The organism is Leucobacter coleopterorum (assembly GCF_011382985.1).
Classification (GTDB): domain Bacteria; phylum Actinomycetota; class Actinomycetes; order Actinomycetales; family Microbacteriaceae; genus Leucobacter; species Leucobacter coleopterorum.
Genome location: NZ_CP049933.1, coordinates 3108114 through 3165784 on the forward strand (window position 1 = coordinate 3108114; position 57671 = coordinate 3165784).

Genomic DNA, 57671 nt, shown 5'->3' on the forward strand with positions numbered 1-57671 from the left:
TCTCGGTTTCTTCGAGGGCTCGCGCGGCACGAGCGAGGGCGCGATCCCGATCCGTGTCCCACACGATCAGCTTGCCGAGCAGTGAGTCGTAGAAGGGCATGACCGTCTGCCCCGCACTGAAACCAAAGTCGCTGCGCACACCGGGGCCGCCCGCAAGTTCGAGCGTTTCGATGCGGCCCGGGCTCGGCATGAAGTTGTTGTCGGGGTCTTCCGCGTTGATGCGAAACTCGAACGCGTGCCCCTCAAAGCGCACGTCGGCCTGCGTGTAGCCGAGCTTCTCCCCCGCCGCGATGCGCAGTTGCTCGCGCACCAGGTCGATGCCGGTGATGGCCTCGCTAATGGGGTGCTCCACCTGCAGTCGCGTGTTCATCTCGATGAACGCGATCTCCTGGCGCACCGGATCGTAGAGAAACTCGACCGTGCCAGCACCGACGTACTGCGAGTGTCGGGCCAGCTCGACCGAGGTCTGCCGCATCTGCTCGCGCAGCGCGTCAGGCAGGCCGGGGGCCGGGGCCTCCTCGATGACCTTCTGCTGCCGACGCTGCAGTGAGCAGTCGCGGTCGCCCAGGTGTACCCAGGTCTCACCGTCGCCAAACACCTGCACCTCAACGTGGCGGGCCTGCGTCACAAAGCGCTCGAAGTAGACGTCGCTCGAGTTGAACGCTGCCAGAGCCTCGGCCTGTGCCACCTCGACGGTGCTGCGCAGATCCTCGACCGAGTTGATACGGCGAATGCCGCGACCGCCACCGCCCGCCGAAGCCTTGACCACGAGGGGGTAACCGATCTCTTCGGCGATGGCTTCAACGTCACCCTCAACGTCAAGCGCACCCTCTGTTCCCTTGAGCACAGGAACTCCGGCGTCGATCGCAGCCTGCCTCGCACGCGACTTGTCACCCATGAGGTCAATTGCGTCGGGGTTCGGGCCCACCCAGGTGAGGCCCGCTAGCTGCACCTTGCGCGCAAACTCGGCGTTCTCGGAGAGGAAGCCGTAGCCCGGGTGAATCGCGTCTGCGCCGGTCTCGGTAGCGGCGGTCAGGATCGCCTCGTGGTTCAGGTAGCTCAGCCCCGCCGGGCGGGTCCGATGACCACGGACTCATCCGCGTACTTCGCGGCATTCGAATCGCGGTCAGCCTCGCTCACTACCGCTACGGTAGCGATACCCATTTCACGGGCGGAGCGGATGATCCTGACGGCAATTTCGCCGCGGTTAGCGATCAGCAGTTTCTTCAATGTGGTGTCCTTTAGATTCGGGCAGCGCGGTTCGGGTGATGCGAGCTAGTTGATCGTCGCGATGACGTCGCCCGGGCCAACCATGCCGAAGTCTTCAACGGCGAACGAGTCGAGCACACCGGCGGCTTCACTGCGCACCTCGGTGAACTGCTTCATGATCTCGATGACCCCGATGGTTTGGCCTGCCTCGACCGCGTCACCCTGCTCGACAAAGGGTGCCTTGTCGGGTGCCGGGCGGCGGTAGAAGATTCCCGGAACTGGGGCGATGATCTGTGTGCTCATAGGTTGTTCTTTCCTTGGGTGTTGGTGCGGTTTGTCTTTGTTCGTTTGCTTGCTTAGGGTCAGGCAGCGACCGCCGCGCGCACGGCAGTCGCGACCTCTGTCGCGTTGGCCGTGTCGGAGTGCACGCAGATGCTGCCGAAGTTCACCGCGAGTTCCGTGCCGTCGACGGAGAGGATCGTGCCAGTATCGAGGGCGCGGCGGGTGCGCTCGGCCGCGGCTGCGGGATCGGTCGCGTGTGGTTGACGCAAAATGATGAGCCCGCCCGCATCGTTGTAGTCGAGGTCGACGTAGAGCTCGCCAACAAACTCGATCCCTCGCGCTCAGCTACGCGCTGATGCGCGGTCCCGGCGAGACCGTAAACCGGCACGCCGTAGTCGCGCGCAACCTTCACGGCGCCGAGCATCAGGTCTTCGTCTCGGGCGAGCATGCCGTAGAGCGAGCCGTGCGGTTTGATGTGGTTGAGGGGCAGGTCGTACTTCTTGAGGAAGCCGCTGAGCGCACCCACCTGGTAGCGGATGAGGCTTTCGACCTCGCCCGGGGTGAGTTTCATCTCCCGGCGACCGAACCCAACGAGGTCGGGCAAGCCGGGGTGAGCACCGACGCGCACGCCGTGCTGCTTGGCGAGGGCGACGGTGACGTCCATCGCTTCGGGATCACCGGAGTGGAAGCCACAGGCCACGTTCGCCACGTCGATCACCGGCATGAGGGCGGGATCGTTGCCAAAAGTGTGCAACCCGAGGGCCTCACCCATGTCTGAGTTCACTGAAATATCATCACGACGCTGTGCAGTCATAGGGTCAAAGTTACGCGGAGTTGCCCGGCAAGGTTATTATGCAGATGCAAGAATTTTGAATTTGAGTTTGTGCAGATGCCTGAGGAGCAACGATGCGGGTGGCGGACCTACTAACGGAGCACTCGCTGCAGTTGCGCCTGGAAACTCCCTCGGGGCCCAAGCGACTCAGTCAAGAAATCGTGCGCTGCGCCCCGACGGAGCACCTCGATCCAACCCCCTTTCTCGACGCGAACGTGTTGCTGCTGACCTCGGGGATCGGCATGAACTTTACCGAGCAAAGCATCTGGGACGGCTACGTCGAACGGCTCACGCGCGTGCCCGTCGCAGCGCTCGCTTTCGCCGTTGGCACCGCGCACGCAACGCTACCCAAGGGCCTTGTTACGGCGTGCACCTCTCACGACTTGCCCCTGCTGGAGGTGCCCACAACGGTGCCGCTGCTCAAGATAGACCAGCACGTTGAAAACATGCTGCGGGCAGAACACATCGCGAGGCTCGATCTCGGCTGGTCACTGGCTGACGAGTGTGCCCGGCTCGCCAGCCAGGGTGCCGAAGTATCGACGCTGCTCGCCGCCGTCTACGGTGTGGTGAAGTCACCAATTGCGGTGTACGACGCGTTTGGATCGCTGATCGCACAGTACCCGGAAGCGGTGACCTGGCGCACCGGATCCGCACACTCGACCCAGCCCGACGTGCTCACCGTGCCGCTGCCCATGGGGCTGAGCAACCCGTGCCAGCTCGCCGTGCGCCTGTACGGCCCCTCAAGCGAATACGAGGCGCTGCTTGCTCCCGTTACGTCGATCCTCGCCCTGCAACTCAACCGCTCGGTGGCCGTTGACGCGAGCAGTCACCAAGACATGCTGCGCTTCGTGAACCGCTGCGTGGCATGGTCGGAATCTACGCGCAGTGACGTGGCCAACGCGTTCCACGAGCTCGGGCTGAGCCGGCGCGCAGAGACCACACTTCTCGTTGCCGATATGAGCGGCGACCATGCGGCGGCGGCCTGGAAGCTGCGTGTCGCCCTGCACGACACCTTTCACGATGTGCGGGTAGCCGAGCTCGACGATCAACTCATCGCTCTGGCGCAGTTCCCCCGAGATGGTTTCGATGAGACGGTCGACAGAATCCTCGCGATCCGCCCCGAATTACCGCTTGTGCTGCGCGGACCCACCCACACGATTGATGAACTGCGGATCGCACTGGTACACGCACTGGATCTGATCCACCATGTCACCCGTCCCGTGCTTGCACCTGTGCTCGGCTTGAGTGCGGTTGTTGCGGCGGCCGCCGGTCGCGGTGCGCGCGAATCCGCCGAACGGTTTCTTGCACCGTTGGTCGAGCATGATGAGCAACGCACGACCGAGCTACTGCCGACCCTGCGCACCTGGCTGAGAAACGACGCCCAGCCGTCGCGTACCTGCGACGAGCTATTCATTCACCGCAACTCGCTGAGCTACCGACTGCGCCGCATTCAAGAGCTGCTCGGCATTTCGCTAGACACCCTCGACGGCCGGGCGACCTGCCTGATGGCGCTGCGGTTGGTGGAGTTGGAGCCGTACTAGGGAGGTTATGCAGCCGGTTCGCGCCCAAACGCCGCCCGGTACTGTGACGGAGAGACCTTGCGCAGCTCACGAAAGCGCTGCCGAAACGTCACGACAGACCCGTAACCGACAGCGGTTGCGGCTTCGGAAACCGACGCACCCTGTTCTAAGAGTGCCGAAGCACGATCGATGCGCCACTCGGTAAACCAGCGATGCGGACTCGTACCTGTCTCGTCATTGAAGTGCCGCACGAAGGTGCGCTCGGCGAGATGAGCGCGGGCAGCGAGATCTGCGACGCTCCAGTTGTGATCGGGGTGCTCTTCGACTGCAGCCTGCACGATTCCGAGGGCGGTGCCGATCCCGGCCGCCGCACGCACGGGAGCCCGCAAGAACTGGGCCTGTCCGCCCGCTCGATTCGGGGCCGCGACCATTGAACGGGCAATGTTTGTAGCCGCGCCTGCTCCAAGCAACTCGCGAATCAAATGAATGCTCAGGTCAATACCCGCGGCGACACCGGCTGAAGTCCAGACTCGATCCTGCCCGATGAATAACTCGTCACTTGCGACGGTCACGTTTGGAAAATGAGCGGCAAGTCGGGGCGCGAGCGCCCAGTGCGTCGTGGCGCGCTTTCCGTCGAGCAGACCCGCTACCGCGAGCACAAAGGCACCCGAGCAGAGTGAGGCGACGGTTGCCCCTGCGCTGTGGGCCTGCTCTAGCGCCTCGAGGTAGTTTCGGCTCGGAAGACTATCGAGGCTGCTGAGCCCGGGTACGAGAACCACGTCTGCCTTCTCCAACCACAACAGGTCCTCGTCAGCCACCATGGTTGCGTTGTTTCCGAGTTTGACGACATCCGGCTTAGCCGCACAGTGGCGAACCCGGATCGCGAGCGGCGGTGACGAGAGTCGCTCCGCCTGCCAGGTCTCGGTCATCACGGCAACGTCAAAGACTCGCGCGTTGGGCAAAAGCAGCAGGGCAACATTGAGCACGGTTACAGTGTATGGCGGATTTCCATCGCAATATTGCATATCTGCCACTCACGCGCACCTGCGCTTCGCGAGCAAACTAATGCCATGGACATTTCATCAAACGCAGCACTCATCGTTATCGACGTACAGCAGGGATTCGACGACTCCGCCTTTTGGGGCGCACGCAACAACCCCGAGGCTGAGCAAAACATCGCCCGATTGGTCACCGCGTGGCAAGCCGCGGGTCGCCCGATCGTGATGGTTCGCCACAACTCCGCACACCCCGATTCTCCGCTCAATGCCGAAAAGAAGGGAAACAGTCTCAAGCCGTTTCTGACCAGCGTCGAGCCCGCACTGGCGATCACCAAGTCAGTGAATTCCTCGTTCTACGGGACCCCTGATCTGGCAGCCTGGCTTACCGAAGCCGGCATCTCACAGCTCGTGCTCTGCGGCATTCAGACCAACATGTGCGTCGAAACAACCGCGCGCATGGCTGGCAACCTCGGGTACGACACCATCGTGGCAATTGACGCGTGCCACACCTTCGACCTGACAGGGCCCGATGGCACTGTGCTCAGCGCCGACGACCTCACCCGAGCAACGGCAACCAGCCTGCACGGCGGCCGTTTCGCAAGGGTCGTGCACACCGACGAGCTCGTGTAGCGGGCGCCCGCCGCACGTTTGCCGCCCAATCGCTTCATCGAGTGTTGCCATATTGCTAGTTGTGGCACGTCCAACTAGCAATATGGCAACACTCGATTGGGGGCAGCAGGTGGCACAGGCTCGGGAGACCGGGCGGGGCCAGGATTGGGTTGGGTTGGGTTGGGTTGGGTTGGGTTGGGTTGGGTTGGGTTGGGTTGGGTTGGGTTGGGTTGGGTTGGGTTGGGTTGGGTTGGGTTGGGTTGGGTTGGGCTGGTTTGGGTTGGGTTGGGCTGCCGAGCCCGATCCGCGGCCTCGTTAGACCCCCACCACCTTAATGAGCCCGGTGCGGCCCACAGGGTTCGTCTTCCAGAGGATGCCGTAGACCAGTGCAGCAGAAACCGCTGTGAGGATCGGGCCCCAGGTCGCGCCCACACCAGCGAGGTCGGGGTTGATCGATCCGAGCTGCAGCATCACGATGCCGATGGCGGTGGCCACGATCCAGGCGGTCAGTCCATTACCATTGAAGGCTTTGTAGTGTTGATCACCGATTGCGGCGTGCTCCTCGTTGCGCCACTTGTCGAGCAAAATGTGGGTCAGCGCGATGGCGACCCAGGCCGTCACCAGCACACCCTGCCAGGCAAGGGCGATCAGCAGGTACTGCACAACCGGAAGGAGCATAAAGAGGTAGATAATCGCAGAGGACAGCAGCACCCAGGCGACGTTGGGCATGTTGATGCGGAACACTTTCTCCCCAAAGGCCCGCAGGTTCGCCGCGCCCAGGTAGTAGTTCGCGGTGTTGATGCGAGTCTGGGTTGCGATCACAACGATCAGGCCGAAGACACCCATCAGGCTGACCAGACCACCCGCAAGGCCGGTCTCGGAGGCGTCGATTCCCGGAATAGTGAAGGTCAAGAAGATGCCGACAAACGCAGCGAAGCCGTACGCAAGCACGTAGAACAGAGGCCCGAATGTGACGCGCTGATGATACCTAATGTCGGAGCGCTTACCAAGGGAGGCGAAGTCCATCGTGAACATCATCATGATCCACACGCCCATGTAGCCCGCGAACGTTGCCAGCCACCCGGGGCCACCCATCGCAAGGGGCAGTGGCAGATCCGGTGCCTGCGTCAACCAGGTGTCGTTGAAACCGTACTGCACCCCCGCCCAGATGACCGCCGCGACCAGTCCGAAGAAGTAGATCGGCATGAGGATGCCGTTGATCTTGTCGAGGAAGCGACGCACTCCACCAAGGATCAGCGGGGTCGAGTAGATGACCACGATGAGGCTCCACATCCACATTTCACCGCCGAAGGCCGTCATGAATGCGTAGGCCACGATGGACCCCTCGAACACGGCGTAATAGATGGCAATGAGCGCGAAGATGATCATAGCGATCGCTGATCCGGCGTTGCCAAGGATCGTGCGCGAGAACTGCGCCACGGTGGTGCGGTTGTTGATGGCGTAGCGCGACAGCGCCGTGTTGATGAGGCCGTACACGATGATGGTCAGCACGATGCCGATGATCGCGTTGAGCGTGCCGTAAGCGACCGCCATCGCGGCACCGATGTACACGAAAAAGAACGCGCTCGCGGTGCCATACCACGCCATCGTGAGCTTGCCACGGCTCATCTGGTCTTCGTCATTGCCCTCGCGAGCGAGAGCGTCGGTCGCCTCGACGTCCGTGTTGCTGCCCGTTAAATTGAGACTCACTGTTCGTACCTCCGTTGGTATCCAGCTGCTTTGCTGTCAAAAAGGCGCCCCGATGAGCGCCCCTGCGAGCTCGACTTCCACACCGAACTTCGCCTCGTCATCTCATTTTGGTGACCGTCGGGGCGCAGCTGCACTGTGCGCCCGCCGGAATGAGCGACGTTATTTCTGTCACTTGCACAATTGGGGAAGGTCGGGTGGGATGCTTCGCGGTCGCACACGACTTTTCCAGGGCCCCTGCTGACTCCAACATCAAGGGCCCAGAAACTCGGCTGTTAGTAGTTACTGTCCTTTCGCACCGTGACGCTCAAGCGCTTCGTTTCGCCACCGCATGACAGCACAACCTCAAAAACCCCTGCTCAGGTCACCTCAGAGGTGCGTAATTCCGGCATGGTCGAAGTTTCCAAGACCACTTCAGCACTGCGAGATGACAAACCCTCAGCAGAAAAGGAGACGTACGCATCACAGTCATCCACCCTCGCACCGAGATGCCAGAGTTCGTTGCTGCCACCAAGCGGCTCACGCTCCAGCTCGCACCCTCCAACACACAGCAGGATTGAAGTTGAGGTCGATCCCTGCCCCGCACCCTCACCACGCACAACCGTCGCACGCTGCCCAGCCGCACTCGGCTGCGCTACAAACAAGCCGTCGGTTCCACCATGTCCACCTCCCGGAGGCGTCCTATTCCCCCGCAAGCTTGACAAGACAGCGCAGCAAAACGTGAGGAAGACGCGCAAACCACTCTCAGCGACGCACCTCAAAGGATTTCTGTTTCGCGTCAGGCCCGTTAGTCACCGTGACACTGTAGGTGCCCGACTGGGTCACCTCGACCGCACGCAAGTCTTGTGTTGCAGCGGTATCTAAGACCGTCACAGCTTTGCGTTGTTCATTCTCAGTGGGCGAAAACGAAATGCGAACATCACACCCCTCGCTCTCGGTGCTCAGCCGCCAGACCTCGCTCTTCGCATCAAGAACCTCACGGGTCAGCGCGCAACTTCCCACCCGCACAAGGGTGCTCGTTTCGCCCTCCGGCACTTGCCCAAGCTCAATAGCCGTTGAACCTGAACTCATGGAACCGATAATCATGACACCAGCCGCCACCGCCCCAACCACAACAACCGGAGCCGCGACAATGGCTACCTTTACAGGCCCGCTCAGGGCTGAAAGAAACGCACTCGCGGCGGCCGGAGGTGCGTTTTTCAACGACGCTACAGCGAGCGAACCAAGACCAGCGACAAACACCAAGGAGAGCAGCATACGGTCCGAGGCCCTTAACCGAGACGTCACAGCGGTACACCGCTCACACGTTGCCACGTGCGTGCGAAACGACTCGTCGAAGTCGAGCGCGCGGTTTTTGCCCCGCCGCTTCGCGAACCTGCGAAGAAGCGGGGCGTACTCCCGGCACACGGGATCCTGAGCCTCGGCAACAGAAAAATTGACAAACTGCTCGCGCAACTGCCCCACCGCAGACTGGTACTCGCGGGTAATCGTGGCAGCGCTCAACCCGAGCATCGAGGCAATCTCACGAGAAGGCAAGTTTTCCACGGCACGAAACCACATGACCCGCTGGGATCGATCGCTCAGGGTGTTGAATGCATCGGTGAGCCACTCCGAGGTTTTGACCTGATCAGCAAAGTGCTCGTTCTCATAGAGTTTTGCAACTTCGAAAGGATCCCGTGCAAACTCTTGCGTATCGAAGGCAACGCCGGTAATCGCAACGTTTCGAATAGTCGACACGAGATAGTGCCCCATCGATACGGTGGGACCCTTTCCGCGCTGAATGGTGGCCAAGATACGGGTAAACGCCTCAAGCACAAGGTCTTCAGCTTGGTCAGCCGAAACGGTGTATTTGCGGGCGTACCGCATAGCTAGCTGATGATGCTTATTAAAGAGTTGCCCGAACGCTTTAGCGTCACCCTCGCGGTGTCGCCGAAGAAGCTCCTGGTCTTCCAGAAACCCCTCGGTGTATTCGTCTTCGCGATTCCCCATTAGCTTCCCCCAAAGCAGAGAGGCCGTGTGGTCAGCACGTTACAGTGCTGACCACACGGTCTATTTCATAACATGTTACGTCGCGTGCCTGGGCATTTATTCCAGGTCCCCAGCAACGCGTTTCCGCCGACGCAACCACACGGCTCCGAGCAGCAGCAGTCCCACAAGCAACAGAGCAATCGCCGCGGGCAAAATCACACCGGGAGCTTCACCACCGGTTCGCGACAGACCATCATCAGATGACTGCGGCTTCTCTACACCGGGTGTGTCCTTTTTAGCTAGCACCTCGAACTCGGCGCTTGCTCTCTGCTGCGCGGCTGCGTTCAACAGGACCACACTGTGTGATCCGGTCTTCGCCTGCGCCGGAACCGCGGTCACCAGTTGGGCAGTACCCTCGGCACTCGCCACAACGGTGCCAAGCAACATGGGCTTCGAGTGCAGTTCAAGCGTGTACTTCTGCCCGGGCACGAGACCCTGCACATCAATCTTGAGTTCCGAAGCACCTGCGTAGCCCTTTGCCATGTTGGTGGTGAGTGTTGGTCCTGTGACGTGTAGTGTGACGGGCACCTCGACGGTCTGGCCGAGTTCGTCTTTCAGGGTGACGGTGAAGGTTTCGTCGCCGCGCCAGTTGCTGCCGTCGGTTGTGAAGACGAGGGTGTCGCCGTCAAGCTTCACCTTGCCCACAAACCCCTTCGCAGTCTTCACCTGATCGATCTCGAGTCCACTCACGTCGACGGCGTGCAGCACGTCTGCGGTCGGGATCACGATCGTGCCGTCAACGGGCACACTGTACTCAGGTGTGTCCTTTTTGAGCGTGCCCTTCTTCACCACGGTAAACGTGTAGGCAATCTCACCGGTCTGACCCAGGTCATCCGTCACCGTCACCATCAGCGTCTCCTGGCCGCTGTAGTCCTTTGCCGGAGTATAGATCACTCCACCAATGCCATCGAGCTTCACGGCGCCACCCGCGGAGGGCTCACCCAGTGAACCCTCCGTGAGAGCTTTGAGCTCACCAGAGGTCGTGCTGCGCCCCTTGGGATCAAGCACGATGCCTTTGTTTTGTGCGATTTTCATGTGCACGCTGTCGCTCGTCGGGGGTGCTTGGACCACGAGGGTCGCCTTCACACTCTTCGACGCGTTCCCCGCCCTGTCATGCGCAACGAACTCAACCTCGTACTCACCCGCGAGCGTGTAGTTCACACCCTCGGTCACCACCCAGTTAGCTGGGTCGATGCCGGACCCATCCTTCGTGTCCTTCGCCGTCACCTCAAACAGCGTGAGCCACTCCTGCGTCGTATACGGCGTCTCCGGTGATTGTTGTTTATGCTTCGCTCGGTCTTTGCCGACCGTCACCGATGGAGCCTTCGTGTCCGTGACGACGTACTTGCCGGTATACGTGAACGTGTTGTCGTACGAATCCGTCACAGTAAACACCACGTCATACCCCGCGGCAGACGGTGTTGTGAAGTCCACAGCCGAACTATCGACCTGCAACGACTTCTTCGTGGTGCCGGGGCTGTTTCGGCCGTCACATCAAACGCAGCGATCCAGTCGGCTTGCGACGATGGTTTGTCATCTCCCATCTCGTACGTCACCACCGGGTTGCCAAGCGTGATGCTCGGCGCCCCCGCAAACGCGACCGTGTAATTCACGTTCTTCGTCTCCGTGTTCCCCGCATGATCTCGGGCGGTGAACGTCACCACATACCTGCCCGCAGTCGCGTAATCCACGCTGCTCGCATCAACGTTGAAGGACGCGATTCCGGAACCGGAATCTGTAGCCGCTGCGCCATATGCTGCGATCCAGCCCGCATCCGTGGTGATCTTTGTGTCACCGTCGGTATACGTGAGCTCTGTTTCAGTAGCACTGATGACCGGCTTCGTCGTGTCACGCACCACGAGAGTACCCGTTGCGGTCGCCGTGTACCCGAGACTGTCAGTCACCGCGAACACCACGTCATAGCTCCCCGCGACCGCGGAGTCGACCGCGCTGTGATCCACGATCACACTCGTCACGGTCGCACCACCACTAGTCCCGGTCGTCGCCCCACCAAAGAGCGTCTTCCAGGCCGCATCATCGGCGGGAGGCGTGGTCCCTAACTCGAAGAACGCCGTGTTACTGCCAAGCGTGATCGTCGGATCAGCGACAAAACCCACCACATACGACACGTCATACTTGGTGGTTTCGTTGCCTGCCAGATCAAACGCTGTGAAACCCACCGTGTACGTCCCCGCCGTGGTGGTGTCTACGTCAGACGCGTCCACGGTGATACCACCCGTAGCAGGCACCCCCACACCACTATCCGTCGCGGTTACCCCGTACAGGTCGATCCACCCCTGCGTCGTCGTCGGAGCAGCAGGGCTCCCCTTGATGTAAGTCACCGACGTGTGGGTGCTCGTAATGACGGGTGCGGTCCGATCGACCGTAAACGCTGCTGTTTTGGGTGTTGATACGTTCCCGGCAACATCCGTCGCAGTCACACTCACGGTGTACCCACCATCACTGAGACCCGCAGGGATCGTCACCGACGAACTCCCCCGGTGTTCACCGTCGCTCCCGCAACCGGAGTCGCACTGCTATCAAGCACCTGCCACGAGTACTTCGCGACCCGCGTCTCCGTGTCATTGCCTGACAAGGTCACGGCCTGCGGGTTCACACTCACAGACGCCACCACCACGCCACCCGTGAACGAGGGAGCAGCCACCTGAGGTGACCCCGTGTCCGTGTAATACGCGTGCACCGTCAACGGCACCCCGGCTGCACCCCATCAAGCTTGTACACACCTTGCTCGCTCGGGGTGGTACCGCCACTAAACACCGCAGGGTTATTCAACCCAGAAGCGACAAGCTTCCCACCAGACGGGGTCTCAAACGTCAACGTGTAGTTCCCAGGCGTCAGCCCCTCAAGACTTGGGAACGAGAACGCACCCGACTCATCCGTCGTCGTCGACGCTTTCTCCGTGGCACCCTGCATCAGCTTCACCGTGTACCCCTTGACGTAGGGCGCGACCACAGACCCAGCACCCGCAGTCTGGGGCGTATTCGTGACATCAGTGAACTGGATGTCACCCGACACCGTCGTCTTCGCGATCAACGGGAGGCGGAGATCCTTGATCCACTTCTTCACCCCACCTCGTCACCAATCTTGAAAGTTGATGACCCGACGTACTGAGCAGTGTTCTCACTGCCATTCACTGCAGCGTCGGTGATCTTCACGTACTTCAAGAACCCATCCGCATCAAGCGCCGCCGCCGGGAACGTGACGTCGTCGTTCTCAGAGATCGGTTTCACCCGGTACTCAAGGTTCGGATCGATCCCGACAAACGCAAACGCACCATCCACACCCCCATCGGTATTGGGTGAGATTGGGGATCCCACCTTCACCGGGGCACCTGACACCGTCTTGTACAGCTGCAACGACACCCCAGCACCATTCAGCCCGACCTCACCCGCGTCTTGAACACCGTTCCCGTTTACATCCAGGAACGACAAGCCCGACAATTGCGTATCCCCGCAGGAGCAGACGACTTCACCGGCACCGCGGGAGCTTCAGACGCGATCCGCGCCCCAGCACTGGTTTGGAAGCGGTACGCGACCGTATTCTTCGCCGTCGACCCATCACGCGGCGCAGACGACGGCACCGTCGCATCAAACGACAGAGTGATCTTATCCCCCGGCGCGAACTCCACACCACTAGCGAGCTTCACCCGCAACGCTTTAGCACCCGTCGCAGCCCCCGTGAACGGCAACCAACCATCACCAGCTACATCATTCCCGGCACCATCAAACCGGGCAGGCGACGAAGACATGGAATACTCCACCTGAGCACCAGACGACGGCACCCCATTCACCAGCACCTTCACATTGCCCGACAAATTCACATCAAACGCCGACCCACGAGCAATCCCAGCATTCAACGTATACGTGTCCCCTGAGCAGGCAACACATCAATGAACTCAAAGTCCTTGTAGATCACCGACCCAGTGTTCGATACGTCAACCGTGTACGACACCGAACCACCCGGACGAGCCGTCGCCGTCCCAGCGCCCTGCACAATCCCAGCTGCGTCTTCGGAACCCTTGATCGTGGTCACCGAACCCACTGACGTACCCTGCGACACCGTAAACGAACGCTCACCCAACAACGCGTTATCCGTTGTGACCCCTATGCCTGTAAGTGCAGCCCGGATCTCGTCACCCAACCCGCGAATGAACCAAACGACGTATCATCAGCAAGCGACTTCTTCGTGTACCGGGCGTTCTGGTTTCGGACCGCATCAACGGTGAAGTCATCAGTGAGCGACCCCATGCCAACCAACACACTTTGTTTGCCCGCAAGCATAGTTTTTGGGTTCAGGTTCCATAACGTGGCAAGCTGCTGCATACGTGAGGCGGCCGCGCCCTCCCGCAACTCACCCTCAGTCACCTGAGAGTAGAACAGCGTCGATCCGTTTGAAAGCGGGACAGCACCCGAACCGCTCACGACTTTCGGGTAAGACACCGGAGTACCTAGGTTGCAACCGTTGTGCTGTTGCATCAGCGTAAACGGTGAGCAGACATCGAGGCTTGTGACCGTTCTTGCCATTCCTTTCGGAGCCACCATAAAGATGTAAGGCTTGTGAAAAATAGCCGATCCGGTCGAAGCTACAAAGAATCGGCTGTCAAACGAACTCCCGTTGCCATACATCTGGTCAAAACTCTGAAAATTGTTTGCTCTGGGAGTATCTGATGCCGCGATGCTCGGCGTGCCACCCGGATCGGCAGTCACCGTGACGGTCTTGTCGAACTGGGCGGCATGATCTAACGAAGTCGCTCCACCCACCGGGTCGTCAAAGGTCACCGATTGAGTCACCATCGGCAGCCTTGTTCCTAGGGCAAGCGAATCATCAGCTTTCGATGATAGAACGACATTTGAGTAGGTGGCGTTGAGTGAGGTCGAGAAGTCACTAAATACGTACCTTATGCCCGTAATAACGGATGGATCAGCCAATGTGATCGTTGTGCCATTTCTCGGTAAGGCTTGCCAGTTAGCTGAACCATCAACGGTGGAATCGCTAGTGTATTCTGCTTTCTTGATTCCCGCGCTCCCGCCCGAGCCCGATGAGACGGCCCCCGACAAACCACCCGGCATGACCCCTTCGGGTACCGCAAGAGTAACGGTGAGATTTTTCACCAGCCCCGAGGGAAGCTCCATATTGAACCGTTGACCCCAGTCAAATGCTGCACCGGGTGCCACCTGGTTTGGGCCGTACGTCGCGCTGTAGGTCAGCGCCGCCGGTTCAGGCTCGGGAACTTCTACGTTCAAACTACTTGAGATAATTACTCGTCTGCCCCCACCATTGGGGTCGTTATCAACAATGTTCAGGGGCACAGAGTACGTGCCCGGTGCTGTCCCAGCGGGAACCTTAATACTAAAAACGAGCGGCGCAGTGAGCGTTGCTCCTCCTCCAACCACCCCATACGAGTAGATACGGGCTACGCTGTCGTCCTGCACGGTAGTCATCGTGGAAAAAAGACCCGAAGCCTCCATACGGGGCCCGGCAGTTGCCCACCCTGCGCTCAATTCCTCGCTCCAAAGTGTCTCTACTTGAAGATCCTGGAATGCCGTCCTTTTGCTTCCGACTTGACGAAGCGATACAGAACTCACCGTTGAGCCTCCCGGAGCTAGCCTTACTTTCGGTACTGAGCTCAACTCCCAGTCTCCCGGCTGGGCAAGCGAAAACCCGTCTGCAATTTCGCTTCCCGTAACCGCAATCGGCATGCTCGTTGCCGTCTGAGAGAGAGGGGTTCCATCAGGAGTGAAACCGGTGGTAACGGCCGTAACCTGGAAGGTGTCCGTCTTGGTCGCGGAAGCCGAAGGTGTCGTCGAGATGGAGACGCCGAAAGTGGTTCCGGCTAACAGCTCACCCCATGTGACGGTGAGCGTGTTGGACTGCGGATCCCACACCTTCGTAGCTCCTACCGCATTAGCCGGTAGGGCATCCACGCTCACCATTCTCAGCGACTTATCGAGGGTGATCTTTGTAATAGCTCCCGGTTTTACTGGAACCCCAGACTCCGGTGAAACCCGCGTCTCGAAAGAAATCTGATCGGCGTATCCGGAGACCTCCGTCACTCCGCCACTCCCTACGTCAAGCTTGAAGTCATTCGCCCCGGCGTGAGCGGGGCTGGTGTGCAGACCTACCTGCAGACCACTGACGACCAGAAGTGCCACCAGTGCGCCCGCAACCACAGACCACCGTGAACGACGCCCGCGCCCTGCTTCGCCGGTCCTCCGGGCCGCACCTAAACCGCGACTCGCGCCCCCACGAGCGTCACTCCGAAACATATTCCCCACTATTTTCACTCCCCATGGCTCAACGGCACATCAAAACGTTATTCACTCCAGCGGGCACCATTGCGGCAGCGACTATCACTGGTCCAGGGCCCACTTTGAAGAAGCGTGCTCGGAAGCACGCTTGCCCGCATGACGCGTTCACCCTGGTAAGACTCAATTCACTTCAGAAAATTTCATGCCGTGCAGAATAGTCTTTCTGCGGCGTTCCTGAACACCCGATCCCCACCGAGTGCGTGCACTTGTTCTTATCTACCAGGAATGAAGAGAATCCTTGCTCTAGCAAGGAAAAACCCCTCTCCCAGAATAACGTAGCCAGGCGCAGCGTTAGCTTCTCATTTGCCCAGAGCAGTCGCACCACACAGCTTCTGCCCAGCAGGTTACGCTTTTGCCCGAACACACACGCCCAACCAAAGTAAGCTGAGAAAACCGCGGGTCGCAGTGCCTCGGGCGCACAAAAGGCAGAGGAGCAGCATGAGTACCGGATCATCAGGCGAGATTCAGCTGGACAATGAAGACTTCCGCGTCACCAAGTGGACGATTGATCCGGGCGGGGTGATACCGATGCACCGCCACGACTACGAGTACGTTGTGGTGCCGATGGTCACCGACACCATGCACGTGACCACCGCTGATGGCGAGCTGATCGTTGCTGATCTTGTGCAGGGTCAGAGCTACACCCGACCCGCTGGCTCAGAGCATCAGGTCGAAAACCGCACCTCGGCCAAACCGATTGTGTTCGTAGAAGTTGAGAAGCTGCGATGAGCAACGTGATTGTTCGCCCCGTTGCCACTGACGACCGCGAGGCGTGGGCGACGCTCTACCGTGGCTACCGCGACTTCTACAACAAGCCACACAACCCTGAGGTGTACGTGACCGTGTGGGAGTGGCTCATGGATCCCACACACCAGACCCGCGCGCTCGTCGCCGAGCTCGACGGTTCGCTCGTTGGCCTTGGGCACTTCAGAAACTTTGCACGCCCCATCGACGGTGCCCACGGCATTTACCTCGACGACCTGTTTACCTCACCCGAGGCGCGTGGATCGGGTGCGGGTAGCGCGATCCTGAACCGGCTTGCCGAGATTGCACGCGACGAGGGTGCCTCGCTCGTGCGCTGGATCACGGCAGACGACAACACCACAGCGCGCAGTGTCTACGACCGCCTCGCCAAGCAGACCGCTTGGGTCACGTACGACCTGGCACCGGCTGAGTAACGACCGCTACCCCCGCAGTCGCTCAGTTCCCTCCGTGGGCTCCGTCTGGCCGTGGGCGTACGCCCGGCCGCTCTCATCAACGGCCACAAACACAATGCGGTCGAGGGTTAGCACTTCTTGGCCCGTGACCGTGTTTTCAACCCGGCAGCTCAGGGTCAGCGACGTGCGACCAAACGCGACGATGCTGTAGTCGAGCTGCAGCAGGTCACCGCTCTCTGCGCGCGCCACAAAGTTCACCTCAGACATGTACCGCGTCACGACACTGCGGGTTCCGAGTTGGGCGACCGCAATAATCGCGGCCTCTTCATCAAGCCACTGCAGCACACGACCACCAAACAGCGCGCTGTGCTGATTCAGGTCCTCGGGCTTGACCCACTTGCGCACGGTCTGGCGGTACTCATCCATAAGCGCAAGCCTATGCCACCAGCAATGGAGCCCCCAGTTTCACCAGGGTCATTTCAAAGTCGAATGAGTCCTCGACGGACGCGGCACAAACGCTCGCGAGAGCTCAATTTTGCATGAAATCACGCACGAAAAACATGCAATACTGCGCTTTCGCTTGCATTCAATTGGGAGAGCCACGGGTTGCGAAGACTTTAAAAGCCCCCAGATTTATGCGCTGCTTGGGCCAGAGAATCGGGCCTCTAGCTCACCTTTCGGCGGCGCCGCGAAAGCCAAATAATCCCGGCCCCGGCCGCACCAAACAGCGTCGCAACCCCCACCGTTGCCGCGAGAGAACCCCCCGTGCCCGTGGTCGCAAGCATCGTTTCAACCGCACTCGGTGACTTACCCTCTGACGGCGCTTCAGCCGCAGCTGATGCAGTCTCGTCGGCCGGTTCGGTCACGGGAGGAGCTGTGATGGGACCCTTCTCTGTCGGACCTGTCTGAGGCGGAACAGTGGGTTTCACATCGGGGTCCGTCGGTGTTGGTGGATCGGTCGGAGCTGGAGGAACCACGGGAGCCGCATCCGATGTGACGAGCGCGTGTAGGGCGGTCGTCACGCTGGCAGCGGTGTAGTTCGAGGTGTAGCCAGTGAGGTTGTAGTCACTCACATGCTCACCTATCGACGAGAGCGAGGCTGAAAATGCAACCTGCACTTCCGCTGATTCTCCTGGCTCAAGTGCGGCCGGCAGATCTCCTGCAATAGTGAAGGCTCCGGAATAGTCCGAGAACCAGCCGTTGTAGGTATTAAAAGTCAGCCGTTCCTCGCCAGTGTTCGTCAAGACGATCGTGCCGGAAGCCTGAGCCGATTCTGAAACCGAACCAAAATCGACGGTGGGGGTTGCGGTCAAACCCACGTTACCCTCGCTGCCGCTGCCAACGATCCTCAAGCCATTTGAGTACACGTCATACCCGTTCATGTTGCCCGTCGCATACGAGTACGACGAAGCGTCAAAAGTATAAACCGGAGCAAACTGCAGATCGATGGTGCAAGTAGCGCCCGCGGCAAGAACATCACCACAGCTCGTGTGTGCAACGCTGAATCCCGCGTAGGTGGCCAGGTAACGCAGCAGCTCGGCAGGGGTGAAGTCATAGCGAGCCACATTTGTGAGGGCAAGCTGCTCTGTGCGGCTTTCGCCCAAACGGACGGCACCAAAATCTGTGGAACCGCTCAACACCACGGTCTCGACATTGCCGTGCAGGTGCACACCAAAGTCTGTACTGACGCCGTTCACCGTTGCCACGAAGCTGGGTCCACCCCAGTACGAAGCTGGTGATGAGGGGGTGAAGACGATCGTCAGCGTGCAAGAATCGCCCGCCTTCATTGTGACGGTGCCAAAGTATCCAGGGCACACCCCAGCTCGCGTAATGTAAAAGGAGTCGCCCGGCGTTGTGTATTCCCCGGAGGCCCGCAACGTGAGATCTTGTGTGGCCGTAAGTGTAATCGTCTGGGTATCTGTCTCACCATAGGGAGTCGACATCTCGAAGTAGTCCTTCTCGAGAGAAATTCCCCGATCGTTACTGAAGAGCGAGTCGCTAGTAACCGGTTGGTCTTCTGCAAATGACGCTGAAGCGGTGCCCAGCAAAAACGCCGCCGCAACCAATAACGCGACCAACACCGCGCTTACGGCACGGCTCAAAAAACGAAAACTCAAGATGCCCCTCTTTGCAAGATGTTCCCTTTGGAACGTTTGGTCTCCCCATTAGACACAAGACAGCAAAAATAACAGGGCAAACTGAGCAGACACCCCACGGTACTCGGGAGAATCATGTGTATACACGCAGGAGGTCTGCAAGGATGTAGTCATGCGACAAGTTGTACGACGCTCCCTCGTTGACGTGGTTGTTGATGAGCTCAAGCGTGAGATCGCCGAGGGCACCTGGTCCATCGGTGATCGGCTTCCCTCCGAGGCAGAACTCACCTCGATTCTTGGGGTCAGCCGTGCTTCGGTGCGCGAGGGGGTGCGCTCGCTCGTGCAGCTCGGCCTACTCGAAACCCGGCAGGGAGACGGCACGTATCTCGTCGCCACAGATCCGACCCAGGTGGCGCTACGCCGCGCACTGCAGACAGCAGATGTTCGTGAGGTCATCGAGGTGCGCCGCGCCCTCGACATTGTCGCCGCGCGCGGTGCCGCAGCAAATCATACCGAGCAGGATCTTGAATCACTCTCCGAGCAACTTCGTTTACGCAAAGAAGCGGTTGCTGCACACGATGCCGAGGCCTTCGCCGACGCAGACGTCGCCTTCCACCTCGGAGTCGCAGCGGCGTCGGGAAACCGACTCCTGTCAGACATCTACGCGAGCTTTGACACCACCCTGCGCGAGTCGATTATTGATGCATCCGTTCTTGCCGAGGGCAAGGATCCCGACCCGAAAAAAGAGCACGAGCGCTTGTATGCCGCCATCGTCTCTGGCGACCCAACAGCAGCGCAGGCAGCAGCACTCGGGGTGCTGGACCAACAGGCTCGACTCGTCGACGCGCGAGGCTAAACGCCTCATATCCACCAGGTTGACCCCGCCCGTAGAACACCAATAACCAGCCGGGCACCTGTTCCGAAGAGATTGAGGTGTTCTAAGAGTCTTCGGTGCCCGTGGGGCGCGGAAACACCGGCGGAAACAGCTCTGCCTCACTCGAGCCGCCCGACCCAGCAAGAGCGTCACGCTCCGCATAAGCCGCGCGCAGTTTCTCGAAGATGCGCTGCCCCTCGGAACGCAGCGCAGAGACATCAAGACCCGGGATCCGCCCGTCTCGCATCACCACCCGCCCAGCAACCATGCTGAAGTGTGCATCGCGCCCGGTGCCCGCAAGCACGAGGGTTCGGATCGGATCATCCACGGCTCCCATGCGCAAATCCGCCAGCGAAAACACCACCAGATCAGCAGCAGCCCCCGGAGCGATTCGCCCCAGGTCCGGCCGCCGCAGCGCTTTCGCGCCGCCCAGCGTCGCCGCCTCCACGTACTCGGCCAGCAGCCCCATGCCGAGGTCGCCGTGCTGCGCCTTCGAGAGTTGCACACCGGTGTCGATCGCCCGAATCAGATCGGGAGGAAATGAGTCCGTGCCGAGCGCCACCCCCACCCCGGCATCAAGATACTGCGACAGCCGTTCGAGCCAGAAGGCATAGCGCGCATTTGTCAGCGGGCAGTGCACAATGGTCACCCCTTTGCACGCGAGCAGGGCAAGGTCACCCCGATCCTCACCGTGCACGTCAGGGTGCACATCAAGATAAACACCGTGGGCGAGGATCAGCCGCTCGTTCAACAGCCCCACGCGCTCAAGCAGACCGAGCGGTGTTGCGTCGCGTTCAGCGGCAAGGATCGCGCGCTCCGACGCCAACCCCTGCGTTGCGTGAACGCGCACGAGCACGTCGCGCGCGGCCGACACTTCGGCGGTGCGGGCGAGGATCGTGTCACTCACCGTCTCCACGCGGCACGGCACGAGCACCCCCGTAACCAGCGGGTCCTCGAGCGCGGCGATCGTGTCGAGAAAACGCACGGCCCCCTCGAATGCCGCTTCACCCTTCGCATCGTTCCAGTGGATCCCGGCAGAGCCGTCGGGATGCGTCACGTGAACTCCTGAACGGTACGACGGTCCGAGAAACACTCGTACGCCGAGTTCGCTCGCGGTGCGCGCCGTGTCGAGCGCGTCGTCATGGGTCTCTGCCCAGGCACCGTGCACCTCGGTCGAGATCGGCATCGCGCTGGTGATGCCGTGCAGAATCAGTTGCACCAGTCCGTAGCGCCGCAGGGTGCTACGCTCTGCCGGGGTGAGCACCTCGCGAGGGTCTTTTGCATACGACTCCGACCATTCAAGCCGGGCCTCGTGCTCGGGGCTCCACCACGAGTCCAGCAGTAGGTGATCTATGTCGGTGAGACCCTCGAGGTCAATAAGCCCGGGCATGAGCAGGCTCTCCCCGAGGTCAATCACCTCGTCCGCGCTCGCCGCAAGCGCGTCACCCGCGGGCCCGGCTGCAACCGCCTCGATCACATCGCCGCGCACGAGCACGGTGGCGTCACGCAGTTCGACGAAGCCGCCCGCTCTGCCAGCGCCAGTCTTCGCGGTCTCCTCGTACGCCAGAACGTGCGCAGCGCGGAGTGCGGTGGTGAGAACTTCCCTCACGACGCCAACTTCTCGCGTCGCACCGGACGCCACCCCGGTCCGGGCACCGCCGCCCGCAGCGCCCGCGTGTACGGGTGGGTGGGGTTGGCGAGCAGCGCGGCGGTGTCGCCCTGATCGACCACCTTGCCGTTTTCCATCACGATCATGCGGTCGGAAATCTGGTTCACCACGGCGAGGTCGTGCGAGATGAACAGGTAGCTGACGTTGCGCTCTGCTTTAATGTCGGAGAGCAGGTTGAGAATCTGCGCCTGGATCGACACGTCGAGCGCGGCAACCGCCTCGTCGAGCACCACCACCCTCGGGTTTGCGGCGAGCGCCCGCGCAATCGCCACGCGCTGCCGCTGGCCGCCAGACAGCTCGCGCGGCAGGCGGTCGGCAAAGCGTCGAGGCAAGCCCACCGCGTCAAGAATCTCTTGTGCGCGGCGCTGCAGTTCGGCACGGCTGGGCCGCCCGGAACCGGCGGCAGTGCCAGATGCACCGGCAGAACCGCCACCGGCAGATCCCCCACCGGCCCCAGCGTGCAAGCTCAGGTTGCTCAGAATCACGTCGCCGATGCGCTGGCGCCCGTTGAGCGACGAGTACGGATCCTGAAACACGTACTGCACCTGGCGGGCGCGCTCGCGGCGGTCGCGCAGGCGTCGGGGCGCTGCCGTGCGATCCTCACCCTCGACCGTTACGGTGCCCGCGGTGACGGTTTCGAGGCCGACGATCATGCGGGCGACGGTGGTTTTGCCCGATCCCGACTCGCCCACGATGGCCAGGCACTCGTCGCGGTGCAGATCGAAGGAGACCCCGTCGACCGCGACAACGTCTTCTGCCTTGGTGCCGCGCGGGCGGGAAAGACCTTGCGCAGATCGCGGACGCTGATGAGCGGCTGGCCTGCTGCGGCCGGTGCCGTACCCAGAGAAGTCATTGCGCTGCCCTCGCCTTCAGTTCCTCGTGCATTTCAATGTTGTAGTCGAGCACAGGCAGGCGGTCGAGCCGCTCGTCAATGCTCGGCCGAGCTCCCAGCAGCTCAATCGTGTAGGGGTGCGTTGGTGCCTCGTACACGTGCGACCCCTGCTCCACAATCTCGCCCGCGTACATGACCGCGAGCCGGTCGCAGCACGCGTTTGCCAGTTCGAGGTCGTGGGTGATGAACAGCAGCGAAAGCCCCCTAGCCTTGCGCTGCTCGTCGAGGATCGCCATCACGTCTGACTGCGCGGTGACGTCGAGGGCGGTGGTGGGTTCGTCGGCCAAAATCAGCTTCGGCTCGGCGAGCAGCACACTCGCGATCATGACGCGCTGCAGCAGGCCGCCCGACAGCTCGTGCGGGTACTGGCGCAGCCGCCGCTCGGGCTGGCGCACTCCGACCTCGTCGAGCAGTTCGATCGCGCGACGCTCGACCTCGGCGCGCGGCAGCCCGCGATCCCGAACCAGGGCCTCGGTCAAAAAGTCGCCGACCGTGTGCACCGGGTTGACGTGCGCCCTCGGGTCTTGAAAGATCATGCCAACCTCGGTGGCCCGGTACTGCCGCAGTCGCTCGCGGTTCATGCCGAGCACGGATTCACCATCGAACTTGATCTCGCCCTCGGTGCGAAACCCCTTCGCGAGCATGCGCATGACCGCTCTGGTGGTGAGCGACTTGCCCGAGCCCGACTCACCGACGAGGCCGAGTGCTTCACCGCAGTCGAGTGTCAGGCTGACGCCGTTCAGCAGGTCGAGCCGCCGGTACTTGGTAATGAGGCTGGCGTGTAGATTGTTGATTTCAAGCAGCGGCGCGGTCATCGAATGCTCCTTGTGTTTGAGGCGAGGCGATCGCCAATCACGGTGATGCTCCACACGATCAGCACGATAGCGAGGCCAGCGGCGATGGCTTCGAGGGGCTGCCCGCGCAACACCGAGTCGAAGCCGCTTTTCACCATGAGGCCGAGGTCAGCCGTCGGTGGCTGCACCCCGAGACCCAGGAACGACACGGCGGCCAGGTCGATCACCGCGAAGCCCAGGGACGACACCGCCTGCGCGACCACAATCGGCTGTACGTTCGGCAGAATCTGGCGCAGGCTGATCCCAATGCCCGACTGCCCCTGCAGCCACGCGGCCTGCACGTACGGCATGCCACGTTCGCGCAGCGCCGCCCCACGCACCACGCGCGCAACGTAGGGGATGTAACCGATAGAGAGGCCAATGACCACAACCAGCAGGTCGGGTCCGAAGATCGCGACCGCAATCAGCGCGAACACGATGCCCGGCACCGAAAACAGCACGTCAAGCACCCAGGAGATCGCCGTGTCAACAAACCCGCGGTTCCACGCCGCGATGAGTGCGAGCAGCGTGCCCACAACCGTCGCGATCAGAATCACGAGGGTCGGCCCGAGCAGTGTGATGCGCGCGCCGTAGAGCAGTCGGGTGAACAGGTCGCGCCCGAGCGCGTCGGCCCCGAGCAGGTGTTCGGCGCTTGGGCCCGAGAGGGCCGCGAACAGATCGGGGTAGTCGGGGTCGTAGGGCGCGATCCACGGGGCCAGTGTCGCCGCCAGCACGATGACCGCAAGCACCACCGCTGCGATGATCCCAACAACACCGAGCTTGCGGCCCAGCAGGGTGAACCAGCCCGGTTCGCGGTCAACAACCCGCGTGAGCGCAATTTGAGTCGTGCTTGGCGCGGTCATTGTTTGCTCCCCAGCTTGATGCGCGGATCAATGAGTGTGTAGAGAAAGTCGACGATGGCGTTGATAACCACAAACGCAACAACCAACACGAGAATCACGGCCTGCACGACCGCGAAGTCGCGCTGCAGGATCGCCCGCACCAGCAGCGAGCCAAGCCCGTCGAGGGCAAACACACTCTCCACAACCACGGCTCCGGCAATGAGCGTCGCGATCGTGAGGCCGAGCACCGTGGTGATCGGAATCAGTGCGTTGCGAAGCACGTGCCGACGAATGATGATCCGGGAGCGAAGGCCGCGCGCCACGGCGGTCTGCACGTGCTCGCGACCCTCCTCTTCAAGCACCGACGCCCTCGTAATGCGCGCTTGATACGCGGTGCTCGCAACCGCGAGCGCGATCGCCGGGAGGATCAGGTGATACAGCGTGTCTAAGCCCCCACTACCGCTGCCGTTTGTGGGGAACCAGCCGAGCCCCACCGCAAACACGCTGATCAGCGCAACACCGATCACAAACGCGGGTGTTGCGAGCCCGAGGGTTGCCACGGTGGTAACCGCATAGTCGGCCCAGCCACCCTTGAGTGAGGCGAAGAGGCCGAGGCCAACACCCACAATCGCGATGATGATGGTCGCCAGTGCGATGAGCGCGACGGTGGTGCCGATGCGCCCCTGAATCAGATCGGCAACGGGCTGACGGTACACCACGGAATCGCCGAGATTGCCCTGCAGCAGGTCGCCGATCCACGCGAAGTAGCGCACGAAGAATGGATCATCGAGGTGATACTGCTCGGTCACCCTGGCAATCTGCTCCGGGGTCCCGCCCCGGGGCCCGAGCACAAAGCTCAGCGGGCTTCCCGGGGCGAGATACAGCATGCCGAAGACCACAAACGAGGTCACGAACAGAACGAGCAGCAGGCTGCCCAACCGTCGCAGCAGGAACGCGGGGGTAGACACGGTGTTACTCCACGCCCCCGATGGTGGCGGCCCACGGATACCCGAGGTAGGCCGACGACGGAACCGCACCCGAGATCTTCTTGTTCTGCACGAGGATCACAGGCAGATCACCCATCGGCATCCACGGCAGGTCGCGCGTGATCTTCTCCTGTGCGGCAATCGTGTAGTCGGCGCGCTTCGACGGGTCGAGCGTCTTTCGTGCGTCGGCAAGCTCCTGGGCAGCACCGTCGTACTTGATGAAGTTGTTGGTGCTGTCGGGTGTGAACGTTGTGTACACGTCGAGCGGATCCGTCACGTTGCCGTAGTAGGTGGTGAAGAAGCCGTCGAGGCCCTCGCGCGCCTTCGCGTCGAAGTAGAGGTTGCCGAACTGCTCAACCGGGATCACCTTCGTTTCGATCTTGAGACCGATCGACTGCCCGGCAGCCTGAATCAGGTTGGCGGTCTGCTCGTGCACCGCCGAGGATCCCTGCACACCCAGCACGATCGGCTTCGAAATGTCGCCAGCGTCTGCGAGCAATTCCTTGGCCTTCGCGATGTCTGGTTTCACCGTGTAGCTGTCGTACGCCTTCTGGAACTTCTCAGCGGCCTCACCCGTGCCGAAGTAGGCGGGTCCGGTCAGCACCGGCGACGGGATCGAGGTGCCCTGGAACACCACATCGGCGATCGCCTGCTGGTCGATGGCCGCAAGCAGCGCCTCGCGCACCTTCGGGTTCGAGAAGGTGCCGGTTGGCTGGATCGCGCGCAGTGACCAGAAGATGTAGGACTTGCCGAAGGTGATCGTCGCATCGCTGTCCTTCAACTGGCTCAGGCCGGCCGGCGGCAGGTAGAAGAACTGGCCGTCAACGTCGCCCGAGCGCAGTGCGTTCACCGCGGTCGACTCGTCGGCGATGAAGCTGAAGCTGAGCTTGTCAACCTTCGGGATCAGCTCTTTGTCCCAGTAGGCGTCGTTCTTCACGAGGTTGATCGCCTTGCCCGGCTCCCAGCTGTCGAGCTTGAATGGGCCCGAGCACATCAGGCCACCCTTGGGTGTGCCAAACTGCTCGCCCGCTTTCTCGGCGGCGGCCTTCGAGACAATCGCACCCGCGGCGCTCGACATGCCCTGCTCAAAGAGTGCGTCGGGTTGAGTCATCTTGACCGTGACCTGGTTGTCGCCCGTCTTTTCGACCGAGGCGACACTCTGGAAGTAGTCACTCCAGTACGTCGACGAGTCGGGGCCAACCTGGCGCGCGAGTGAGTAGACCACGTCGTCGGCTGTGACGGGGGTGCCATCCCAGAACTTCGCGTCCGTGCGCAGGTTGAACACGGTGGTGGTGTCGTTCGGGTTCTCGACCGACTCGGCGAGGGCGTTCTCAACGCCGAGATCGGGAGTGATGCGGGTGAGCCCCTCGCATAGGTTGGCATCGACCGTGTTCTCGGCGTAGTTAAACGTGAGCATCGGGTCGAGCGAGAGTGGCTCGTACGGCAGGTTCCACGTCACATCGGCAACGGGCTTCGTGCCGGGTTCTGTTGTGGTGGCCAGGCTTGCGCGGTCAACACTGAACTCGGCCTCTCCGCCAGATTTGGCGTTACTCCCTCCGCCCCGTTACCTGCGCAAGCTGTCAGGGTGAGCGCTACCACTGCGGCAGCACCCACCAGGGTGAGTGATCGTTTCGACACGGGGACTCCTTCGTTCCGTTTGTGCGTGGTTTATTCAGGTTTTTTGGGCGGGATTGGGCTGGTTTGCTGACTGGGCCGTCTACTCGCGAATGAACTCTTTGCCGTTGCGGATCACCCGCAGCGGGGCCGGGCGATCCACCACCAGCTGTGCCAGGTTCTCCGCGGCAAATTCCAGGCGGGTGTCGCTCTCGGGCCCAGCCCAGTCTGCGATCTCGGCGACCCCGAGCAACTCACCACCCGCCCGCGAGGCGAGGTCAAAGACGTGCTCAAGATCGGCGTCGGTGAGCGCCCCGGTGCGGTACGCGATCAGGTGAGCGCGATCGACCATACTCGCCGTGCCGAAGGGGCTCCACGTGTCGCGCACCCCGTCTGAGCCGGCAACAACCCTCACGCCGCGCTCTTGCAGCAGTGCGAGGTTCGGCACGGGGTCGGCGCCCAGGCCACAGGTCGCGATCCACACCCCGGCTTCTGCCACCAGATCGAGTGTCTGACCCAGACTGGGCAGTGATTCGTCACAGAGCGCAAAGGCGTGCCCAATGGTGACCCGGCCCTGACGCCCCGTTGCGATGGTGCGCGTCGCAATCTCACGAATCGCTTCGAGCCCGGCCTCACCGCCGTCGTGCAGGTGAATATCAAGGTCACGGCCCTTGCTGTCTGCGACTCCGAAGATGGCATCGAGGTGGCCATGCAGGTCACCCTCCACGCCCACGGGATCAATGCCGCCAACGAGGTCGGCACCCGCGTCGAGCGAGGCGGCCATCACGTCGAGCGTGCCGGGGTTGGTGAGCAGCCCGAACTGCGGAAACGCGACGATCTGCACGGTGAGAAACGAAGAGAGGCGCTCGGCGGCGGCGCGCACCCCCTCGACGTTTGTGGTGCCGAGCTCGGGCGACACGTCGACGTGGGCCCGCAGCGCGAGGGTGCCGTTTGCGACGGCCTGCTCGAACAAGCTGTAGACCCTCTCTTCGACGCTCATGTTGAAGTCGAACTGCGAGGCGCGATCGTTTTCGATCAGCTCGGCCAGATTCGCTGCGGGCTTGCGCGACAACCAGGGCGCTCCCCACGACGACTTGTCGGGGTGAATGTGCGCATCTACGAGGCCTGGTGTCGTGAGTCCCGGGGTCGTGAGATGCGTAGAAGCCTGGGTCGCCGCCATTGGAGAGCCTTTCTCGATCGTTCTGGATCATTGACCCGAATCAGGCTAGCGCCGGTAGGGTCATCAGACATATGATAACCACACAACCACCCGATACCGCAAGGAAAAATCGTGCAACCTATTGAACGGCGCTCGCTCGTTGACACCGTGGTCGACGAGCTCAAGCGCGAAATCGCTCAGGGAAGCTGGTCAATTGGCGACCGGCTGCCGTCTGAAGCAGAACTGACCTCGATACTCGGAGTAAGCAGAACCTCGGTGCGCGAGGGCGTGCGCTCGCTCGTACAGCTCGGACTGCTTGAAACCCGGCAGGGAGACGGCACCTATCTGATCGCAACCGACGCCACCCAGGTGGCCCTGCGGCGAACACTGCACTCCGCCGACAGCCGCGAGGTGATCGCCGTGCGGCGCGCACTCGACGGACTCGCCGCCCGCGAGGCAGCAGAGTTCCGCAGCGACACAGACCTCGAACGACTCGCCACGCACCTTCACCAACGCAGCCTCGCGATCGCGGCAAACGACACCGCCGCCTTTGCCGCGGCCGACGTTGCATTCCACCTCGGGATCGCCGACGCCTCGGGCAACCGCCTGCTGGCCGACATCTACGCGAGTTTTGACACCTCACTGCGCGAATCCATCGCCGACGCCTCATGCCTGTCGAACGGCGGCGATCCCGATCGAGCCGACCAGCACGAGCAACTCCTGCATGCCATCTCTGCGGGTGACCCCGAGGCAGCAGAAGCAGCGGCCCTCGGGGTGCTCGAACAACAGACGCGACTCCTCAATGAGCGAGGGTAAGCGCCAGGGGTTTGCCGGCGGCGTTCTTGTCGTCGCAATCGGCCTGAGCGTGCGCTTTCCGATCACCTCGGTCTCGCCGCTGCTCAGCGAGGTCGGGGATGCGTTCTCGCTCTCCGCCGCGGGACTCGCGGTGCTGAGCGCGATCCCCGTGCTGCTGTTTGGCCTCACCTCTCCGCTCGCCCCACTGCTCGTTTCGCGGCTCGGGCTCGAACGTGCCCTTACGGTGCTGCTCGCCCTGCTGGCGGTCGCAACGCTGCTGCGACCCATTTCGGCTCCCTTGCTCTTCGTCGGCACCGTGATGGTGGGCGGGGTTATCGCACTGCTCGGGATCCTCGCGCCCCAAATTATTCGACACGCTCTGCCGCGGCGCGGAGGTTTTTGGACCGGCATCTACACCACCTCCTTCGGTGTGAGCGCTGCCGCGGGCGCCGCGTTCTCAGTGCCGCTGTTTCACGCACTGCACGAACAGGTGGCGCTCTCGCTCGCGGCCTGGGGTGTGCCGCTGCTCATTGCGCTGGGCATTGTCATCGGGTTTGCACCCCGTCTGGGTCTCTCGCGACCCGTGCGGCAATCGTCGGGGTCTGGCTCTACCTCGGTGCTGCGCGCACCGGGAGTCTGGGCGGTAACGGGGTTCTTTGGATGCCAGGCGCTCATCTATTTTTCGCTCACCGCGTGGCTACCGACCATCGCCGTCGACCGCGGCCTCGACCCAACACAGGCCGGGCTGCTGCTCGCCTGGATGAGCGTGGCAGGGCTGCCCGCCTCACTGCTGGCGCCGACGCTCGCCTCGCGCCCGCGACTGCGCACCGGCCTCATTGCGAGCATCGCGGCGCTGTCTGCTCTGGGTCTCGTTGGGCTCGCGCTCGGGCCATTGGTGCTTGCGCCCCTGATGGTCGCGGTGCTCGGAGTCGCGCAGAGTGCGGCGTTTGGGCTGGCGATCGCGCTGATTGTGTTCACTGCCCCGAGCGTGGCCCAGACGGCGTCGTTCTCCGCGGTGAGCCAGGGTGTCGGGTACGCGGTCGCGGCGACTGGCCCACTGCTGCTGGGATTGCTCGCGCAGATTGGCATCCCCTGGGCCCTGATCCTGCTGCTGCTCACTCTCGCGTCTCTCGGTGAACTGTGCTTCGGGATCGTGGGATCCCGCGCGTCCGAGCCTTCACGCAAGCCTTAGGCTGGAACCATGACCCTCTTCGCTGGCATCATGCTTCTCGTTAACGCCATGTACAACGTGGTGGTGTGGCCTCGGTTCTGGACACGCGTGAAGACCGACGCTCGCGCGCACGACGATCAGGGTCGCGCGACACGCTTCTTGAAGGTGCACGCGATCCTGATCGGTATTGCGTTGCTCATCGCCGTGGTGTCGGCGGTTGCCGGAGTCATGCTCCTACTTAGCTAGGCCCAGGGGCTACTCTGGCTCGCCCTCGTCTTCATCGTGTGTGGGGTGACCAGCCTCGATGTGAGTTGCGGGTCCCAGGTGAGAGGCTCCGCCCTCACCAACCCAGCCATCGCCGGGGGTGTGTGCGGGGTCTGACTCGTGATCCGGGACGTGGCGTTCGTCGCTGTTATGCATAATGCCCTCCCTTGGAATTGTGTGCTTCAACGGTCCCTTTCAGCCTACGCGCGCGACCCGCAAAGGGAAAGGGTGACCAGAAAGACCCTTCAACTACTCCCCCGCCGCCAAGCGACCGTACTATGGAGGAATGAAGCGGATCCTGACCTACGGCACCTTCGACCTGCTGCACTGGGGGCACATTCGGCTACTGCGTCGTGCGCGGGCGCTGGGAGACTACCTCGTGGTGGCGGCCTCGACCGAGGAGTTCAACGAGGGCAAGGGCAAGAAGACGTACCACGACTTCGAAACCCGCAAGAACATGCTCGAAGCCGTACGCTATGTGGACCTTGTGATCCCCGAGCAAGCGTGGGATCAGAAGATCCGAGACGTGCAGAAATACGAGATCGACGCCGTCGTGATGGGCGGTGACTGGGAGGGGGATCCTCGCTTCGAACTGCTGCGCGACTACTGCGAGGTCATATACCTCGACCGCACCGAGGGTGTCTCGACCACCAAGATCAAGAATGATCTGGGTGTGAACGCCTAGGACCCCAGCTCAGCCCAGCTCAGCCCCAAAAACGGTGTAGCCATATTGCTAGTTGAACTCATGCCAACTAGCAATATGGCTACACCGTTTTTGAGCGCGCGAGCGCGCGGACGAACCCGCCTACAGCACCTTCGAGAGGAAGGCTTTAGTGCGCTCGCGCTGCGGGTTGCTCAGCACCTCGGCAGGATCGCCAGCCTCAACAACAACACCGCCGTCCATAAACACAAGCTTGTCGGCGACCTCGCGGGCAAAGCCCATCTCATGCGTCACGACGATCATGGTCATGCCGCTCTCGGCAAGACCCTTCATCACGTCGAGCACCTCACCCACAAGCTCGGGGTCGAGCGCCGAGGTCGGCTCGTCGAACAGCATCAGCTTGGGCTCCATCGCGAGCGCGCGGGCGATCGCGACGCGCTGCTGCTGGCCACCCGAGAGGTGCGCCGGGTAGTAATCCCAACGCTCGGCGAGACCCACACGAGCAAGTAGCTCCATGGCGCGCGACTTGAGGATCGCCTTCTCGCCTTTCTTGAGCAGGCGCGGCGCGAGCATCACATTCTCGAGCGCGGTCATGTGCGGGAAAAGATTGAAGCGCTGAAACACCATGCCGATGTCGCGTCGCTGCTTCGCTGCCTCACGCGGGTGCATTTCGTAGAGCTTGTCGTCCTTTTGACGGTAGCCCACGATCTCGCCATCGACCGTCAGGCGCCCCGCGTTGACGGTCTCAAGGTGGTTGATGCAGCGCAAGAACGTTGACTTGCCTGATCCTGAAGGACCAACCAGGCACAGTACCTCGCCACGCTGCACCTCAAGCGAGATCGACTTCAGCACGAGGTTACTACCGAAGGACTTCGAGACCCCCTCGGCCTTCACCATCGGAACATCGGTTGCGTGGAGGTTCATGCTCCGCCCCTCCGGGTCGACCGAGCGGGGTATGACCGTGTCATCCCCATCGTCGGTGTTGATCTTATGCTCGATTTCTGACGGCAACCCAATCACACCAGTCTCAACCGAGGGCTGCATAACGTCTGGCCGCTGCGCAACACCCTTCGCGAAGTGGCGCTCAAGGTAGTACTGACCAACCATCAGGATCGACGTAATAACGAGGTACCAGATCGACGCTACGATCAGCATCGGAACGGGCTCATAGGTGCGCGATGCAATGTCGCGGGAGCGCGTGTAGAGCTCGAGCGTAAACGGCACTGCAGTGACGAGAGACGTTGTTTTCAGCATCGAGATGACTTCGTTGCCGGTCGGCGGGATGATCACGCGCATTGCTTGCGGCAGTACCACTCGCGACATCGTGTGCCACCAGCCGAGGCCCAGGGCAACAGCAGCCTCGTCTTGCCCCTTGTCTACCGACAGGAGACCGGCACGCACGATCTCAGCCATGTAGGCCGCCTCGTTCAGTGCCAGGCCAATCACGGCGAGGGTAAAGAAGCTCAGCAGATCTTTGGTGGTGAGAGACACCCACGGCTCCGTGAACGGGATGCCAATGTCGATGGTCTTGTAGACCACACCGATCAGACCCCAGAAGGTGAGCTGCACATACACCGGGGTCCCGCGGAAGATCCACAGATACACCCAGGCAACCGAGCGCACAACGGGGTTCGGCGACAGCCTCATGATCGCGAGGGCGATGCCCAAGACCACCGCGATGATCATCGAGTACACGGTGAGCTGCAGGGTATAGCCAATGGCGTCAATGATGCGCGTGTCAAACAGGTACTTGCCGACCGCAGGCCAGTTGTAGACCGGGCGGTTGAACGCCGCGTCATAGACAAAGAGGGCGACAGCTGCGATAAGCACAACCGCGAGCACCGCGCGCCCTGGGTGGCGAAGCTTGATCGCTTGGATCGCTTCCGGTTCGTGATACGCCTCGGGGCGTGAGGATCGCTGCCCCACGCCCCGAGGTGACGATTCAGACATGACTCGTCAAGGTCCCTTCGTTAGTTCTTGCCAGCGTTAATGGTGGCCTCGGTCAGCGCACCCGATTCAATGCCAGCATCGGTCAGGATCTCGAGATAGGTACCGTCATCCATAAGCGACTGCAGGGCGGCCTGAACAGCCTTGGTGGTGTCGCTGCCCTTCTCAGTCGCGAAGCCGTAAGGCGCTGCGTCGAAGACCTCTCCAACGGTCTCAAGCTTGCCCTTGAGCTGCTTCACGGCGTCGCCGGTCACGGGGAGGTCAGCCGAGAATGCATCTGCGGCACCGTTGACAACCGCGTTGGTCACCTCGGGCTGGCCGTCGAACGGCAAAATCTCGATGGCCTTCTTGCCAGCGTCGGTGCAAGCCTTCGACTTTGCGGGCAACTCATCAAGGTGCTGCACGGTACCCGACTGCACCGAGACCTTGAGCCCACATGCATTATCCGGATCAACCTTCGACCCGGCAGGTGCGGCCCACTGGGTGCCGGCGTTCAAGAAGTTGACGAAGTCGACTGACTTCTGACGCTCAACGTTGTCGGTGAACGAGGAGGAACCCATGTTCAGGGCGCCCTCTTGAATACGCGGAATAATGCTGTCAAAGCCAAGGATCTCCCACTTCGGCTTGAGGCCCAGCTTGCCCGCAACGGCCTCGGCCAGATCAACGCCCCACCCTGCGGGGTTGCCGTTGTCGTCCTTGTACTCGTTCGGCGGGTACTCGGCGTCGGTGCCGATGGTCAGCTCGCCCGAGTCCTTGATCTTTGCTGGGAGTAGTGCAACCGCCGCCTCGTCAACCGCAATCGCTGGAGTATCGGTTGAGTCCTTCTTGGGCTCTTCTGTGGTGTTCGTGCAACCAGCGAGCGCAAGCACTGCGACGGCGGCAAGGGCGGGAAAGGCGTAACGAATCTTCATCGATCCTCCAATTTATTCCTGGGTAGTGTGCTTAATGAACACCTCGCCTTGAGTGTACTGCGCGGTGCCATCTGTATAGCTACATTGTATCTACCTGGCTCCATACACAGGCTTGATCAAAACTGCATTTCTCCCGTTTTTTCGCGGGTCGAACGCGCCTCGCCTACAAGTAACATTCCGGTAAAGCTCGGGTTTCCTTGAGATTCTGGCGGCAGTCTCCGTGTGGTTCGCTGACGCGGTACCCTTTCGAGCATGAGCAGAGCAGCACTCAAGGTCGTTGTCGCGCCCGATTCGTTCAAAGGCAGCTGTTCTGCCGTGGAGGCAGCTGGAGCCCTGGCTCGCGGGGTTCGCTCCGCGCTCGTTGCCGCCCGCGACGTGGTCGAGGTGCCGTTGGCCGACGGTGGCGAGGGTACGCTCGACGCGCTCGTTGCCGCTTGGGGTGGCAGGGTCGCTGAGGTCGCGACCAGTGATGCTCTCGGTAGGCCGCGCACGGGACGGGTTGGATTTGACGGCTCGGGATCGGTCAGCAGCGTGAATCGCAACCTCGCTGGCCGTCTAGCCATCATTGAGGCAGCCGACGCCAACGGCCTTCCCGCTGTTTTGGATCAGCCGCTACAGGCACTCGACGCCGACTCCGCAGGGTGGGCACGCTGATCCTTGCAGCCCTCGACGCGGGCGTCGATGAGATCTTGCTCTGCATCGGCGGCTCCGCCACAAGTGACGGTGGCGCGGGTATGCTGCGTGCGCTGGGGGCGCGGCTGCTGGATGCGTGTGGGGATGAGGTGGATCCGGGCGCTCGCGGGTTGGCTGAGCTGGCGAGGATCGACCTCGCCGCATTCGACCCGCGCGCTCGGGCTGTTCGCTGGCGCATCGCCTGCGATGTTGACAATCCGCTGACTGGGCCAAGGGGTGCAGCCGCTGTCTTTGGGCCCCAGAAAGGGGCGAGTTCTGAAGAGGTGGCTGTGATCGATGCCGGACTCGACCGACTCGCCGCTGTGCTTTGTGAGGAGCTTGATTCGGTGGTCGGCGGTGCGGGTGCGGGTGCGCCAAGCGTCGAACCCCTGCTGAACATGCCCGGCCTGGGAGCCGCGGGAGGGCTTGCCCTCGGACTCGTGGCGCTCTGCGGCGCTGAGCTGGTACCTGGTGCCGAGCTTGTCAGCGAAGCTGTGGGGCTGCCCGAGTTGCTCGACCACGCTGACCTTGTGATGACCGGCGAGGGCCGCCTCGACGCACAGTCGCTCGATGGAAAGGTGGTGTCGAGTGTGCTCGCCGCTGCGGCTGGACGGGTGCCCGTCGTTGTGGTCGCGGGATCCGTGGCGCTCACAGCAGCAGAGACCCGTCAGGCGGGCCTCGCCGCGGCATTTTCCATTGCCCAGGGTCCGGCATCGTTGGCTGAGTTGCAAACAAACTGTCTCGAGCTTCTCACTGAAACCTCGGCCCAGGTCTGCGGCCTGATCCTGCCCGACTGACTCCACCCGGCTTAGCACCCCAACCCCGCCACTTCACCCCCGCCGCCTCACCCAGGCGAGCTCGCCCCTGCGAAGGCTCATTTTTACAGGATTTGGTGCCCAAAATACATGTAAAGCCGAGCTTTCGCAGGGGGTGCTGAGGGGCGCCAAGCGGGCCGGGCACCACGGGGCCAAGTGCCACCGGGCCGGGCACCATCGAGTGTATCGGGTTCTGCTGAGCATGCCGGGCGAGAGCCTGCAAGAATGACGCCATGACATCGTCGTTCACCCTCGTTCAACTGCGCTACTTCGCGACGGTCGCTCGGCTTGAGCACATGACTGCTGCTGCGACCGAGCTCAACGTGACGCAGTCAACACTCTCGAGCGCCATCGCACAGCTTGAAGCTGAGCTTGGGTGCCCCTCTTTGTGAGATTGCCGCGCCGCGGCCTCAGGCTCACGCCCGCCGGGCAGACGTTGCTTGCACGCAGTGGTGCCTTTCTTGAGGAGGCGTCGCTCATTTCCCGCGCCGTTCGCGAGGACTCCCCGACGCTCACGGGTGAGCTTGTTGTGGGAATCTACGCACCGCTCGCCCCGTTTCGCGCGCCCGCGCTGCTGCAGAAGTTCGAGCGGCTGCACCCCGAGGTCAATCTGGTGTTTCTGGAGGGCGACCAGGGCACTCTGCAACAGGCCCTCTTGGACGGCCACTGCGAGGTGGCTCTCATGTACGACCTCGGTGTCGGCGAGCGCTTCACCCGCAGGGTTGTCGAGCGGGTTGCCCCACACATCATCGTGCCGGAGCACCACCCGCTCGCCATCGCCGGGCGGAGCGAGGTCAGCCTCTCTGAGTTCGCGGACGAACCACTCGTGCTGCTCAACCTGCCGCACACTCGCGAGTACTACCTGGCTCTCTTCAAACAGCTCGGGATCACACCCCGCGTGCGTCACGTCTCGCTCGGATACGAAACCGTGCGCTCGTTTGTGGCCCTCGGGCACGGCTACTCGGTGCTCAATCACTGGGTGGATCACGGCATGACCTACGCGGGCGAACGTGTTGTGCCTCTGCGGCTCTCGGATCCTCTACCGCCCACTGAGGCGTCACTTGTGCGGGTCACGGGCAACTATCCCACTCGTAAGTCTTTGGCTTTTGAGGCGGTGTGTTTGGGGTCGGAAGGTGAGCCGCCCCTCGTCCACCAATAGGACACCGATCACGCCAAGAACTGCATACTTTCGGTCAATACTGCGGTTCTACGGATTAATTGGTGTTCTTTATGGAGCCGCCTGCAACACAAGTCACATCGATTCTGTCGATGCGAAGCAACGAACATCTCCATTCGACGGGAGCTTCGCCGACCCTGAAAATGGGGAGTGCCCCGGCTTTCAAGCCGATCGAACCGGCAACGATGCCGTGATCCACACCGCCCTCACCCACAGGCACACCCCAGGAGAACGCAATGACGCTTCAATCCGACCCACCGCGCGAGACCGTCGCAGCGGCAGCACCCACAAAAGCACCCGCCACCGACCCCGTCAACATTCCCACCGGCCCGCTGCCCGTTGTCGAGCGGCGCGCACTCGACCGCACGAAGCGGCGTGTGTTGCTCGCCGGTAGTGTCGGGCAGTTCATCGAGTTCTACGATTTCAGTCTCTACGGGCTGTCGGCGATCACCCTCTCGCAGCTCTTCTTTCCGGGAGAGAGCCCCGTCGCCGCGCTGCTCGCAACGTTTGCGACGTTCGGGGTCGCCTTCCTGATCCGTCCGCTCGGCGGTCTCTTCTTCGGGGCTCTCGGTGATCGTTACGGTCGGCGCCCGGTGCTCTATGTGACGCTGCTCACCATTGGAGGCGCAACTGCAGCGATCGGACTGCTGCCGACCTTCGCGCAGATCGGGGTGGTCGCGCCGATCCTGCTCGTGCTGTGTCGACTGCTGCAGGGGTTCTCGGCCGGTGGTGAGTCGGTCGGTGCGCCCGCGTTTGTGTTCGAGCACGCGCCGAAGAATCGCCGCGGGTTTTGGCTCAACATCACGCTGGCCGCGACGGCGCTGCCCTCGGTTGTTGGCGGCACGCTGATCCTCGCTCTCTCAAGCAACATGAGCGCCGATGCCTTTCAAGCCTGGGGCTGGCGCGTGCCATTTTTGCTCGCGTTGCCCCTCGCTTTATTTGGGTTGTGGATCCGCTCGCGCACCGAAGAATCCGAAGCATTTAAAGAGGTGCAGGCCAGCCGAGAGGGCGAGGAACACACTCCCATTCGCGATGCCTTCCGCGAGAACTGGCTGAAGATGCTGCAGGTGATCCTGGTGATGGGTCTCACGGCAATGGGGTTCTACTTTCTCACCGGCTACTTCGTGTCGTACGTGCAGACCGCGGGTGAGCTGAGCCGCGAGCAGTCACTGCTGATCAACGCCGCCGCCATGCTGCTGTATGCGATGGTGCTTCCACTCGGGGTGTGCTGGGCGACCGGGTTGGCCGCAAGCCCATGCTTATCGCAGGTTCCCTCGTTATTGCGGTGCTCGCTGTGCCCGCGTTTATGCTGGTCACCTCCGGTTCCCTCGTGCTCGCACTGCTCGGCCAGTTCTTGTTTGTGCTCTGCCTGTGCACCTACGGCGGCGGTTGCTACACGTTCTTCGTCGAGATCTTTACAACACGCACCCGCTTCACCTCAGCGGCCGTCAGTTACAACGTTGGCTACGCGATCTTCGGCGGCACCGCACCTTTCATGGGTACCTGGCTTGTCGACGCGACCGGCATGAACGCCAGCCCCGGCATCTACGTGGCCATCGCCGCGGCGATCGTCTTTCTCATTCTTGTTTTCACCAATGTCCCCGAAACCCACCCGCTCAAGAGGCGGACTACACGAGGAGCCGACTCATGAGCGCCACTTCATTTCTGCGCGACTTTCACGAGGTCGCCAAGATCGGTGCCACGCCGAACGCGGGGGTGGATCGCCAAGCCGCCACCGCAGAGGACCGTCTGACGCGCGAGTGGTTTCGGGCCTTCGCGCAGCAGCGCGGCTGGGAGGTGCGGGTGGATGGGATCGGAAACCAGTTTGCGCTCATCGAGTTCGAGCCGGGTGCCCCACACATTCTGCTCGGCTCCCACCTCGATTCTCAGCCGCTCGGTGGCCGTTTCGATGGCGCCTATGGGGTGATCGCGGCGCTGCACGCGGCCGACCGCATTGCCCAGCGGGTTGCGGCGGGCGGGCCGCGACCCGAGGTGAACCTCGCCGTCGTCAACTGGTTCAACGAGGAGGGCGGCCGTTTTGCACCTTCCATCATGGGGAGTTCCGTGTTCGCGGGACTCATGGATGAGCAGCAGATGCTGCAGGTTCGGGATCTCGCTGGCGTTTCTGTAGCCGAAGCGCTCGGCGAGATCGGTTACCTCGGAACGGATGCCAGGCCAGAGATTGCCGGTTACGCGGAGATCCACATTGAGCAGGGCCGGATTCTCGAGCGCGAAGCAACGCCGATCGGCGCGGTCGACTACAGCTGGTACACCCAGAAGCTCGATATTGAGGTGCTGGGTGAGCAGTCGCACACGGGGCAACCGCGATGGCTGATCGGCACGACGCACTCGTTGGGGCCGCGAAGGTGATCGTGAAGGTGCACGAGGTCACGGATCACTTCGAACCCGAGGCACTGGTCTCGTCGGTGGGGCAGTTGACGCTGGAGCCCAACTCCCCGATCGTGGTCGCACGCCGAGTGCACCTCATCGCCGACCTGCGCGCGGCCGACAAAGAGGTGGTGCTCGCGGCGCGCGCACACTTGCTCGAAGAGATCGCCGAGATCGCAGCAGCAGCCGGACTCACCATCAACGCGCGCGACTTCGACGTGCGCGACAACCAGCACTACCCCGAGGCGGGGATCGCGCTCGCCGAACAGGTCGCCGCGGATCTCGGTTTGGGTGCGCGCCGCATTCGCACGATGGCGGGCCACGACTCGGTCGCGATGAACAGGATCGCCCCAACCGTCATGCTCTTCATCCCCTCGGTTGACGGGGTCAGCCACTGCGAGCGCGAGTTCAGTCGTGATGAAGACATGGTCGCGGGTGTCGAAATGCTCACCGAGGTTGCATGGCGCATGCTGGGTGGGGCACTTGCGGATTCCGATGCTGCGGCTAACACGGCGAAAGCGCTGGCCTCGGCATGACAACGACCGAACTTTCGCAGGCCCAAATGGCTTCCGCCTCCGCCTGCGAACTCACATCGCTCAGCGCTACCGACGCTCTCTCGGCATTTCGCGCGGGCACACTCGCACCCAGCGAATTGCTCACCGCCACCATCGCCCGCATTGACGCGGTGAATGGCGACCGAAACACCGGCATTAACGCGTTCACCGAACTGCTGTTCGATGACGCGATAGCCGCTGCCCGAGTTGCCGACAACTCCTACGCCCTCGCCCGCCGCGAAGGCACCCCCACGCCAGCGCTGCTCGGGATCCCCGTGGTCACAAAGGAGAAGCACGGTCTCGCCGGCCGATCCTTAAGCCAGGGTCTCACCGCCTGCCGGGGAGAAACCGCGCACGCCAATCACCCGGTTGTCGACCGCATTCTCGCCGCTGGCGGCCTGATCCACGCGCGCACCACCTCGCCCGAGTTCTCTTGCGCTACTGTCACCCACTCTCCTATCTGGGGTGTGACCCGCAACCCCTGGAATCTTGCTGCCTCCCCCGGTGGGTCTTCGGGTGGGGCTGGGTCCGCACTCGCGGCCGGTATGGCGACACTAGCAACAGCCTCCGACATTGCTGGTAGCACGCGGATTCCAGCGGGTTTCACCGGCACCGTCGGCTACAAGGCCCCCTACGGTCGCGTTCCGGGCTTGCCGCCGCTCGCCGCGGACTGGTACCGAGGCGACGGACCGATGGGTCGGACGGTTGCAGACACGGCGCTGCTGTCGGCGGTCATGAGCGGACGCCATCCCCTAGACCACGGTTCGTGGGGTGCGAACGGGATTCGCCCAGATGCCGAACAGCTCAGAGGCCCCGAGGCAGCGCGGGGTTTGAGGATCGGGCTCGACCTGACACTCGGTGATTACCCGGTGGCAGCGAGCGTGCGAGCAAACACCGAGCGGGTCGCCCGGCAACTGGAGGCGGCGGGAGCGGAGATCGTTCCCGTGATCCTGCCCTGGACCACCGAGCAGATTACCCGCACAACCTTCGCTCACTTCGGTCACATTTTGGGTCCGGCTATGGCTGCGCTCACGGCGGGCACCGAGGATCAGCTCGCCGCTTACACGGGGCAGTTCATCGCAGATGCGGCACGCGCTGCCCAGGGCGTTTCGCTACCCGAGTCTCTCGCGCTGGACGCAGCACTGCAGTGCGAACTCGCCGATGCAATGACGGGGCTCGATGCGCTGCTGACGCCGACGCAGGCGGTCGAGATGCTCGACGCGGCGGGCGACTACCTCGACGGCATTGACGTCGTTGACGGCAACGGCAATGTGCGCCACCTCGACCACTACTGGGAGGCCCACATGACCAGCCCCTTCAACGTAGCAAACCGTTGCCCCGTGCTGTCGGTGCCCAGCGGAGTCTCGAGCGTCGGTGTGCCCACCGGGGTGCAGATCGTGGGGCATCCGTTTGACGAGGCGATGGTGTTTCGCGTTGGGTCGGCGATCGAGGCGCTTGTGGGGATGCCTGCACACCTAGATCGTATTTACCCCACCGCGGGTTAATCTGAGGCGCGCAACTGCACAGCCGCGCCGCCGCGCAACAAAGATACGAGAGAATATGAACATGTTCTCCGTTTCTACGGTCGTAGCTCTCGTGGGCACCAAGGCCTTCGAAAAAGGTCGTGTCTTGCAGCGGCAGAACAAAGTCGGGCAGCCCACGGTCAGCAAAGCGGGCAACGCAGTCACGTCGAGGGTGGCCGGGACCCTTCCGCGCCCCTACACGACCGTTGTGACGTTCGCGCTCACCGACGCTGGCTGGCAGCGCCCGCTCATGACCATGTGCTCCTGCCCCGTCGCCGGAAACTGCAAACACGGCGCAGCTGTGCTGCTGCAGATTCTGCACGACAGGCAGGGGGCGCAGGCCGCGTCGATGCCGAACAATGCTCTCACCCACTGGCAAGAGCATCGCCAAACGCAACAGGCACAGCAACCGCTGCTGCTGTTCGGGCAAGACATGGCACCGCATCGCCACAGCTCAGCATCGAGCCAGCTCGCCCGGTCGACCCCGGCCGAACCCACGCTGCCCCCGTGGGAACGTCTTCTCTCCCCCATCGCCCAAGCGACCAACTCAGACAGCACCGACTCCGCGCATCACACCGCCCTCGCCGTGCAGTTTGAGTTGCTCGATCCCAAACAGCACCCGATCCCGCGCCGCCGAACCCGCACGGGCAAACGCAGCGCCTCACCATACCGCCTCGGCATGCGGCCGGTGCTGCGCGCAGACAGCGGCAACTGGGTGCGCACCGGCGTCAACTGGGCGCGCATCTACGGCGACGAGTTCGCGACGACCGCAGACGAGACGCAGCTCGCCTGGTTCCGCTCGATCGATCAGCTCGCCAAGGCGTCTGATCCCGATACCTACTACAGCACCGACGCCAACTGGATCATGCTCGACACCCTCGATAGTCCGCTGCTGTGGCCATTTCTTGAGCAGGGTGCGCAGCTTGCGATCCCGACTCTGAACAGCAAAAAGGGTGCACCGCCGGTCGCCATCGAGCACACCAGGGCCACAGTGAACATCAATGCGGTCGCGGGCCCGCGCGGGTTGAAGCTGCAGCCGCACGTCACGCTCGGCGACACGACCCTGCCGCGCGAGCAGGTGGGGTACCTCGGCAGCCCGGCCCACGGCATTTTTGTGTGGCAGGGTTCGGGCGACAATCTGAAAAATTACCAAATCACCCTTGCTCGCCTCTCGCAGCCGATCGCCGAGGAAGTAAAGGCGCTGCTCACGCAGGCAAAACCGGTGAGCGTGCCGAAAAAGGACGTGGACCGCTTCGCAGCGGAATACGTGCCCAGTCTGCAGCGCAGCATCGCGGTAGTCTCAACCGACGAGAGTCTCACGATCGCCGAAATTGCACCACCGCGGCTTGTGTTGAGCATCACGGCTGGGCAGGGTGGCGGCAGCGGTAGCGCAGCCGGCACCACGATCACGCTGGCCTGGGAGTGGGAGTACGTCGGAACAGACGGCCAGGCGCAGCCGGGCGCTCGTGATCAACGTGCAGAACGCACGATTGTCTCGTCGCTGCGGATCCCCTATCACCGCTATCCCATGTTGCTCGAGGGTGGATCGACCTTCGCCCCGATCACTATGCCCGACGGCACCAGCGCGTCGCTGCACCAGGCCGCCACTCTCACCGGCATGCCGATGGTGACGTTTCTGGTCGAGGAGGTGCCCAGGCTTGCCGGGCTCACAGGAGTGCGGATCGTGCGCGACCCCGCGATCCCGGACTACCGCGAATCTGAGACTCCGGCAGAGGTGACCCTCTCAATAATCGAGCGTGACGGCGACCGCGACTGGTTCGATCTCGTGGCCGAGGTAACGGTCGACGGCGAACAAGTGCCGTTTGAGCAACTGTTTGTGGCCCTCGCGAACGACGAGCCCTATCTGGTCTTGCCCAGCGGCACGTTTTGTTCGCTGCAGAATGACCGGTTTCAGCGGCTGCGCGCGCTCATTGAAGAGGCGCGCAAACTCGGCGAGGTGCACGGCGACACCATTTCGCTCAGTCGGTTTCAAGCGGGCCTCTGGGACGAGTTTGAGGAGCTTGGCATCGCAACGCAGCAGGTTGATGCGTGGCGGCAGCTGGTCTCGAAGCTTTCGAATCACGCGAGCATTACCCGGCAGCCTCTGCCCGCGGGCTTCACGGCCAAGCTGCGGCCGTACCAGCAAGAGGGTTACGACTGGCTGACGTTTCTTTACGAAAACGGGCTCGGCGGTGTGCTCGCTGACGACATGGGGCTCGGCAAAACGGTGCAAACGCTCGCGCTGGTGAGCAGGCAGGTTGAGCAGCGCGCGGGGCAGGCGGGCCGGGCGGCAGAGGCGGCTCAGCAGGTTCAGGAGGTTCAGGATCGGGCGGCCCGCCACTCACCCTTCCTGGTGGTGGCCCCCACCAGCGTTGTCGCCAACTGGGCCGCGGAAACCGCTAAGTTCGCGCCGTCGCTTTCAGTTGTCACCCTCGACGGTACGGTCGCCCGCAACAAGACTGAGCTGCGCACGCTCGTCGGTGATGCGGACCTGGTGCTCACATCGTATGCGCTGTTTCGCATCGATTTTGATCACTACAACGAGCTTGAGTGGGCCGGGCTGATCCTCGACGAGGCCCAATTTGCCAAGAACCACCTGTCGAGCACCTACCGCGCCGCCCGCTTGCTACGCGCGCCGTTTAAGCTCGCGATCACCGGCACGCCGATGGAAAACAACTTGATGGAACTGTGGTCCATGTTTTCGATTGCCGCGCCAGGGCTGTTTGGCAACCCGACCCACTTCACCGAGTATTACCAGAAGCCGATCGAAAAAGACGGCAACTCTGAGCGCCTTGAACAGCTCAAGCGGCGCATTACACCGCTCATGCTGCGTCGCTCAAAAGAGCTGGTCGCCACCGAGCTGCCGCCGAAACAGGAGCAGGTGCTGGCGCTCGATCTGAACCCCTCGCAGCGGGCGATCTACGACACCTATCTGCAGCGGGAGCGGCAAAAGGTGCTGGGCCTGATGGAAGATCTCGACGGCAACCGCTTCCAGATTTTTCGTTCGCTCACGCTGCTGCGGCAGGCGGCGCTTGACGTTGCCCTCGTTGACGAGGAGCACGCGGGCGTGCCGTCAACCAAACTCGATGCGCTGGCGGAGATGCTCACCGAGATTATTGCCGAGGGTCACCGCACCATTATTTTCAGCCAGTTCACCACGTTTCTCGGCAGTGTGCGCGAGCGCCTGAGTGCCGAGGGAATCGCATTCGAGTACCTCGACGGCGCGACCACAAAACGCGCGAGTGTGATCCAGCGCTTTCGCGAGGGCGACGCGCCAGTGTTTCTCATCAGTCTGAAGTCCGGTGGTTTTGGACTGAATCTCACCGAGGCCGACTACTGCATTCTGCTCGATCCGTGGTGGAACCCGGCGGCTGAAGCGCAAGCGGTGGATCGCACCCATCGCATTGGGCAGACCAAACAGGTGATGGTGTATCGCTTCGTCGCGACGAACACGATCGAAGAAAAGGTGATGGCGCTGAAGGCGGGCAAAGACGCGCTGTTCGCGAGCGTGATGGGCGACGGGGGCGGATCGGGCTCGGCGAAACTCACTGCCGAAGACATTCGGGGGCTGTTGGAGTAGTTGTGCGGCTATGCGGCTTCCTCCCGCTCCTGCGCAATTCGCGGTGCAAACGCTTCCATCTGTTCCATGACCTGCGCGATCGCGAGCGGCTGCTTATCCGGTGGATAGCCGTACTTACGAAGCAGTCGCTTGATGTTCGCACGCAGCCTTGCCTTCACGTCTTCTCGCACCGTCCAGTCGGTCCTCGTATCACGTTGCATGGTCTTGACAAGATCGCGTGCGATCTCGGCCAATACGTCGTCACCCATCACGTCAACGGCCGATTCGTTCTGAACAACAACGTCATAAAACGCGAGCTCGTCACGCTCAAGGGGCGGCGTGAACTGCTTGCCACGGTCAGCCTCGGCAACCACCTCTTTCGCCATCTCGATGAGTTCAGCAATGACCTCCGCAGCCGTGAGCTGTTGATTGGTGTAACGGGTCATAAGCTCGTTGATGCGAGCAGAAAAGAGCTTACGCCGAACCTCGTTGCCCTGAGTCACGCGGCGCGATTCCTCGTTCAGCCCAGCTTTCAGCGCTTCAATGGCAAGCTGCGCTTTGCTGGGTTTCGATGCTTCCGCAAGCCACTGCGGGGTGAGCGCGCTGAGGTCTGGTCGCTCAAGACCCGCCTCGCGGTAGATGTCGAGCACTCCGGTGGAGTCTGCAGACGTGATAACAATGTCGCCGAGCCTGCGTCGAATGTCGTCGGGGATCGGCTCACCCCTCGACACTCGATCCTGCGCATCAAGCTTCGCCATCCACGTACGAACTTCTTCATAGAATCGCACGTCGGGGCGAACCCGTTCGAGGTCTGAAATGCTTGCGGCCAGCGACCACGCACGTGCCAGTTTTGCAGAGAGCAATCTGAACTTTTCAGCTAACGGGCGCAAGGTCGGGTCTTCGGCGTCCACATTGCCCGGTGTAGCCGGCGCGCGGAGCGCATTCGTAACGGAAATTATCGCCTCGATCCACCCTCGCTTCGGGTCGGCGTTGTAGATGCCTCGCCACTCATCGCCGACCAGCTCGCCCAGTTGCTCGAGCATGTCGTACACGATCTCGGCAGCCTGAGCCGCGGTTTGGCCAGCGGAGCCGTCATTCGTCTTGTCCCCGTTGCGGGTCCATTCGGCGAGCGCGGTCTTCAGGTTTTCGGCGAGCGGCGCGTATGCCACCAGCAGCCCGTCTTCTTTGCCGCGGAAGGTGCGGTTTACCCGAGCGAGGGTCTGCATGAGCAGGGCACCCCGCAACGGCCGATCGATATAGACCGTGTGCAGCGCAGGGGCATCGAAGCCAGTCAGCATCATGTCTTTGACGATCACTATCTCAAGTTCATCGTCGGCGTTCTTTAGGCGTTTTTTGATTGCGGCTGTCGCGTTCGGCCTGCGCATGTGCTTCTTGATCGTGGCGGTGTCTGCCGGGGTTGCCGTATACACGACCTTGATCTTGCCTGCATCATCGGAATCACTGTGCCAGTCTGGTCGCAACGCCACGATTTTTTCATAGAGATCTGCGGCGATAGATCGGGTGGCGCAGACAATCATCGCTTTGCCGGGCCCCGATATAGGGGCTCATGTTGCCCCGACGTGTCTCCCAGTGCTTCACGAAGTCCTCGGCAAGCGTGTCGAGGCGCTTGCTCGAGCCGTACACCGTTTCAAGCACTGCGACGCCCTTTTGCAGGCGATCCTGGTCTGCCTCATCAAGGCCACTCGTAGCTTCTTCTGCCGCGTCATCAATGGCCTCGTCGTCAAGCCCCTCTGCGCGTTCGAGGGTGATGAGTCGCGGCTCAAAGGTGACGGGCACGGTTGCGCCGTCTTCCACCGCGCGGTGCAGGTCGTAGACGTCAATATCGTCACCGAACACACGGCGGGTATCGCGCTCGCCCTCTGCAATCGGGGTGCCGGTGAATGCGATGAGCGTCGCATTGGGTAGAGCATTCTTCAGGTGAGCGGCATAGCCGTCAATGCTGTCGTAGTGGCTGCGGTGCGCCTCGTCTGCCATGACGATAATGTTGCGGCGGTCGCTCAGCAGTGGGTGATCCGCCCCCGAATCACGCTCGTCTTGAGTGAGCCCGAACTTTTGCAGAGTGGTGAAATAGAGGCCACCGGTTCGTCGTTCAGACAGTTGCTGGCGAAGTGATTCGCGGCTTGCGACCTGTTGCGGCTGCTCCGGCAAGAGTGTGCTGATCTGAAAGGAGTCAAAAAGCTGGGTGTCGAGCTCGGTGCGGTCAGTAATCACCACCACTGTCGGGTTCGCGAGCCGTGGGTGGCGCATAATCTGCGCCGCGTAGAGTTCCATCTCCATCGACTTGCCCGAACCCTGTGTGTGCCACACCACGCCGGCACGGCCGTCACTGTCAACGGCGCTGACGGTGCTCCCAACCGCTTTTGTGACCGCGAAGTACTGGTGGGGTTTGGCAACGCGCTTGACGAGACCCTTTTCGGTCTCATCAAAGGCAATGAACTCGCGCAGGATCTGCCCAAATCGTTCCACATTGAAGAGCCCGCTGAGAGTTGATGCGAGTTCGAACGCGAGCTCACCGTCTGCGTTTGTTTCACCAATGGCGAGTGGTGCACCGGTATCGTCAACGTTCCAGGGCGCAAAGTGGTGCCAAGGGGTGAAGGGGGTGCCGTATCGAGCATCTATGCCGTCACTTGCAACGACGATGGCCGCAAACCGGAAGGCCATCGGAAACTCGCTGAGGTAGGTTTGCAGCTGGTTGAAGGCACCCTCGGCGCTGGTCTGCTTGCTGCCCACTTTTTTGAGTTCGAGGATCGCGAGCGGCAGCCCGTTGACATAGGTGACCACATCGAAGCGCCGCTCGCGTTCACGATTGCGGATCGTGACCTGGTTTACCGCGTGGTACAGGTTCTTAATCGGGTCGGCCGAGATGAAGGTGATCGTGGGGTTCACCTCACGCCCTTCGGCGTCGACGTAGGTAATACCGCGGTAGCCGCCAACGAGAATCTGGTGCAAGCGATAGTTCTCGGTGATCGCGTCTTGCGACTGCGGAGTCAGAACCTCTGCGGCCGCCTGCTGCAGGTATTCAGTCGGCACCTCGCGGTTCAGGTTGCGCAGCGCTCGAATGAGCGTGCCCTGCAACACGATGTCTCGCCAGGATTCACGCTCGCCCGACCCCGGAGCGATGTCGGCACCACGCAGAGTCGTCCACTCGTACGCGTCGAGGCTCTGCAGCGCGTACTCTTCCAGCGCGTCTTCATTCATGCTCTGAAACACGTCACACCTCTTTCTCGACGCGACGCTCCGCGTCTTTCACCGTGATCTTGCCGCTCATCAGCAATGGCAGTAGTTCGTCTCGCGTTGCGGCGAGAGTGCGGTTTTCTTCCATCCGTTCATTGTGCAGACGACACAACTGGGTGAGCAGAGTGCCATTCACCTCGCTGAGGGTTCGAATATCTCGCACTTTGACTTGCCCCATGTCTGACGGACGCACGCGCTGATGACTCCCCGTGGTACCAGCGACGTATTCAAGCAATGCAGTTGAGAATGATGGAGCGAGAAGCGCCGCCCAGAGCGCACCAACACCCAAGTCACTTCTCGGCACAAGTTGAACGAATTCAGTCGAACTCACGGACATCACTTCAGGCACTGGATCAACGGCCCAAATGCGCGGAATGCGCGGATTTAACTTTGACACGAGCACAAGAGGGGACTCAATTAGCTGCTTGTTGCTCTTGATTTCATCAGGAAGCACAGTATCCGCGTACCCAACGTCACACGCCGGCAAACTGAACAACCTAACTCCCGCTGAGTCCATTTGCTCTGGGCGAAGAGTTGTCCTCGCAACCGAGACTAGCTCACCCAAAGAACAAGACTCTTGTAAAGCCCCGACGCGGGAAACCGCAAGACCTTGAGCCGCCTCAACCACCCGCCGATTCGCGGCAATCTTGTCATCCAGCGCTCCGAGTACTTCCGCGATTGCTTTCTGTTCTACGAGCGAATGTGGCCCGAAAGGAAAATTTTCAAGCATTGTTTTGGTCAGCGCAGGCCGAGAGGCACCTGCTGACGCTAGTGTAAGCAGGGACGACTTCTGCGGTTCCACGAAAAGCCAGTATTGCAAATACCGACTGTTGACCTGCAACGGGTTGGGTCGCAATATCGCAACGTGCTGACTCACCCTCGCTTCTTCGTCAGCCTCCCAAATCGCAACCCGCGCGACGGAATCACCTGTGATGTTTACTAGCACGTCACCGCTTTTAACCGTCACATTTCTTAACGCGTTGGAAGCTTCCTCATCAAGGAAAGCAATACCGTTCCTTGAAATTGAAAGATCCAGAACATTTTGTGAGCGGACGAAGGGCACCCCGCTTTGCTTATAAACCGCAGCACCACCCCTGGGTGTTGCGCCTGACCCAACCTTTTGTGTCACATCTTTGACGCGCCTAGTCATGCCAGCCCAATCTTTCTCTCCCACTTTTAGTCGTCCGGATCCAACCACCCGTTCCCGTTCGATTCACCCCTCCCCTCAAACCCAACAGCAAGCTCCGCCTCAAGCTCTTCCACACTCGGCAGATTCGCCGCGAGCTCAGCTGAAAGTTCCGTCGTGAGTTTCGTCTGCCACTCGGCGACCCCAGTCGGCGTGGACTGCGCACGCAGCGCGTACTCGGCAACCGTGTCACTCTTGGTGCGGCACAGCAGCAAGCCAAGAGTCGGCTCATCATGCTCACCCGCAAGCAAGTCGTCAACGGCAACCTGGTACATGCCCAGCTGACCCAAATATTCAGGCTTAAACTCGGTTGCCTTCAGCTCAATCACCACGTAGCGACGCAACCTCACGTGGTAGAACAACAGATCGCAGAAGAACTCTTGCCCGTCGATCACTAAACGCTGTTGCTGTCCCACGAACGCAAATCCCTGCCCAAGTTCAAGCAAGAATCGGCTCATGTGCGCGACAAGCCCCGACTCCAGTTCACTCTCACGACGCAGATCTGTTTGCCCCAAAAAGTCAAAGATGTAAGGATCCCGGGTCATCTGTTGAGCAAGATCAGAGTCGGCCGCGGAAAGTGTCTTTCGGAAGTTTGTGATGGCCTGACCCTCCCGCTCGTGCAAACGCGATTCGATCTGCAAGGCCAGCACATCACGGCTCCAGCCCTGTTCAACGGCGAGGTTCGCGTACCAGAGACGGGTCGCAGAATCCTTCAGCTTGAACAACGTGAGATGGTGATACCAAGGCAATTGGGCAAGTGGGACTTGCCCAATTGCCTCGTGCGACCAGGTTTCGGCCAACCGTCTCATGTTCTTGAGGTTTGTTGGCGAGAAACCGCGCGCTTCCGGGAAACGTTGTTTCAAGTCTGTCGATAGTCGATCAATGACTTTTGCACCCCATCCCTCCGAACTCTGTCGTTCCAGAATCGCGTTTCCCACCTCCCAGTAAGTCAGCAACAGTCCGCTGTTTACAGCATGAACTGCCCGCTGCCGACCGCTCTGGATCCGCCCTGAAACCTCGTCAAGCAGCCCGCCGTACCAATTCGGCATCAGGCCTTTTCCTGGCACCACCGGAAACCCCGTCTCACTCATGACAGTCTCCCCAACTGCTCACGCACCACCGCGTCAAGCCGCGCCGATTCGTCGAGCGCCTCAGTCAACGACTTCGTCAGCCTCGCGATCTTCTCGTCAATCGGCTCGCTGTCTTCGGGAGCTTCGGGTGCACCGACGTAGCGCCCGGGCGTGAGTGCCCAACCCGCGGCCTCGATCTCGTCGAGCGTTGCGCTCTTGCAGAATCCCGGCACATCTTCGTACTCACCCTGAGCCGAATCGCGCCCGCGCCAATTACGGAAGGTGCCCGCAATACGTTGAATGTCGTCCTCGCTGAACGTGCGTTCAACTCGGTCGACCATGTGGCCCAGATCCCGAGCGTCAATAAACAGTACCTGGTTGCGTCGGTCAGTCGCGCCCCGTGATCCTGCCCCTTGTCTTTCGCAAAGAACCAGACGCACACCGGGATCGCCACCGAACGGAACAGGTTCGAGGGCATCGCTATGACACACGACACCTCGTCTGCGCGCAGCATGGCCTGACGTATCTCACCCTCACCGCCGGTGTTCGACGCCATCGTGCCGTTCGCCATCACCACCGCCGCCTCGCCCTGAGGTTTAAGCTTCGACAAAATGTGTTGCATCCAGGCGTAGTTGGCGTTACGAACAGGCGGCACACCGTACTTCCAGCGTGCATCATCTTCGCTGCGCGCCCAGTCCTTAATGTTGAAGGGCGGGTTCGACAGCGCAAAGTCCATCTGCACGCCGGGGTGAATATCACGCGCGAACGTGTCACCCCAGCGCGACCCCAAACCGGCGGAGTCCATGCCGTGAATCGCCAGGTTCATTTTCGCCAGGCGCCACGTCACCTCGTTCAACTCTTGGCCGTAGACGGCAAGGTTGGTGGGGTCTTCCTCATGCTTCTCAAGAAACTTTTCTGCCTGCACAAACATGCCGCCGGATCCACACGCCGGATCATACACACGACCGTGATGCGGTTCGAGGATCTCCACGAGCGTCTGCACCAGAACCGGCGGGGTGAAATACTCGCCACCCCGCTTACCCTCAGCACGCGCGAACTTCTCAAGAAAGTACTCGTACACCTCGCCCAAGAGATCCCGCGCCTTCGACGCGCCCTCACCCGAGAACCGCGCCGAGTTGAACAGATCCACAAGCTCGCCCAAACGACGCTGATCTATGTTGTCGCGCCCGTAGATCATCGGCAGAGTGCCCTCGAGTGCCTGATTGTCTTTTGCCAACTGGCGCATCGCGGCATCGATGAGGTCCCCAACAGACCGAGCATCTTGTTTGTCCGTCGCTGCGATGCCTTTGCCATTGCTGGCGATAAAGTCCCAGCGAGCCACGGGATCCACCCAAAAGGCTCTCGACCCGTGGTACTCATCAGGGTCTTCGAGCGTCTCGGCGATATAGGCCTCGTCTTCCCCTTCAGGTCAGCGCGAATGGCCTCGCGGAGCTCTTCAAACGCATCCGACACATACTTGAGAAACACGAGTCCCAGCACGACATCTTTGTATTGGCTCGCGGCCATGGACCCACGGAGTTTGTCTGCGGCCTTCCACAGAGTGTCTTTCAGCTCTTTTGACGTTGACGGTGGCTGCGGTGCAGGGTTCTTTTTTGTGCGGGGCTGCTGGGCTGTCATGCTAGCTCTGCTTTCGTTGGGGTGGGTTGGAGTTCGCGGGTCGAATGGGGAGTGCGTGTGCGGTTAGTCAGGGTCAGCGCGAGCGAGCACCCCATCAGCGAAACCGTTTACGAGCTCCCGGTGAAGCGCGGCGACAGTTTCAAGTTGCACCTGCAACTCACGACGCCGTGAGCCGCAGCGCCGTTCGAACTCTTCAATGATCTCAGCGTTTTTCAGAGAAACGGTTCGAAACAACCAGTTACGACGCTCGCTGCTGGCCGCGGCACGAATGTCTTCAGCGACGACGGCCGGCGTCAGCACATGTTCAACGCTGTCGGTTTGCCGCATGGCACACCGAAACACACGCGCGGGTGCCAGCACCAGGTGTCCACCGAGCTCGTCAACCCATGCAGCGTTGTGCTCCAAGCTACCCCGTCGTTCGACATACACAACGTCTCCCGGCTCAGTAAAGGTAGCGTGTGGTGCCACCTGCTCAATTTCGAAACGGTCAACGCCACGACTCCCGATGCGAGTCGAATCTTGCAGTTCGGCGACACCAATCACCGGCGCCTTCCCAGGACCGTACTCGCCGACCGCCGCTACAGGAATTTTGAAACCAGAAAGGTCTCGCCCTCGCGCGGCAGTTACTTGCGCGTAGCTGTTCCACCGCACCGGAGAAGGATGCTGAGCAACCTCGACAGTGTCAAACGCTCCCTCACCCATCTGGCCCTCGTCGAGTTCCCAGATTCTGGCAAGACGTTCGCCGCCAAGAACCGGTGGCCTGGCTGGAGATGCCGACAACTGGTCGCCCAGCAGCGCTGTATGACTGACTCGCGCTGAACTGCGCAGAAACGCATGGGCTTTGACGCTGTCGTCACCGGACAAGGCCGCCGCGAGATCCGCTGCGATCAAGCCCGCTTCGTCGAACTCAGCGCATGAATGATCCGCAACAACGGTCAGCCGCGCTGACGGTGTTGCAAAACCCCAGAGCGCGAGACGCCGCCGCCCACCAAACCGGCTCAACCCTTTCGGCAAGCTCGCCGCATAGCGGAGGGGTTCACGAAAGTCGGGAGCGGGAGCCAGCAGTTGCCTGCGGGGCAACGCCGCAGCCGATCCCAACATGAGGGGCTCAGGCCCAACTACAAGCAGCTGATCTGCAGGGGCCATGCCGAGCAACAGTTCTTCGAGCCATTCGAAAAAGGTGGACTCACTGTGCGCCTGCTGCATCATGGTCAGGTGCAGGCGAGGGGGAGAATGGCCTTGCTTTTCGTCAGAGACAACCACGGCATGGCTTGCCGCCAGACTGCGCCACAAGATTCGCATTTCTAGACTCAACTCATCAGAGCTGTCGAGCACAAAGACTACTCGGTGCGACTCGCTGAGGTGCGGCGCAACTAAGTTCGCGAGTACCAGACCTCCCTCCCCTCGCGGCACAATCTCACCGCCAAAATCACTACATATCTCGGAGAGGATCAGCCCAAGAAACGCCTCTGCTTCTGATGTGAGTGCTTCGTTCGACAGTCCCGGGCTTCGCGAGACCAATAGGTTACTCAGACGCACTAACGCCGCAGCACCACCAAATGCTGCCTCAGACAGACTCTCAACCGCATCAACCAGACTTGGGTCTTCCAGCGCGTCGGTCATCTCCGCAACGTCGATCAATGCTCCCATCTCGTGGACTTCACTGATCCCAATGACGTCGAGAGGGGTCAGGTCCATAAGCGACGAACCATGCAGGTGTTGCAACAGCAAAAGTTGCGAAACACGATCAAGGTCATCGTCGAGGCGCTCTACCAAATCACCATAGAGGGGCGACTCGATAGCCGCTTCTGGATTATTGCCGCGGCCAGTGTCAATAAGCCACCGATTAACCTCCGCAACCAGAAACCGCTGCGCCCCTGATTCCTCAATACTTATGGGCGCAGGAAAGGGATACTGCGTGTCTGCGTAGCGCGACCTCCACATCGAGATCACGGGTCTACGCACCCGAGTGAGGTCGGCAATTCCCTGCATCGTTATTGTCTGCGTGGGTTCATCCTGCTTGACACTTGTTGACATCGGGTCACCTCCCTGGCTTTCTGCTCATCCCGAGACTATATGAATGGTGTTTTTTACAACGTTGGTTTTGCGATAATCCCCTTATCACTTACTCGGTTGATTGTTTTCAAAGTTCTACCCAGACTTGCATCACTCGCCTTCCGAACGAAGGACGAGATAACAAAACTGCCACTGCAATGGCAACAAACGAAAGGAACACACTATGCGTGTCAACGCCTACCACTCTTCAAACGCCTCGGATCCCGACGTACATCACGTTCATTCAGATTGCCCCACTGGTCAGCAGATTCCTCCGCGAAACCGACGACCAGGCACAGGTGGTCACCGACTCTGCACACAGTGCAAGAACAAGTAATCCAACGCAGAAATAGTGGGCGGTGTCGGGCTTAGTGCGCTCTGTTCGGCACCGTCTGCCATTGCTTTGGGGCCAAGTCGAAACTCGTCGGTTTCAACTTTTGTGACGCTCGTGTAGGTCGTGCGGAAGCAGGGAGCACCGTGAGAAACTGGCACGCATCACGAACCTCCGCGATCCTCGATCCCATCGGGGCCGAGGACCGGGCGCACCCGGATCAGCGGAGAACGCGACCGTAACACTAGCCGCGCTGCGCCAAGAACTCCGACAGCACAGCAATCCACTCCTCGAACGCATCGAGGTGCGCGTCGTGGGTCCCCTCCGCAAGATCCACACGCGTCACATTGCGACCGCGCGACACAAAGCGTTGTTTCTGCTCTTCCGTGAACATTCCGCCTTTGGCATATACAGCAAGGGTTGGTGCCTCAACGCTTTCCCATTCTTCCCAGCGCGGCACCGCAACCGCCCGAATCGTGTCGACCATCACGTCAGCATGAAAGCGCGGATACAGCCCGTCGGGTCGCTGTTCCAGGTCCGCCGTCCACGCCTGTGCAAGCGCACCATCGCCGAGGTGAGCAAGCGCGGCCTCACGATCAGCAAAAGGCACGGGCCACGCCCGCAGCCAGTCGCCGAGGTCTTTGTGCTCTTCGGCTGATCCGCTCCCCTCGTCGCACTCGAGCAGCACAAGACGGCGAACCTTCTCGGGGTGAGCAGCAGCAACCAACATCGCGGTGTGAGCTCCCATCGATTGGCCGACCAGGTCGACGGGTGCGGTGATCCCGAGCTCAGCCACCGCGTCAATCACGGCAGCTACGTCGCTCACAAAAGCCTCGCGCGAAAGGTCGCTTGGGGTTCGGGTGCTGCGGCCGTGCCCGCGCTGGTCGACAAGCACAACCCTTCGACCGCCGAGCGCTCGCGCTGTGGGCAGGTGTTCGCGACTGCTTCCGGCAAGTCCGTGAAGGATCACAACGGCGGGATCAGCACCCTCGAACACCGTATAAGAGATGACCGTGCCGTCAGGGGTTGTGAGGGTGTGCGTCGTCGGTTCCACTCGCTGATCTTATCGACAGCAAAGGGCCGCGGAAAACCCCGCGGCCCTTAAGCAGTACGCGCTAGAAGCTACGCCGACACGAAGAACAGGCGCTTGTTGGCGAACTCGCCAATGCCGAGCGGGCCCATTTCGCGGCCGAAGCCGGAGCGCTTCACGCCACCGAAGGGAATCTCGGCGGCCTCAGCTGCAATCGTGTTGACGTGGCTCATGCCAACCTCGAGCTGCGAGGCGACGCGAGTCGCGCGGGCCTCGTCAGTCGAGAACACCGAGCCACCGAGGCCAAGCGCGCAGTCGTTCGCAAGCTCAAGTGCCTCTTCGTCGCTCGACACCTTGTATACGGTCGCGACGGGCCCAAAGATCTCTTCGCCATACGACTCGGAGTCGCGGGGCACGTCAACGAGCACCGCGGGTGAGTAGTGTGCACCAAGTCCGTCAGAGAGCACTCCACCAGCCACAAGCGTCGCGCCCTCGGAGACAGCCTTCTGCACCTGTGCGTTGACGGTTTCGGCGGCCGCACGGGTCGAAAGCGGCACGTACTCACCCTCGGCGAGGTTCAGCTGATCCCCCGGCACGAGGCCGGTTGCGAGCTTCTTCAGTTCGGCAACAAACTCGTCGTAGATGGTGTCCATTACGATGAGGCGCTTGTTCGAGTTGCACACCTGACCGACGTTGTAGACGCGGAAATCCCACGCTTCCTTGGCCACGGCAGCAACGTCGTCGGCATCGAGCACCACCATCGGGTCGATGCCACCCAGCTCAAGCACACACTTCTTCAGGTGCGCGCCAGCCTGTGCGCCGATGATCGCTCCAGCCCGCTCGGAGCCGGTCAGCGACACGCCCTGCACGCGAGGGTCGGCGATGATCGTTGCGATCTGGTCGTGCGAGGCAAACACATTCTGGTAGCCACCGACGGGCACACCCGCCTGCTCCATGATTTCCTGGATCGTCAGAGCAGAGCGCGCGCAGATATCGGCGTGCTTCAAAAGAATTGTGTTGCCGAGCAGCAGGTTTGGCGCCGCAAAACGGGCGACCTGATAGTACGGAAAGTTCCACGGCATCACACCGAGCAGCGTGCCAACCGGACGGTGCTCGATGTAGGCCTTGCCCGGCACGGTGCTCGGAATCTCGTAGTCGGTAATCAGGCTCGGCCCGTGCACCGCGTAATACTCGATGATGTCGCGGGCAAACTCCACCTCGTCAATCGACTCAGCGATCGACTTGCCCATTTCGGTCGCGATGATTCGCGCAAGTTCTTCCTTGCGCTCCTCAAAGATCTCAGCGACTCGCTTGACCACGGCGGCGCGATCCTGCACGCTCCGCTCGCGCCATTCCCGGTACACCGCATCGGCATCAGCAAGCGTCTGCTCGATCTGTGCATCGGTTGCGGCCTCGAACGTTTCGAGAATCTCGCCGGTGGCGGGATTCTGAACCCGGTACTTAGACATGCATATCTTCCTCCAGAGTAGGGAATATTGGCCGCGCCAACGTGTCTATTCGTGAAGCGAGCCACTTGAAAGCTATCACCCGAAGGGTGCAATTACTCTGGCGGCCTGCCGTGGTGAAGAGTTGAGTATCCCGCTTGCACCCTGAGCCAGGCATACTTAGACCATGGGTCGTCAGCCAGAGACAGCAGGGGAATTTCGGTCACTCGAAATCCTCAGCATTCGCCCACCAAGCCGATGGGTCACCGACATCTTGCTTGCGCTGCTGATCATCGGATTCTCTGTCGCACCGATGCCTGGCGAGGGGGTTCTTCGCCCCGAACCACTGACACTGGTGTTTGTCGGGCTTGCGATCTCACTGCTGCCACTTCGGAGGCGCTTCCCGGCGACAACGCTCGTGTTGTCAGTCGCCTTTTTTACGGTGGTTGCGCTGGATGGCATCATGTCGGCAGGTTCAGCGATGGCCGTCGCAATCATGGTGTTCAACTACAACAATCGCTTGCCACGTCGACGCGGCATGATCGTCGCACTCGCGATCATCACGCTGATACTTGCACTGAGCATTCCTTCAATACTTGCGGACGACTTCAGCCCCGTGTGGTGCAATTCATGTTGACCGTCGGCATCGCTGCTGCGGCCGGAGATGCAACACGATCTCGGAGAGAAATCATCGCCGCAATGACCGAGCGGGCACGGCGGGCAGAAGAAACGCGCGAGGCCGAGGCGAAGCGGCGTGTGAGCGAAGAGCGGCTGCGCATCGCTCGGGATCTGCACGATGTTGTCGCCCACCAGATCGCTGTCATCAGCTTGAACGCCGGGGTTGCCACGTCTGCAGTCGACACCGCACCAGACAAAGCCAAGGCTTCACTGGCCACAATACGTGAGGCATCTCGTTTGGTGCTCAGTGAAATTGGCGATCTCATGGCGATGCTCCGCAGCGACAATGACGGTTCCGTCTCTGCCGCGACCTCACCGCAGTACGGTCTCGATCAGTTGGACTCACTCATCACTCAATTCGCCGCATCAGGGCTGGATGTCACCGTGCGCCGCGAAGGGGATCTCACCAGCGCCATCGCAGCGGCAAGCACTGCGACCGACAACGGGCTGAGCCTTCAAGCCAGTTCCGTCACCTACCGCGTCATTCAAGAGGCGCTCACCAACGCCCACAAGCACGGCTCCGACCACCGCGCGCACCTGCTGGTTGCGGTCGATGACCACGAACTCAGGATCGTGATCACAAACCCCTTTGCGGCGGATGATCCCGGTCCAAACCCAACCGCTTCGCCCACTCCTCGCGGTGCTGGGCTCGGTCTGATCGGAGTGCGCGAGCGTGTCGCATCCGTGCGAGGTCAGGTCGAAGCGGGGCCCGTGCCCGGAGGCTGGCGCGTAGCCGCGAGCATTCCACTCTCGAAGGAGACCCTCACGTGATCGACGTTCTTGTGGTTGACGACCAATCACTCATTCGTCAGGCGGTCAGCGAAATTCTGGCGGCAGAAGACGGCATCAGCGTTGTCGCGCAGGCAAACAACGGTGCCGAGGCGGTGCGCCTCGCCGCAACGCTGCAGCC

54 protein-coding genes and 8 pseudogenes (2 of these 62 cut by a window edge) are annotated in these 57671 nt (G+C 61.5%); 21 read left to right on the plus strand and 41 right to left on the minus strand.

Translation table 11 applies throughout. The features are described from left to right. The 5 genes and pseudogenes from G7066_RS14670 to pxpA all read right to left on the minus strand — a co-directional run. On the minus strand, positions 1–928 hold the 5' portion of the coding sequence (locus G7066_RS14670) for an ATP-binding protein (RefSeq protein WP_280116181.1). It extends 125 nt beyond the left edge of the window; 928 of the gene's 1053 nt are visible here — the first part of the coding sequence; the start codon lies at positions 926–928; its stop codon lies off the left edge, out of view. A 36-nt stretch (positions 929–964) separates the two neighbouring features. Further along, positions 965–1063, minus strand: a pseudogene (locus G7066_RS17620) (biotin carboxylase N-terminal domain-containing protein); the annotation flags it as partial. Then, the gene (locus G7066_RS17155; RefSeq protein WP_280116182.1) at positions 1060–1230 is read right to left on the minus strand and encodes a biotin carboxylase N-terminal domain-containing protein; all 171 of its coding nucleotides are present in this window, start codon (positions 1228–1230) and stop codon (positions 1060–1062) included. The pseudogene G7066_RS17620 and the gene G7066_RS17155, both read right to left, overlap by 4 nt. 45 nt (positions 1231–1275) lie before the next feature. Beyond that, on the minus strand, positions 1276–1512 hold the full coding sequence (locus G7066_RS14675) for an acetyl-CoA carboxylase (protein WP_166331752.1): 237 nt from the start codon (positions 1510–1512) through the stop codon (positions 1276–1278). 59 nt (positions 1513–1571) lie between these two features. Then, a pseudogene (gene pxpA, locus G7066_RS18055) lies at positions 1572–2305 on the minus strand (5-oxoprolinase subunit PxpA). A gap of 92 nt (positions 2306–2397) precedes the next feature. Here pxpA and G7066_RS14685 point away from each other — a divergent pair. Further along, positions 2398–3864 (plus strand): helix-turn-helix domain-containing protein, encoded by a 1467-nt coding sequence (locus tag G7066_RS14685; RefSeq protein WP_166331753.1) that lies wholly within the window; start codon positions 2398–2400, stop codon positions 3862–3864. A gap of 5 nt (positions 3865–3869) precedes the next feature. Here G7066_RS14685 and G7066_RS14690 read toward each other — a convergent pair whose 3' ends face one another. After that, positions 3870–4829: a GlxA family transcriptional regulator gene (locus G7066_RS14690; protein ID WP_166331754.1), complete on the minus strand. Its 960-nt coding sequence runs from the start codon at positions 4827–4829 to the stop codon at positions 3870–3872. 84 nt (positions 4830–4913) lie between these two features. Between G7066_RS14690 and G7066_RS14695 the strand changes: the two genes are divergently transcribed. After that, on the plus strand, positions 4914–5471 hold the full coding sequence (locus G7066_RS14695; protein ID WP_166331755.1) for a cysteine hydrolase family protein: 558 nt from the start codon (positions 4914–4916) through the stop codon (positions 5469–5471). A 294-nt stretch (positions 5472–5765) separates the two neighbouring features. On the opposite strand, the gene G7066_RS14700 is transcribed toward G7066_RS14695, so the two are convergent. The 11 genes from G7066_RS14700 to G7066_RS14750 form a co-directional block, all read right to left on the minus strand. Further along, complete coding sequence (locus G7066_RS14700; RefSeq protein ID WP_166331756.1) at positions 5766–7160, minus strand: purine-cytosine permease family protein; 1395 nt, start codon at positions 7158–7160, stop codon at positions 5766–5768. A 356-nt stretch (positions 7161–7516) separates the two neighbouring features. After that, positions 7517–7801 (minus strand): hypothetical protein, encoded by a 285-nt coding sequence (locus G7066_RS14705; RefSeq protein ID WP_166331757.1) that lies wholly within the window; start codon positions 7799–7801, stop codon positions 7517–7519. A 100-nt stretch (positions 7802–7901) separates the two neighbouring features. Further along, entirely contained in the window at positions 7902–9146 is a 1245-nt protein-coding gene (locus tag G7066_RS14710) for an RNA polymerase sigma factor (RefSeq protein WP_166331758.1), read from the minus strand. Between the two features lie 96 nt (positions 9147–9242). After that, positions 9243–10619: an Ig-like domain-containing protein gene (locus G7066_RS14715; protein WP_166331759.1), complete on the minus strand. Its 1377-nt coding sequence runs from the start codon at positions 10617–10619 to the stop codon at positions 9243–9245. Further along, complete coding sequence (locus G7066_RS14720) at positions 10568–11671, minus strand: Ig-like domain-containing protein (protein ID WP_166331760.1); 1104 nt, start codon at positions 11669–11671, stop codon at positions 10568–10570. Before G7066_RS14720 ends, G7066_RS14715 begins: the two co-directional genes overlap by 52 nt. Continuing rightward, complete coding sequence (locus tag G7066_RS14725) at positions 11668–11898, minus strand: hypothetical protein (RefSeq protein ID WP_166331761.1); 231 nt, start codon at positions 11896–11898, stop codon at positions 11668–11670. Before G7066_RS14725 ends, G7066_RS14720 begins: the two co-directional genes overlap by 4 nt. Next, the gene (locus G7066_RS14730; protein WP_166331762.1) at positions 11889–12272 is read right to left on the minus strand and encodes an SdrD B-like domain-containing protein; all 384 of its coding nucleotides are present in this window, start codon (positions 12270–12272) and stop codon (positions 11889–11891) included. The genes G7066_RS14725 and G7066_RS14730 overlap by 10 nt, the downstream gene beginning before the upstream one ends. Then, on the minus strand, positions 12269–12637 hold the full coding sequence (locus tag G7066_RS14735) for a hypothetical protein (protein WP_166331763.1): 369 nt from the start codon (positions 12635–12637) through the stop codon (positions 12269–12271). Before G7066_RS14735 ends, G7066_RS14730 begins: the two co-directional genes overlap by 4 nt. Beyond that, positions 12619–12954: a hypothetical protein gene (locus tag G7066_RS14740; RefSeq protein ID WP_166331764.1), complete on the minus strand. Its 336-nt coding sequence runs from the start codon at positions 12952–12954 to the stop codon at positions 12619–12621. Before G7066_RS14740 ends, G7066_RS14735 begins: the two co-directional genes overlap by 19 nt. 104 nt (positions 12955–13058) lie before the next feature. Continuing rightward, entirely contained in the window at positions 13059–13289 is a 231-nt protein-coding gene (locus G7066_RS14745; RefSeq protein ID WP_205881466.1) for a hypothetical protein, read from the minus strand. Positions 13290–13309: 20 nt separating this feature from the next. Further along, complete coding sequence (locus G7066_RS14750) at positions 13310–15376, minus strand: hypothetical protein (protein WP_166331766.1); 2067 nt, start codon at positions 15374–15376, stop codon at positions 13310–13312. A 576-nt stretch (positions 15377–15952) separates the two neighbouring features. Here G7066_RS14750 and G7066_RS14755 point away from each other — a divergent pair. Together G7066_RS14755 and G7066_RS14760 are read left to right on the plus strand one after the other, a co-directional pair. After that, positions 15953–16243, plus strand: a complete 291-nt coding sequence (locus G7066_RS14755) for a cupin domain-containing protein (protein WP_166331767.1) — start codon at positions 15953–15955, stop codon at positions 16241–16243. After that, the gene (locus G7066_RS14760) at positions 16240–16692 is read left to right on the plus strand and encodes a GNAT family N-acetyltransferase (protein ID WP_166331768.1); all 453 of its coding nucleotides are present in this window, start codon (positions 16240–16242) and stop codon (positions 16690–16692) included. Before G7066_RS14755 ends, G7066_RS14760 begins: the two co-directional genes overlap by 4 nt. A 6-nt stretch (positions 16693–16698) precedes the next feature. Here the strand turns inward: G7066_RS14760 and G7066_RS14765 are convergent, their stop codons facing one another. Next, a complete protein-coding gene (locus tag G7066_RS14765) occupies positions 16699–17097 on the minus strand; it encodes an acyl-CoA thioesterase (RefSeq protein WP_166331769.1) in 399 nt (132 codons plus the stop codon). 239 nt (positions 17098–17336) lie between these two features. Then, positions 17337–18788 carry a choice-of-anchor D domain-containing protein gene (locus G7066_RS14770; protein WP_166331770.1) on the minus strand — a complete coding sequence of 484 codons (1452 nt, stop codon included), beginning with the start codon at positions 18786–18788 and terminating at the stop codon, positions 17337–17339. Positions 18789–18939: 151 nt separating this feature from the next. Between G7066_RS14770 and G7066_RS14775 the strand changes: the two genes are divergently transcribed. Further along, entirely contained in the window at positions 18940–19623 is a 684-nt protein-coding gene (locus G7066_RS14775) for a FadR/GntR family transcriptional regulator (protein WP_166331771.1), read from the plus strand. A gap of 82 nt (positions 19624–19705) precedes the next feature. Here the strand turns inward: G7066_RS14775 and G7066_RS14780 are convergent, their stop codons facing one another. From G7066_RS14780 to G7066_RS14815, 8 genes are all read right to left on the minus strand, one after another. Further along, positions 19706–21250 carry a chlorohydrolase family protein gene (locus G7066_RS14780; protein WP_166331772.1) on the minus strand — a complete coding sequence of 515 codons (1545 nt, stop codon included), beginning with the start codon at positions 21248–21250 and terminating at the stop codon, positions 19706–19708. After that, positions 21247–22002 carry an ATP-binding cassette domain-containing protein gene (locus G7066_RS14785; RefSeq protein ID WP_244303069.1) on the minus strand — a complete coding sequence of 252 codons (756 nt, stop codon included), beginning with the start codon at positions 22000–22002 and terminating at the stop codon, positions 21247–21249. The genes G7066_RS14780 and G7066_RS14785 overlap by 4 nt, the downstream gene beginning before the upstream one ends. Before the next feature lie 157 nt (positions 22003–22159). Further along, positions 22160–23017 carry an ABC transporter ATP-binding protein gene (locus G7066_RS14790; RefSeq protein ID WP_166331773.1) on the minus strand — a complete coding sequence of 286 codons (858 nt, stop codon included), beginning with the start codon at positions 23015–23017 and terminating at the stop codon, positions 22160–22162. Next, complete coding sequence (locus tag G7066_RS14795) at positions 23014–23898, minus strand: ABC transporter permease (RefSeq protein WP_205881467.1); 885 nt, start codon at positions 23896–23898, stop codon at positions 23014–23016. The genes G7066_RS14790 and G7066_RS14795 overlap by 4 nt, the downstream gene beginning before the upstream one ends. Then, positions 23895–24845, minus strand: coding sequence for an ABC transporter permease (locus tag G7066_RS14800; RefSeq protein WP_244303071.1), 951 nt, complete (start codon positions 24843–24845; stop codon positions 23895–23897). Before G7066_RS14800 ends, G7066_RS14795 begins: the two co-directional genes overlap by 4 nt. Before the next feature lie 4 nt (positions 24846–24849). Further along, positions 24850–26322 (minus strand): ABC transporter substrate-binding protein, encoded by a 1473-nt coding sequence (locus G7066_RS14805; RefSeq protein WP_166331774.1) that lies wholly within the window; start codon positions 26320–26322, stop codon positions 24850–24852. Next, positions 26319–26501, minus strand: a complete 183-nt coding sequence (locus G7066_RS14810) for a hypothetical protein (RefSeq protein ID WP_166331775.1) — start codon at positions 26499–26501, stop codon at positions 26319–26321. Before G7066_RS14810 ends, G7066_RS14805 begins: the two co-directional genes overlap by 4 nt. A 79-nt stretch (positions 26502–26580) precedes the next feature. Then, complete coding sequence (locus G7066_RS14815; RefSeq protein WP_166331776.1) at positions 26581–27657, minus strand: amidohydrolase family protein; 1077 nt, start codon at positions 27655–27657, stop codon at positions 26581–26583. Positions 27658–27768: 111 nt separating this feature from the next. Here G7066_RS14815 and G7066_RS14820 point away from each other — a divergent pair, with 111 nt between their 5' ends. Genes G7066_RS14820 through G7066_RS14830 form a run of 3 tightly spaced genes read left to right on the plus strand, consistent with a single transcriptional unit; the run spans position 27769 to position 29848 of the window. Beyond that, the gene (locus tag G7066_RS14820) at positions 27769–28452 is read left to right on the plus strand and encodes a FadR/GntR family transcriptional regulator (protein ID WP_166331777.1); all 684 of its coding nucleotides are present in this window, start codon (positions 27769–27771) and stop codon (positions 28450–28452) included. After that, on the plus strand, positions 28439–29623 hold the full coding sequence (locus G7066_RS14825) for an MFS transporter (protein ID WP_166331778.1): 1185 nt from the start codon (positions 28439–28441) through the stop codon (positions 29621–29623). The genes G7066_RS14820 and G7066_RS14825 overlap by 14 nt, the downstream gene beginning before the upstream one ends. A 9-nt stretch (positions 29624–29632) precedes the next feature. Further along, a complete protein-coding gene (locus G7066_RS14830; RefSeq protein ID WP_166331779.1) occupies positions 29633–29848 on the plus strand; it encodes an SCO4848 family membrane protein in 216 nt (71 codons plus the stop codon). 9 nt (positions 29849–29857) lie between these two features. Here the strand turns inward: G7066_RS14830 and G7066_RS14835 are convergent, their stop codons facing one another. Further along, the gene (locus G7066_RS14835) at positions 29858–30022 is read right to left on the minus strand and encodes a hypothetical protein (RefSeq protein ID WP_166331780.1); all 165 of its coding nucleotides are present in this window, start codon (positions 30020–30022) and stop codon (positions 29858–29860) included. A 130-nt stretch (positions 30023–30152) separates the two neighbouring features. Between G7066_RS14835 and tagD the strand changes: the two genes are divergently transcribed. Continuing rightward, positions 30153–30551 (plus strand): glycerol-3-phosphate cytidylyltransferase, encoded by a 399-nt coding sequence (gene tagD, locus G7066_RS14840; RefSeq protein WP_166331781.1) that lies wholly within the window; start codon positions 30153–30155, stop codon positions 30549–30551. Between the two features lie 120 nt (positions 30552–30671). Here tagD and G7066_RS14845 read toward each other — a convergent pair whose 3' ends face one another. The 3 genes and pseudogenes from G7066_RS14845 to G7066_RS14855 all read right to left on the minus strand — a co-directional run bounded on the left by G7066_RS14845 (position 30672) and on the right by G7066_RS14855 (position 33385). Beyond that, positions 30672–31424, minus strand: a complete 753-nt coding sequence (locus G7066_RS14845) for an amino acid ABC transporter ATP-binding protein (RefSeq protein ID WP_166332102.1) — start codon at positions 31422–31424, stop codon at positions 30672–30674. 189 nt (positions 31425–31613) lie between these two features. After that, positions 31614–32477 (minus strand): annotated as a pseudogene (locus G7066_RS14850) (amino acid ABC transporter permease); the annotation flags it as partial. 20 nt (positions 32478–32497) lie between these two features. Further along, positions 32498–33385: an ABC transporter substrate-binding protein gene (locus G7066_RS14855; protein WP_166331782.1), complete on the minus strand. Its 888-nt coding sequence runs from the start codon at positions 33383–33385 to the stop codon at positions 32498–32500. Between the two features lie 252 nt (positions 33386–33637). Here G7066_RS14855 and G7066_RS14860 point away from each other — a divergent pair. From G7066_RS14860 to G7066_RS14885, 9 genes and pseudogenes are all read left to right on the plus strand, one after another. Then, a pseudogene (locus G7066_RS14860) lies at positions 33638–34854 on the plus strand (glycerate kinase). Between the two features lie 251 nt (positions 34855–35105). Continuing rightward, positions 35106–35264 carry a LysR family transcriptional regulator gene (locus G7066_RS16660; RefSeq protein ID WP_244303072.1) on the plus strand — a complete coding sequence of 53 codons (159 nt, stop codon included), beginning with the start codon at positions 35106–35108 and terminating at the stop codon, positions 35262–35264. Continuing rightward, on the plus strand, positions 35249–36031 hold the full coding sequence (locus tag G7066_RS14865; protein ID WP_244303074.1) for a LysR substrate-binding domain-containing protein: 783 nt from the start codon (positions 35249–35251) through the stop codon (positions 36029–36031). Before G7066_RS16660 ends, G7066_RS14865 begins: the two co-directional genes overlap by 16 nt. 254 nt (positions 36032–36285) lie before the next feature. Further along, a pseudogene (locus tag G7066_RS14870) lies at positions 36286–36975 on the plus strand (MFS transporter); the annotation flags it as partial. 329 nt (positions 36976–37304) lie between these two features. After that, complete coding sequence (locus G7066_RS16665) at positions 37305–37700, plus strand: MFS transporter (RefSeq protein WP_244303076.1); 396 nt, start codon at positions 37305–37307, stop codon at positions 37698–37700. Then, positions 37697–38419 (plus strand): M20/M25/M40 family metallo-hydrolase, encoded by a 723-nt coding sequence (locus G7066_RS18060; protein ID WP_425280739.1) that lies wholly within the window; start codon positions 37697–37699, stop codon positions 38417–38419. Before G7066_RS16665 ends, G7066_RS18060 begins: the two co-directional genes overlap by 4 nt. Next, positions 38377–38973, plus strand: a complete 597-nt coding sequence (locus tag G7066_RS18065) for a M20/M25/M40 family metallo-hydrolase (RefSeq protein ID WP_425280740.1) — start codon at positions 38377–38379, stop codon at positions 38971–38973. The genes G7066_RS18060 and G7066_RS18065 overlap by 43 nt, the downstream gene beginning before the upstream one ends. Continuing rightward, positions 38970–40496: an amidase gene (locus tag G7066_RS14880; protein WP_244303077.1), complete on the plus strand. Its 1527-nt coding sequence runs from the start codon at positions 38970–38972 to the stop codon at positions 40494–40496. Before G7066_RS18065 ends, G7066_RS14880 begins: the two co-directional genes overlap by 4 nt. Before the next feature lie 61 nt (positions 40497–40557). Continuing rightward, positions 40558–44094 carry a DEAD/DEAH box helicase gene (locus tag G7066_RS14885; protein WP_166331783.1) on the plus strand — a complete coding sequence of 1179 codons (3537 nt, stop codon included), beginning with the start codon at positions 40558–40560 and terminating at the stop codon, positions 44092–44094. A gap of 8 nt (positions 44095–44102) precedes the next feature. Here G7066_RS14885 and G7066_RS18070 read toward each other — a convergent pair. The 10 genes and pseudogenes from G7066_RS18070 to G7066_RS14920 all read right to left on the minus strand — a co-directional run bounded on the left by G7066_RS18070 (position 44103) and on the right by G7066_RS14920 (position 56107). Next, positions 44103–47292, minus strand: a pseudogene (locus G7066_RS18070) (type I restriction endonuclease subunit R). 13 nt (positions 47293–47305) lie between these two features. Further along, positions 47306–47659, minus strand: coding sequence for a restriction endonuclease subunit S (locus tag G7066_RS16680; protein WP_244303082.1), 354 nt, complete (start codon positions 47657–47659; stop codon positions 47306–47308). 312 nt (positions 47660–47971) lie between these two features. Continuing rightward, a pseudogene (locus G7066_RS18075) lies at positions 47972–48478 on the minus strand (restriction endonuclease subunit S); the annotation flags it as partial. 26 nt (positions 48479–48504) lie between these two features. Then, positions 48505–49605, minus strand: a complete 1101-nt coding sequence (locus G7066_RS14900; protein ID WP_166331785.1) for a PDDEXK nuclease domain-containing protein — start codon at positions 49603–49605, stop codon at positions 48505–48507. Next, complete coding sequence (locus tag G7066_RS17625; RefSeq protein ID WP_244303083.1) at positions 49602–49925, minus strand: N-6 DNA methylase; 324 nt, start codon at positions 49923–49925, stop codon at positions 49602–49604. The genes G7066_RS14900 and G7066_RS17625 overlap by 4 nt, the downstream gene beginning before the upstream one ends. Before the next feature lie 125 nt (positions 49926–50050). Then, positions 50051–50830, minus strand: a pseudogene (locus G7066_RS17630) (HsdM family class I SAM-dependent methyltransferase); the annotation flags it as partial. Beyond that, entirely contained in the window at positions 50779–51222 is a 444-nt protein-coding gene (locus tag G7066_RS17635) for a type I restriction-modification system subunit M N-terminal domain-containing protein (RefSeq protein WP_341873813.1), read from the minus strand. The gene G7066_RS17635 and the pseudogene G7066_RS17630, both read right to left, overlap by 52 nt. Before the next feature lie 63 nt (positions 51223–51285). Continuing rightward, a complete protein-coding gene (locus G7066_RS14910) occupies positions 51286–53259 on the minus strand; it encodes a hypothetical protein (RefSeq protein WP_166331786.1) in 1974 nt (657 codons plus the stop codon). A gap of 593 nt (positions 53260–53852) precedes the next feature. Beyond that, on the minus strand, positions 53853–54662 hold the full coding sequence (locus G7066_RS14915; RefSeq protein WP_166331787.1) for an alpha/beta fold hydrolase: 810 nt from the start codon (positions 54660–54662) through the stop codon (positions 53853–53855). A gap of 68 nt (positions 54663–54730) precedes the next feature. Then, positions 54731–56107 carry an NAD-dependent succinate-semialdehyde dehydrogenase gene (locus tag G7066_RS14920; protein WP_166331788.1) on the minus strand — a complete coding sequence of 459 codons (1377 nt, stop codon included), beginning with the start codon at positions 56105–56107 and terminating at the stop codon, positions 54731–54733. 163 nt (positions 56108–56270) lie between these two features. Here G7066_RS14920 and G7066_RS14925 point away from each other — a divergent pair, with 163 nt between their 5' ends. The 3 genes in view from G7066_RS14925 to G7066_RS14935 are tightly spaced (each overlapping or abutting the next) and all read left to right on the plus strand, a layout consistent with a single transcriptional unit that may run on beyond the window. Then, positions 56271–56720 (plus strand): hypothetical protein, encoded by a 450-nt coding sequence (locus tag G7066_RS14925; protein ID WP_166331789.1) that lies wholly within the window; start codon positions 56271–56273, stop codon positions 56718–56720. Continuing rightward, positions 56714–57532, plus strand: a complete 819-nt coding sequence (locus G7066_RS14930; RefSeq protein WP_166331790.1) for a sensor histidine kinase — start codon at positions 56714–56716, stop codon at positions 57530–57532. Before G7066_RS14925 ends, G7066_RS14930 begins: the two co-directional genes overlap by 7 nt. Beyond that, positions 57529–57671 carry the beginning of a response regulator transcription factor gene (locus tag G7066_RS14935; RefSeq protein ID WP_166331791.1) on the plus strand. The gene runs 559 nt beyond the window's last position, so the window shows 143 of its 702 coding nt (coding positions 1–143); the start codon lies at positions 57529–57531; its stop codon lies beyond the right edge, outside the window. The genes G7066_RS14930 and G7066_RS14935 overlap by 4 nt, the downstream gene beginning before the upstream one ends.

Bases quoted from the DNA above. Each gene is read 5' to 3' on its own strand.
- G7066_RS14675 (WP_166331752.1), bottom strand. From the start codon at position 1,512: ATGAGCACACAGATCATCGCCCCAGTTCCGGGAATCTTCTACCGCCGC.
- G7066_RS14685 (WP_166331753.1), top strand. From the start codon at position 2,398: ATGCGGGTGGCGGACCTACTAACGGAGCACTCGCTGCAGTTGCGCCTG.
- G7066_RS14695 (WP_166331755.1), top strand. From the start codon at position 4,914: ATGGACATTTCATCAAACGCAGCACTCATCGTTATCGACGTACAGCAG.
- G7066_RS14710 (WP_166331758.1), bottom strand. From the start codon at position 9,146: ATGGGGAATCGCGAAGACGAATACACCGAGGGGTTTCTGGAAGACCAG.
- G7066_RS14740 (WP_166331764.1), bottom strand. From the start codon at position 12,954: ATGTCTTCGTCGCCTGCCCGGTTTGATGGTGCCGGGAATGATGTAGCT.
- G7066_RS14755 (WP_166331767.1), top strand. From the start codon at position 15,953: ATGAGTACCGGATCATCAGGCGAGATTCAGCTGGACAATGAAGACTTC.
- G7066_RS14760 (WP_166331768.1), top strand. From the start codon at position 16,240: ATGAGCAACGTGATTGTTCGCCCCGTTGCCACTGACGACCGCGAGGCG.
- G7066_RS14765 (WP_166331769.1), bottom strand. From the start codon at position 17,097: ATGGATGAGTACCGCCAGACCGTGCGCAAGTGGGTCAAGCCCGAGGAC.
- G7066_RS14775 (WP_166331771.1), top strand. From the start codon at position 18,940: ATGCGACAAGTTGTACGACGCTCCCTCGTTGACGTGGTTGTTGATGAG.
- G7066_RS14790 (WP_166331773.1), bottom strand. From the start codon at position 23,017: ATGACCGCGCCGCTGCTTGAAATCAACAATCTACACGCCAGCCTCATT.
- G7066_RS14795 (WP_205881467.1), bottom strand. From the start codon at position 23,898: ATGACCGCGCCAAGCACGACTCAAATTGCGCTCACGCGGGTTGTTGAC.
- G7066_RS14815 (WP_166331776.1), bottom strand. From the start codon at position 27,657: ATGGCGGCGACCCAGGCTTCTACGCATCTCACGACCCCGGGACTCACG.
- G7066_RS14825 (WP_166331778.1), top strand. From the start codon at position 28,439: ATGAGCGAGGGTAAGCGCCAGGGGTTTGCCGGCGGCGTTCTTGTCGTC.
- G7066_RS14830 (WP_166331779.1), top strand. From the start codon at position 29,633: ATGACCCTCTTCGCTGGCATCATGCTTCTCGTTAACGCCATGTACAAC.
- G7066_RS14835 (WP_166331780.1), bottom strand. From the start codon at position 30,022: ATGCATAACAGCGACGAACGCCACGTCCCGGATCACGAGTCAGACCCC.
- tagD (WP_166331781.1), top strand. From the start codon at position 30,153: ATGAAGCGGATCCTGACCTACGGCACCTTCGACCTGCTGCACTGGGGG.
- G7066_RS14845 (WP_166332102.1), bottom strand. From the start codon at position 31,424: ATGGTGAAGGCCGAGGGGGTCTCGAAGTCCTTCGGTAGTAACCTCGTG.
- G7066_RS14855 (WP_166331782.1), bottom strand. From the start codon at position 33,385: ATGAAGATTCGTTACGCCTTTCCCGCCCTTGCCGCCGTCGCAGTGCTT.
- G7066_RS16660 (WP_244303072.1), top strand. From the start codon at position 35,106: ATGACATCGTCGTTCACCCTCGTTCAACTGCGCTACTTCGCGACGGTC.
- G7066_RS16665 (WP_244303076.1), top strand. From the start codon at position 37,305: ATGCTTATCGCAGGTTCCCTCGTTATTGCGGTGCTCGCTGTGCCCGCG.
- G7066_RS18060 (WP_425280739.1), top strand. From the start codon at position 37,697: ATGAGCGCCACTTCATTTCTGCGCGACTTTCACGAGGTCGCCAAGATC.
- G7066_RS18065 (WP_425280740.1), top strand. From the start codon at position 38,377: ATGGCTGATCGGCACGACGCACTCGTTGGGGCCGCGAAGGTGATCGTG.
- G7066_RS14880 (WP_244303077.1), top strand. From the start codon at position 38,970: ATGACAACGACCGAACTTTCGCAGGCCCAAATGGCTTCCGCCTCCGCC.
- G7066_RS14885 (WP_166331783.1), top strand. From the start codon at position 40,558: ATGTTCTCCGTTTCTACGGTCGTAGCTCTCGTGGGCACCAAGGCCTTC.
- G7066_RS14900 (WP_166331785.1), bottom strand. From the start codon at position 49,605: ATGAGTGAGACGGGGTTTCCGGTGGTGCCAGGAAAAGGCCTGATGCCG.
- G7066_RS17625 (WP_244303083.1), bottom strand. From the start codon at position 49,925: ATGGTCGACCGAGTTGAACGCACGTTCAGCGAGGACGACATTCAACGT.
- G7066_RS17635 (WP_341873813.1), bottom strand. From the start codon at position 51,222: ATGACAGCCCAGCAGCCCCGCACAAAAAAGAACCCTGCACCGCAGCCA.
- G7066_RS14910 (WP_166331786.1), bottom strand. From the start codon at position 53,259: ATGTCAACAAGTGTCAAGCAGGATGAACCCACGCAGACAATAACGATG.
- G7066_RS14920 (WP_166331788.1), bottom strand. From the start codon at position 56,107: ATGTCTAAGTACCGGGTTCAGAATCCCGCCACCGGCGAGATTCTCGAA.
- G7066_RS14925 (WP_166331789.1), top strand. From the start codon at position 56,271: ATGGGTCGTCAGCCAGAGACAGCAGGGGAATTTCGGTCACTCGAAATC.
- G7066_RS14930 (WP_166331790.1), top strand. From the start codon at position 56,714: ATGTTGACCGTCGGCATCGCTGCTGCGGCCGGAGATGCAACACGATCT.